Source organism: Sinorhizobium sp. 8-89 (assembly GCF_030124325.1).
Classification (GTDB): Bacteria; Pseudomonadota; Alphaproteobacteria; order Rhizobiales; family Rhizobiaceae; genus Sinorhizobium.
In genome coordinates, this window is the sequence record NZ_JASKLR010000017.1 from 64,520 (window position 1) to 110,663 (window position 46,144).

At 61.9% G+C, this 46,144-nt stretch carries 42 protein-coding genes and 2 pseudogenes (1 of these 44 only partly in view); 16 read left to right on the plus strand and 28 right to left on the minus strand.

What is annotated here, in order from left to right; all coding sequences use genetic code 11:
- The 10 genes and pseudogenes from QN219_RS24785 to QN219_RS24830 form a co-directional block, all read right to left on the minus strand.
- A protein-coding gene (locus QN219_RS24785) for an amidase (RefSeq protein WP_284002735.1) crosses the window boundary here: on the minus strand, positions 1-132 show its 5' end (the start). 1,284 nt of this gene lie to the left of the window's left edge; 132 of the gene's 1,416 nt are visible here — the first part of the coding sequence; it begins with the start codon at positions 130-132; its stop codon lies off the left edge, out of view.
- A gap of 11 nt (positions 133-143) precedes the next feature.
- A complete protein-coding gene (locus QN219_RS24790; protein WP_284002737.1) occupies positions 144-1,130 on the minus strand; it encodes a BMP family protein in 987 nt (328 codons plus the stop codon).
- 262 nt (positions 1,131-1,392) lie between these two features.
- On the minus strand, positions 1,393-1,740 hold the full coding sequence (locus QN219_RS24795; protein ID WP_284002738.1) for a cupin domain-containing protein: 348 nt from the start codon (positions 1,738-1,740) through the stop codon (positions 1,393-1,395).
- Between the two features lie 7 nt (positions 1,741-1,747).
- Complete coding sequence (gene kduD, locus QN219_RS24800) at positions 1,748-2,512, minus strand: 2-dehydro-3-deoxy-D-gluconate 5-dehydrogenase KduD (protein ID WP_284002739.1); 765 nt, start codon at positions 2,510-2,512, stop codon at positions 1,748-1,750.
- Positions 2,509-3,357, minus strand: a complete 849-nt coding sequence (kduI, locus tag QN219_RS24805) for a 5-dehydro-4-deoxy-D-glucuronate isomerase (protein ID WP_284002740.1) — start codon at positions 3,355-3,357, stop codon at positions 2,509-2,511. The genes kduD and kduI overlap by 4 nt, the downstream gene beginning before the upstream one ends.
- A gap of 27 nt (positions 3,358-3,384) precedes the next feature.
- A complete protein-coding gene (locus QN219_RS24810; protein WP_173512111.1) occupies positions 3,385-4,146 on the minus strand; it encodes a FadR/GntR family transcriptional regulator in 762 nt (253 codons plus the stop codon).
- A gap of 7 nt (positions 4,147-4,153) precedes the next feature.
- Complete coding sequence (locus QN219_RS24815; protein ID WP_284002741.1) at positions 4,154-5,437, minus strand: TRAP transporter large permease; 1,284 nt, start codon at positions 5,435-5,437, stop codon at positions 4,154-4,156.
- A gap of 4 nt (positions 5,438-5,441) precedes the next feature.
- Positions 5,442-6,002, minus strand: coding sequence for a TRAP transporter small permease (locus QN219_RS24820; protein ID WP_284002742.1), 561 nt, complete (start codon positions 6,000-6,002; stop codon positions 5,442-5,444).
- A gap of 145 nt (positions 6,003-6,147) precedes the next feature.
- Positions 6,148-7,122, minus strand: a complete 975-nt coding sequence (locus QN219_RS24825) for a TRAP transporter substrate-binding protein (RefSeq protein WP_284002744.1) — start codon at positions 7,120-7,122, stop codon at positions 6,148-6,150.
- A gap of 183 nt (positions 7,123-7,305) precedes the next feature.
- Positions 7,306-7,521, minus strand: a pseudogene (locus QN219_RS24830) (glucuronate isomerase); the annotation flags it as partial.
- A 194-nt stretch (positions 7,522-7,715) separates the two neighbouring features.
- Here QN219_RS24830 and QN219_RS24835 point away from each other — a divergent pair.
- A complete protein-coding gene (locus tag QN219_RS24835) occupies positions 7,716-8,735 on the plus strand; it encodes a Gfo/Idh/MocA family oxidoreductase (protein ID WP_284002746.1) in 1,020 nt (339 codons plus the stop codon).
- A gap of 172 nt (positions 8,736-8,907) precedes the next feature.
- Here the strand turns inward: QN219_RS24835 and QN219_RS24840 are convergent, their stop codons facing one another.
- The 4 genes from QN219_RS24840 to QN219_RS24855 are packed head-to-tail and all read right to left on the minus strand — an operon-like array spanning position 8,908 to position 14,389.
- Positions 8,908-10,464: an adenylate/guanylate cyclase domain-containing protein gene (locus QN219_RS24840; protein WP_284002747.1), complete on the minus strand. Its 1,557-nt coding sequence runs from the start codon at positions 10,462-10,464 to the stop codon at positions 8,908-8,910.
- 12 nt (positions 10,465-10,476) lie between these two features.
- On the minus strand, positions 10,477-10,848 hold the full coding sequence (locus QN219_RS24845; protein ID WP_173512117.1) for a response regulator: 372 nt from the start codon (positions 10,846-10,848) through the stop codon (positions 10,477-10,479).
- A gap of 26 nt (positions 10,849-10,874) precedes the next feature.
- Complete coding sequence (locus tag QN219_RS24850) at positions 10,875-13,634, minus strand: response regulator (RefSeq protein WP_284002749.1); 2,760 nt, start codon at positions 13,632-13,634, stop codon at positions 10,875-10,877.
- Positions 13,631-14,389 carry a DUF3365 domain-containing protein gene (locus tag QN219_RS24855; protein ID WP_284002750.1) on the minus strand — a complete coding sequence of 253 codons (759 nt, stop codon included), beginning with the start codon at positions 14,387-14,389 and terminating at the stop codon, positions 13,631-13,633. The genes QN219_RS24850 and QN219_RS24855 overlap by 4 nt, the downstream gene beginning before the upstream one ends.
- 405 nt (positions 14,390-14,794) lie before the next feature.
- Here QN219_RS24855 and QN219_RS24860 point away from each other — a divergent pair, with 405 nt between their 5' ends.
- From QN219_RS24860 to uxuA, 6 genes are all read left to right on the plus strand, one after another.
- Positions 14,795-15,538: a FadR/GntR family transcriptional regulator gene (locus QN219_RS24860; protein ID WP_284002752.1), complete on the plus strand. Its 744-nt coding sequence runs from the start codon at positions 14,795-14,797 to the stop codon at positions 15,536-15,538.
- Positions 15,539-15,576: 38 nt separating this feature from the next.
- Positions 15,577-16,551, plus strand: a complete 975-nt coding sequence (locus tag QN219_RS24865) for a sialic acid TRAP transporter substrate-binding protein SiaP (RefSeq protein ID WP_284002754.1) — start codon at positions 15,577-15,579, stop codon at positions 16,549-16,551.
- 215 nt (positions 16,552-16,766) lie between these two features.
- On the plus strand, positions 16,767-17,339 hold the full coding sequence (locus QN219_RS24870; protein WP_284002756.1) for a TRAP transporter small permease: 573 nt from the start codon (positions 16,767-16,769) through the stop codon (positions 17,337-17,339).
- A gap of 3 nt (positions 17,340-17,342) precedes the next feature.
- Positions 17,343-18,749, plus strand: coding sequence for a TRAP transporter large permease (locus QN219_RS24875; protein ID WP_284002757.1), 1,407 nt, complete (start codon positions 17,343-17,345; stop codon positions 18,747-18,749).
- Between the two features lie 14 nt (positions 18,750-18,763).
- Complete coding sequence (locus tag QN219_RS24880) at positions 18,764-19,807, plus strand: L-idonate 5-dehydrogenase (protein WP_284002758.1); 1,044 nt, start codon at positions 18,764-18,766, stop codon at positions 19,805-19,807.
- A gap of 11 nt (positions 19,808-19,818) precedes the next feature.
- A complete protein-coding gene (gene uxuA, locus QN219_RS24885) occupies positions 19,819-21,030 on the plus strand; it encodes a mannonate dehydratase (protein ID WP_284002759.1) in 1,212 nt (403 codons plus the stop codon).
- 376 nt (positions 21,031-21,406) lie between these two features.
- Here the strand turns inward: uxuA and QN219_RS24890 are convergent, their stop codons facing one another.
- Genes QN219_RS24890 through QN219_RS24900 form a run of 3 tightly spaced genes read right to left on the minus strand, consistent with a single transcriptional unit; the run spans position 21,407 to position 26,087 of the window.
- Positions 21,407-22,654: an adenylate/guanylate cyclase domain-containing protein gene (locus QN219_RS24890; protein ID WP_284002760.1), complete on the minus strand. Its 1,248-nt coding sequence runs from the start codon at positions 22,652-22,654 to the stop codon at positions 21,407-21,409.
- A complete protein-coding gene (locus QN219_RS24895; RefSeq protein WP_284002761.1) occupies positions 22,651-23,040 on the minus strand; it encodes a response regulator in 390 nt (129 codons plus the stop codon). The genes QN219_RS24890 and QN219_RS24895 overlap by 4 nt, the downstream gene beginning before the upstream one ends.
- Positions 23,037-26,087: a GAF domain-containing protein gene (locus tag QN219_RS24900; RefSeq protein WP_284002762.1), complete on the minus strand. Its 3,051-nt coding sequence runs from the start codon at positions 26,085-26,087 to the stop codon at positions 23,037-23,039. The genes QN219_RS24895 and QN219_RS24900 overlap by 4 nt, the downstream gene beginning before the upstream one ends.
- 341 nt (positions 26,088-26,428) lie before the next feature.
- Between QN219_RS24900 and QN219_RS24905 the strand changes: the two genes are divergently transcribed.
- On the plus strand, positions 26,429-27,202 hold the full coding sequence (locus QN219_RS24905; RefSeq protein WP_284002763.1) for a DUF1236 domain-containing protein: 774 nt from the start codon (positions 26,429-26,431) through the stop codon (positions 27,200-27,202).
- A gap of 193 nt (positions 27,203-27,395) precedes the next feature.
- On the opposite strand, the gene QN219_RS24910 is transcribed toward QN219_RS24905, so the two are convergent.
- The 7 genes from QN219_RS24910 to QN219_RS24940 all read right to left on the minus strand — a co-directional run bounded on the left by QN219_RS24910 (position 27,396) and on the right by QN219_RS24940 (position 34,974).
- The gene (locus QN219_RS24910) at positions 27,396-29,612 is read right to left on the minus strand and encodes a xanthine dehydrogenase family protein molybdopterin-binding subunit (protein WP_284002764.1); all 2,217 of its coding nucleotides are present in this window, start codon (positions 29,610-29,612) and stop codon (positions 27,396-27,398) included.
- A 3-nt stretch (positions 29,613-29,615) separates the two neighbouring features.
- A complete protein-coding gene (locus QN219_RS24915; RefSeq protein WP_284002765.1) occupies positions 29,616-30,074 on the minus strand; it encodes a (2Fe-2S)-binding protein in 459 nt (152 codons plus the stop codon).
- A gap of 233 nt (positions 30,075-30,307) precedes the next feature.
- Positions 30,308-31,264, minus strand: a complete 957-nt coding sequence (locus QN219_RS24920) for an AraC family transcriptional regulator (protein WP_284002766.1) — start codon at positions 31,262-31,264, stop codon at positions 30,308-30,310.
- A 214-nt stretch (positions 31,265-31,478) separates the two neighbouring features.
- Complete coding sequence (locus QN219_RS24925) at positions 31,479-31,643, minus strand: hypothetical protein (protein WP_284002767.1); 165 nt, start codon at positions 31,641-31,643, stop codon at positions 31,479-31,481.
- A gap of 356 nt (positions 31,644-31,999) precedes the next feature.
- Positions 32,000-32,815 carry an oxidoreductase gene (locus QN219_RS24930; protein ID WP_284002768.1) on the minus strand — a complete coding sequence of 272 codons (816 nt, stop codon included), beginning with the start codon at positions 32,813-32,815 and terminating at the stop codon, positions 32,000-32,002.
- A gap of 68 nt (positions 32,816-32,883) precedes the next feature.
- Positions 32,884-34,188: a beta-ketoacyl-ACP synthase II gene (gene fabF / locus QN219_RS24935; RefSeq protein ID WP_284002769.1), complete on the minus strand. Its 1,305-nt coding sequence runs from the start codon at positions 34,186-34,188 to the stop codon at positions 32,884-32,886.
- A 198-nt stretch (positions 34,189-34,386) separates the two neighbouring features.
- Positions 34,387-34,974: a TetR/AcrR family transcriptional regulator gene (locus tag QN219_RS24940; protein WP_284002771.1), complete on the minus strand. Its 588-nt coding sequence runs from the start codon at positions 34,972-34,974 to the stop codon at positions 34,387-34,389.
- Positions 34,975-35,073: 99 nt separating this feature from the next.
- Between QN219_RS24940 and QN219_RS24945 the strand changes: the two genes are divergently transcribed.
- From QN219_RS24945 to QN219_RS24955, 3 genes are all read left to right on the plus strand, one after another.
- Positions 35,074-36,180, plus strand: coding sequence for an efflux RND transporter periplasmic adaptor subunit (locus tag QN219_RS24945; RefSeq protein ID WP_284002772.1), 1,107 nt, complete (start codon positions 35,074-35,076; stop codon positions 36,178-36,180).
- A complete protein-coding gene (locus QN219_RS24950; protein WP_284002773.1) occupies positions 36,180-39,293 on the plus strand; it encodes an efflux RND transporter permease subunit in 3,114 nt (1,037 codons plus the stop codon). The genes QN219_RS24945 and QN219_RS24950 overlap by 1 nt, the downstream gene beginning before the upstream one ends.
- Positions 39,294-39,468: 175 nt before the next feature.
- Positions 39,469-40,080 carry a TetR/AcrR family transcriptional regulator gene (locus tag QN219_RS24955; RefSeq protein ID WP_284002774.1) on the plus strand — a complete coding sequence of 204 codons (612 nt, stop codon included), beginning with the start codon at positions 39,469-39,471 and terminating at the stop codon, positions 40,078-40,080.
- Here QN219_RS24955 and QN219_RS24960 read toward each other — a convergent pair.
- Both QN219_RS24960 and QN219_RS24965 read right to left on the minus strand, forming a co-directional pair.
- On the minus strand, positions 40,069-40,263 hold the full coding sequence (locus QN219_RS24960; RefSeq protein ID WP_284002775.1) for a hypothetical protein: 195 nt from the start codon (positions 40,261-40,263) through the stop codon (positions 40,069-40,071). The two genes, QN219_RS24955 and QN219_RS24960, sit on opposite strands and share 12 nt — an antisense overlap.
- 3 nt (positions 40,264-40,266) lie before the next feature.
- On the minus strand, positions 40,267-40,458 hold the full coding sequence (locus tag QN219_RS24965; protein WP_284002776.1) for a hypothetical protein: 192 nt from the start codon (positions 40,456-40,458) through the stop codon (positions 40,267-40,269).
- Positions 40,459-40,881: 423 nt separating this feature from the next.
- Between QN219_RS24965 and pcaD the strand changes: the two genes are divergently transcribed.
- From pcaD to QN219_RS24990, 5 genes are all read left to right on the plus strand, one after another.
- Entirely contained in the window at positions 40,882-41,694 is an 813-nt protein-coding gene (pcaD, locus tag QN219_RS24970; RefSeq protein ID WP_284002777.1) for a 3-oxoadipate enol-lactonase, read from the plus strand.
- Positions 41,687-42,091, plus strand: a complete 405-nt coding sequence (gene pcaC / locus QN219_RS24975; protein ID WP_284002778.1) for a 4-carboxymuconolactone decarboxylase — start codon at positions 41,687-41,689, stop codon at positions 42,089-42,091. The genes pcaD and pcaC overlap by 8 nt, the downstream gene beginning before the upstream one ends.
- Positions 42,092-42,105: 14 nt before the next feature.
- Entirely contained in the window at positions 42,106-42,855 is a 750-nt protein-coding gene (gene pcaH / locus QN219_RS24980; RefSeq protein WP_284002779.1) for a protocatechuate 3,4-dioxygenase subunit beta, read from the plus strand.
- Positions 42,856-42,866: 11 nt separating this feature from the next.
- Positions 42,867-43,481: a protocatechuate 3,4-dioxygenase subunit alpha gene (pcaG, locus tag QN219_RS24985; RefSeq protein ID WP_284002781.1), complete on the plus strand. Its 615-nt coding sequence runs from the start codon at positions 42,867-42,869 to the stop codon at positions 43,479-43,481.
- Positions 43,482-43,571: 90 nt separating this feature from the next.
- Positions 43,572-44,627, plus strand: coding sequence for a 3-carboxy-cis,cis-muconate cycloisomerase (locus QN219_RS24990; RefSeq protein ID WP_284002782.1), 1,056 nt, complete (start codon positions 43,572-43,574; stop codon positions 44,625-44,627).
- Between the two features lie 22 nt (positions 44,628-44,649).
- On the opposite strand, the gene QN219_RS24995 is transcribed toward QN219_RS24990, so the two are convergent.
- On the minus strand, positions 44,650-45,609 hold the full coding sequence (locus QN219_RS24995; RefSeq protein WP_284002783.1) for a GlxA family transcriptional regulator: 960 nt from the start codon (positions 45,607-45,609) through the stop codon (positions 44,650-44,652).
- A pseudogene (locus tag QN219_RS25000) lies at positions 45,609-46,144 on the minus strand (C4-dicarboxylate ABC transporter); the annotation flags it as partial. The gene QN219_RS24995 and the pseudogene QN219_RS25000, both read right to left, overlap by 1 nt.

Genomic DNA, 46,144 nt, shown 5'->3' on the forward strand with positions numbered 1-46,144 from the left:
CGCGTCGAGGTGGACGATCGCGCCTATTTCAGCCCATCGGCTGGCGGCAGCCAAGGACGCTTCCATGGCTTCGGAAGCGGTGAGGCGACCCATCCGAATCACCTCTGCCAGAGACGTTGCATCGCCGGCCATCGACAAGCCGGCTACTTCGGCTGGTCCGTGATGCGCGGAACTTCGAAGGCACCGGATTTGATCTCCGAGCGCTTGGCTTCCATGGCCGCTTCGGCATCCGCGGGCGCGACGCCTTTCACATAGGCGACGTCACTGCCGCCCTCCTTGAGCAGGCCGAAGGGAGTGTAATCCTTGCCGACCGGCTTGCCGGCGGTCGCGTCGGCAATCGCGGCGTTGAGGATGGGGCGGAAGCCCCACAGGGCGTTGGCGAAGACCGTCTCGGGATAGCGCGGCGTGTAGTCGATCAGCGAACCCACGGACCTGATTCCGCGTTCCTTCGCCGCGTCGGCCGTGCCGATGCGCTCGCCGAAGAGGATGTCGGCGCCAGCGTCGATCTGGGCGAGGCCCGCTTCGCGCGCCTTCGGCGGATCGAAGAAGGTGCCGATGAAGGTTACGAGGTGCTTGGCGTCCGGGTTGACGGCCTTCACCCCTGCGGCGAAGGCGTTGATCAGCATGTTGACTTCCGGGATCGGCATCGCGCCGACGGAGCCGACGACGTTCGACTTCGTCATCTTGCCGGCAAGCATGCCCGCCAGATAGGCGCCGTCATGGTTCCAGGTGCCGAAAACGCCGAAGTTGTCGCCGGCTTCCTTGCCGCTTGAGCCGAGGACGAAGGCGGTTTCGGGGTATTCGGACGCCACTTCGCGAGCCTGCTTTTCGACGGCGTATGCTTCGCCGATGATGAGTTTTGCGCCCTGTTCGGCGTATTCGCGCATGGCACGAGAATAGTCCGTGCCCGAAACGCCTTCCGAGAAGACATATTCGATCACGCCTTCAGCCGCCGCATCCTGCAGCGCCTTGTGGAGGACCGAGTTCCAGGCGTTCTCGACAGGGGACGCGTGGATGCCGGCGACCTTTATAGGCGTGCTGGCGCGAACTGTCGGCGCGAAGGCGCTCACGCCGAGTGCCAGGCCCGACGCAAGCACACTGCGCCGGCTCATCATCAGATCTCTTGTCATGGATGGCATCCCCTCTTTACCAACTGGTAGAATTTTTATGGCGTGCCCAAAATTGTGTCAAGCAGCGCGAGTGAGCAAGAAAGCGGCAGCGCCATGACGCCGGATAGGACATTACAGCGCCGCGCGTCTTAATCAGACGCGCAAGGGGCGGTGTAGCACTTTGAACCACTGCATGTTTTTATCCCTAGATCGGCTAGGATTTAAGAAACACGCAGTAGGACGGCAAAGTGGCGAAGCCGCCACGCGCGCATGTTACCGCATTTTAGCTTCCTGTTTTCAGGAAATCGGCGCGATGCGGCGTGAAGCTGTCAATGAGCCGGCCCGCCTCCAGCGCTATGACGCCATGGACCACGCCCGACGGTGCGATGAAGCTGTCGCCTGCGGAAAGAACCGTGCTACGGCCGCCGACCGTGACTTCGAACTTGCCTTGCGCGACATAGCTCGCCTGAACGTGCGGGTGCGAGTGCGGCGCGCCGATACCGCCTTTTTCGAAAGCGAATTCTACCATCATCAGCTCGTCCGTGTGCAGGATGACCCGGCGTCGGTTGCCCTGTCCGAGATCGACCCATTCACCTTCGTCGCCGCGGGCGAAAAGTTTCGTATCCATCAAGGTCTCCTCATCTCGCGAGCCAGCCGCCGTCGACCGGGATAACGGCGCCATGCATGTAGTCCGAGGCCGGGGCGAGCAGGAACACCGTCGCGTCGCCGATGTCATCTGGCGTGCCCCAACGCCCGGCAGGAATGCGCTCCAGAATTGCGGCACTGCGCTTGGCGTCGGCGCGGAGCGCCTCGGTATTGTTGGTAATGATATAGCCGGGCGCCACCGCATTCACATTGATGCCCTTGGCCGCCCATTCGCAGGCAAGAATCCTGGTGATGCCCAGCGCGCCATGCTTGGACGCGGTATAGGAAGCAACGCGTATGCCGCCCTGGAAGGAAAGCAATGAAGCAATATTGACGATCTTGCCCCGTCTTCCCTCGGCAAGCAGGCGGCGGCCATAGGCCTGGCTCAGGAAGAACAACGATCCGAGATTGACGTCGATCACGTCGTCCCAGTCGGCCTCGGTGAAATCCACTGCGTCGGCGCGGCGGATGATCCCGGCATTGTTGACCAGGCCGTTCAGCGGGCCATGCTCGTTCCACAATCCGTCGATCAGCGAGCGGGTCGCTTCCCGGTCCGAAAGGTCGGCATTGGCGGGAATGAAGCTTCCGCCGGCTTCGGCGACCTTTTCCGCGGTCTCGTCCATGGCGGAGCGACCCACGCCGATCACCGCGCCGCCGGCGCGGCCGATCGCGACCGCAATTCCTTGCCCGATGCCGGTATTGGCACCGGTGACGATGATGCGGCGCCCGGCAAGGCTGAAAGCGGACGGCATGCTCATCTGAGTGCCTCCATCGGCACCATGTCCACATCGGTGTAATCGACATTGTCGCCCGCCATGGCCCAGATGAAGGCGTAGCTCGACGTTCCGCAGCCGGAATGAATGGACCAGGGCGGCGAAAGCACCGCCTCCTCCTTCGCCATCACGATATGGCGGGTTTCTGCCGGCTCGCCCATCAGATGCAGGACGCGCGCGCCGTCAGCGAGGTCGAAATAGAGATAGGCTTCCATGCGTCGGTCGTGCACGTGGCAGGGCATGGTGTTCCAGACCGAACCTGGAGCAAGCTGCGTCATTCCGACAACGAGCTGGCAGGTCTTCACGCCTTCCGGGTGGATGAACTGGAAGATCGAGCGTTCGTTCGAGGTGGCGGCGCTGCCGAGATCGAGCCGCTTGGCATCGCCGATGCGGATATGGCGGCTCGGCAGCGCCTGGTGAGCAGGCGCACTGAGCAGGTAGAATTTGGCAGGTGCTGCCGGATCTTCGGATGAAAAGGTGACCTCTTCGCCCAAACCTGCATAAACCATGTCGCGCGGCTCGAGCCGGAAGCTCTCCCCGCGCAATTCTATGCGCCCGGCGCCGCCGATGTTGACGGCAATGAGTTCACGCCGGTCGAGGAAGCGAGCCGTGCCGGTAGGACGGATGGTCTCGAGCGCCAGAGGTCCATCCACCGGCATCGCGCCGCCGACGATCATACGGTCGTAGTGGGTATAGGTGAGCGATATACGGCCATGGCGGAAGAGATCGCCAACGTGAAAGTTCGCGCGCAGCGCATCGGTATCCATGCGTGCGGCGGTGGCCGGGTCGATGGCGTAACGGATGGTGTAATTGATATGGCTTGCGGTCATCGGCTCGCTCTCGGTTGGGGAAAGGAATCAGACTCGGCGTTTGGCGGCGCCCCACTCGGCCTGCTGACCGCTCAGCCGGACGCGATACCGCTCCTGGCTTGCGGTCAGATGGGCGCGCATGGCGGCGCGGGCGGCTTCCGGGTCACTGGCGGAAATGGCTTTCAGGATTGCCAGATGCTCGCGTTGCAGGCTTTCCTGATATTCACGCGACAGCACGCTGTCGGTACCCCAGGGCGAGGCGACGTCGCAGGGGATGGCCCGCATGCCGAGCGCGTCGAGTACCTCGACATAATAGGGATTGTTGGTGGCGGCCGCGATCGCCCGGTGGAAGGCGAAGTCGCTCTTGCCCGTCGCCTCGCCGCGCTCGAGCAGGCGGTCGAATTCGAAGAAGGCCTCCTGGATCTGCGCCTCCTGGGCGGCGTTGCGCCGAAGCGCTGCAAGACCCGCGCTTTCGATCTCAAGCCCCATGCGCACCTCGATCACATTTAGCGCATGGGAGATCTTGTTGCCGACGTCGAGGCTGATCGAACCGAAGGCAAGCGTCGGGTGGTCCTTGACGAAGACGCCGGCGCCCTGCCGCGGCTCGACAAGGCCATCGGCCGCAAGGGTCGCAATCGCCTCGCGGACCACGGTGCGGCTGACGCCGAAAATGTCGCTCATCCGGCTTTCCGTCGGCAGCTTCTGGCCTGGCGGGATTTCGCCCTTCAGCACCTGCTGCCGGAGTGCGCTCGCGACGCGCTCGGAAAGTTTCGGTTTGCGCTCGATCTTGAATTCGGCCAGGTGGCCCATGATGCTATTACCCTTTGAATACGCTCGGCAACCAGAGCGAAAGGGCCGGAACATAGGTGACGAGCCCAAGGACGATCAACCCCGCCAGATAGAAGGGCCAGATGCTGCGCATGGCCTCCCAGACGGAGATTCTTCCGACCGCGCAGGCCACGAACTGCACGGCGCCAACGGGCGGCGTGTTGAGGCCGATGCCGAAGTTCAGGATCATGATCACCCCGAAATGAACCGGATCGACGCCATAGGCCATCGCCACCGGCAGGAAGATCGGCGTGCAGATGATGATGGTCGGCCCCATGTCCATGAACGTGCCGAGGAACAGCATCAGGACGTTGATCAGGAGGAGCACGATGATCGGATTGTCCGAGATAGTGTTCATCCAGTCGATCAGCGCGGCGGGCACCTTTAGAAACGCCATCAGCCAGGAGAAAGCGGCTGCCATGCCGATGATGAGCAGGACCATCGCCGTCGTGCGCACGGCGCCGAAAGTGGCGTGGACGAAATCCTGCCAGGTCATCTGCCGATAGACGAAGACGGTTACCGCGAGCGCATAGAGAACGGCGATGCAGGAGCTCTCGGTTGCCGTGAATACGCCCGAGCGGACGCCGCCGAAGATGATGCCGATGAGCAACAATCCGGGAATTGAGACCAGCAGATATCGCCCGACCCTGCCAAACCCTGGAAAGGTCTCGACGGGGTAGCCGCGCCGGCGCGCCACGAAATAGGCGGTGACCATCAGGGCAGCCGCATAGAGGAGGCCGGGGAGAATACCGGCGGTGAAGAGATCTGCGATCGAGATCTTTCCGCCCGCCGAGATCGAATAGATGATCATGTTGTGCGATGGAGGCAACAGCAGCGCGATCAGTGCCGCCATCGAGGTGACGTTGACGGCATAGTCAGCGCCGTAGCCGCGCTCCTTCATCTGCGGGATCATGAGCCCGCCAACGGCCGCGGCTTCCGCGACTGCGGAGCCGGAAATCCCCCCGAACAGAGTGGCCGTGACGATGTTGACCTGCCCCAGCCCGCCGCGGATATGCCCGACCAGCGAGGCGGCAAAGGCGACGATTTTCTGGGCGATGCCGCCGCGCACCATCAGGTCGCCGGCGTAAATGAAGAAGGGAATGGCGAGCAGCGAAAACACGCTCATGCCGGAATTCAGCCGCTGGAAGATCACCAGCGGCGGCAGCCCCAGATAAAGCACGGTCGCAAAAGAGGCGACGCCAAGGCAGAAGGCGATCGGCGTTCCGATCAGCATCAGGAGCGTGAATACGCCGAAGAGGATCATCATATCCATATGATCATGCCTTTACGTTCGCGGTGTCGAGTTCGGCGGCGGCCTCCGCCGGCGGCATTTCGTCGAGAAGGTCGTCGATGGGTTCGCCGGCAAGACGCAGAACGATACGCTCCAGGGCAAACAGGGTGATGAGAACACCGCCGGCAACCAGCGGCACGTAGCTCCAGCCGCCGGAGATCTGGAGCGAGGGCAGGGTGGTGTTCCAAGTGAGTGCGACGAGCTGCCCCCCATACCAGATCATCCCGACGCCGAAAGCGAGGGCGACGAGATCCGAGATCATGCGCAGCCATTTCTTGCCGCTTTTCGGCACGACGTAGAGCAGCACGTCGAATCCGAGGTGATAGTTTTCGCGAACGCCGACCGCGGCGCCAAGAAAGATGAACCAGCTCATCAGCATGACTGCGCCAGGCTCGGTCCAGCTCGGCGAGTCGTTCAGCACATAGCGGCAGAACACCTGCCACGCCACGATGGCCGTCATCACGACGAGGCCGACGCCGGCCGACCAGAGCGAGAGCGTGCCCAGCCAGGACAGCGCGCCGCCTATTTTTGTCAATCCGTTGGACAAGGTTTCATTCCCTCGAAGGGATGGGCAGGCTGCTGCATGTTTCCTTCCGATCTAGGGAGAAAGACATGCAGCAAATCAAAGTGCTACAGCGACCTTTGCGCGGCTAATAAAACGCGCGGCGCTGTAGGCCTGCCCATCGGACTCGTCATTGCACCGCCTGCACGTCTTCAACCATTTTCTTTAAGACCGGGTCGGCGGCGTGCTTTTCATAGACCGGCTTCATGGCGTCGATGAAACCCTGCTTGTCGGGCGTGGTGATCGTCGCACCGGCTGCTTCGATCTTGGCACGCGACTCCTTGACCTTGGCGGCCCAGAGCTCACGCTGCTTGGCGACGCTCTCCTTGGCGGCCTGTTTGAAGATTTCCTGGTCTTCCGGAGCAAGCTTGTCGAAGGCGGCCTTGTTCATCACGAACACTTCCGGAAGGATGGTGTGTTCGTCGAGCGAGAAGTTCTTGGCCACTTCGAAATGCTTGGCGGTGTCGTAGCTCGGGAAATTGTTCTCCGCGCCGTCGATGACACCCGTTTCGATCGCCGAATAGACTTCGCCGTAGGGCATCGGCGTGGCATTGGCCCCAAGCGCGGCCACCATGTCCACGAAAATGTCGGACTGGATGACGCGGAACTTGAGGCCCTTCATGTCGGCGACGGAATTGATCGGCTTCTGCTTGTTATAGAAGGAGCGCGCGCCGGCATCGTAATAAGCAAGGACCACCAGTCCGGCGCTTTCGAACGCCGTCTTGATCTGGTCGCCAACCGCGCCGTCCATGACCTTGTGCATGTGCTCTTCCGAACGGAAAAGGTAAGGCAGCGCCGGAACGATCGTTTCCTTCACCGTGCCGTTGAAGGGCGCCATTGAGACGCGGTTCAGCTCGATGACGCCGGAACGCACCTGCTCGATCGTATCCTTTTCCTCGCCGAGCTGGGCGGAATGGTAGACCTCGACGGCGTAGCGGCCGGCTGTGCGTTCCTTGACCAGTTCACCGAAATATTCGACCGCCTCGACCGTCGGATAGCCGTCCGGATGCGTGTCGGACGAACGCAGCACCGTCTGGGCACTGGCCGCGCTGGCGAATGAAGCGGCAACCAACAGACCTGCCGCAAATTTGACTAAGATTTTCATGCTTTCCTCCCGTTTTGCATGACTTGATGTCTCAAAGCCCGTACCCGTCATTGCGGGCCCGTAGGCAAGATTCGGCGCAAGCTCCTATGCGCCTCCCTGAGGCGGTGTCGCGCGATGCGCAGTCCACCCATCCAGCGCGCAATATCGCGGCGCGCGAGGGTGAACGGAAACGCCCCTGATGCCCTCTTCCAACTTTACATCCTGACTGAACAGCATGTGGAACACACCGTGGTCCGGCACGATGAGGCGTTGCGCAGGACCGGGAAAGGGCGCGTTGAGCGCATGCCAGCGTGGATCGGTATGCCTGTGCAGGCTCATGATCGGCGGGGCGCCGACGCCGGCCGAAAGGCCGCGCTCGTCTCGCGGAAACAGAAGATCTGGATCGATCAGCCCCTTCATTTTGACCCACTCCTCCAACAGGTTTCCTATGGCTAGAGCTTGTAAGGTATAATGTCAACATACGAAATTCATCAAGTTGTATGATGAATTTCTTGCATCGGGAGGATCTCTCGTCGTAGACAGAGCGGAGGAGAAAACGCGTTGGGGAGGGGTCATGCGCATGCTTGGAGCGCTTGGCTGACGGAGGGACCGAAATGGCAAAGCTGCGCATTGGTGTGATCGGGCTTGGCATGGCGGCGGCGCCGCATGCCAAAAGCCTGCTCGACCTCAAAGATAGGGTTGAGGTCGCTGCCGCCTTCAGCCCGACGCCTGCGAGGCGGAAAACATTTTCCGAGACCTATGGTTTCGCGACCTGTGACGCCGCCGAAACGATTTTCCGTGATCCGTCGATTGCCGCGGTCATGGTGCTGACTCCGCCCAATACGCATCTCGAGCTCCTCCGGCAGGCCGCCGGAGCGGGCAAGCATGTGCTTCTCGAAAAACCGCTGGAGATCACCCAGGAGCGAGCGGAGGCCCTGGTCGAAACGGCGGAGCGGGCCAGGATAAAGCTTGGCATCGTGCTTCAGCACCGCTTCCGCCCCGTCAGCACGGCACTTGCCGAGCTGATCAACGACGGGCGCCTCGGCGAGATCGTCAGTGCCTCGGCGCGTCTTCACAACTGGCGGCCACAGAGCTATTACGATCAGCAGGGACGCGGGACGCTGGCTCGCGATGGAGGCGGCGTGCTTCTGACCCAGGCTATCCACACTCTCGACCTTCTGGTCTCGCTCGCTGGCCTTCCGGAGGAGGTCAGGGCCTATGCGGCGACCAGCAAGGTGCACCGCATGGAAACCGAGGACCTGGCAATGGCGGCCATCCGTTTCGCAAGCGGAGCGATCGGCACGGTGAGCGCCACCACCTGCGCCTATCCCGGCTATCCGGACGAGATCGACATCATCGGCACGCGTGGCATGGCCCGTCTCGGCGGGCGAAGCCTTACCGCTTCCTTCCACGATGGATCGGAATCATCGCTCGAAGACGAAGGGGCCGGCGGTGCCGGCGCCGATCCCATGGCGTTCCCGCACCACCATCATCGCGCGGTGCTTGCCGATTTCCTCGATGCCGTCGCCGGCGGGCGAGAACCTCGCGTGAACGGGCGCGAAGCGCTAAAGGTTCATCGCTTCATCGACGCAATTCTCGGCGCCTCCGAAAGCGGCCGGACGCAGCATCTCTAAACACTTCCCCGAGCCCAAGGGTGCCGAAAATTATCGCGAGCCGGGAATAGGTCCGGGCGGCGTCGTCCGTTCGTGCGATGGCGTCGTGGTTCGAACCGTTGAGACGAGGACAGGTCCACAACAGGATTGAGGAGGACGATGAGACGGTGAGTGTCGGTCTGCCGCGCACGCTCTATTCCACGAGGTAAGTCTCGGTGGGACCGATGCCCCGCAGATCCAGCACGCAACGTGGCTCGAGCGCCCACTGACCGTGAAGGGCGCGCCTCGTCGCTTCCGAGATCTGTACGCGATCGGCAACGCCCTGCGATTCCAGGCGGCTTGCGATGTTCACAGTTTCTCCCCACACGTCGTAGACAAAACGGAGCCGGCCGATCAGACCGGCGACGACCGGTCCCGAATGGATCCCGATGCGGACTCGAAAGCGGTCGCTGTCCGGGGGCATATCGCCCAACGCTTTCTGCATTGACTTCCCGAGAGCCACGATCCTGTCGGCGTGATCCGCCGTAGGCTCTGGAATGCCGCAGGCGGCCATATAGGCATCTCCGATGGTCTTGATCTTCTCCACACGATGCTGCTCAGCCAAGAAATCGAATGTCCTGAACATCCCATCCAGCCGCCTGACCAGATCGGAGGGTGGCAGCCTTGCTGCAATCGGCGAGAAACCGACGATATCCGCGAACAGAATGGAAACCTCGTCGAAACGGTCGGCGATAACCTCCTCGCCGCCCTGCAATCGGGCAACGATCTGATCGGGCAGGATCGCGTGGATCAGCGAATCAGCACGCCGCTTCTCCATTTCGATACGCTGCAGATAGCGGTGCTCGCGATCAAGCCAGCGCTTCTTCTCGAGAGCGGAGTTGATGCGCGCCCGCAGCAGTATCGGATTGAAGGGCTTTGTAAGATAATCATCGGCTCCCGCCTCGATACAGCGGGCTACCGCCGCAACTTCACTTAAGCCCGATATCATGATCACCGGGACATGCCGCCATCGGTTTTCACCCTTCAGCCGCGAGAGAATCTCGATGCCGTTCATGTCCGGCATCAATATGTCGAGCAGGATAAGATCGAATTCATCTTCGTCCAGTGTCTTCAGCGCGGACAAACCGGAATCAGCAGTGGCGACGCGATGACCTTCACGCCGCAGGCGGCGGGAGAGAAGATCACGATTGCTGGCGACGTCGTCAACGATCAGAATCCTGCCGGCCTGCTCGGGCCATGCGCCCCGATCGGCCTTGAAGAGCAGCCGTTCAAGTTCCGCCGCGTCGATCTTGGCTTGATCCCCTGGGTGAAGGGTCTCGATTGCTTCTCCGCGCGAAAGACCGGCGATGGCGTCGACCTGCTTCAAAAGCTCGGCCGCCGCAGCCAGTATCACACCGAGATCCTCTCTCAGCGTGAGCTCTCGCAGATCCCCGGCATCCTCAAGGATCATTTCCGAATAGCCAATGATGGCGTTGAGAGGCGTGCGCAGATCATGGCGGAGCCTAGCCTCCGTCTCCCCGCCCTTCCGAGAGCCGGTGTTGCCGTCAATTAGGCGATCGATGAGGTCGTTCAGTTGCCGTGCCGCGGCGCCGATCCGCTCCAGGTCTGCCTGCATGTGGGGCAAGCCGAGCTCCCGCGCCTGCTCGAGCAGCAGCTCTTGAAAGCCCATGATCGCCCGCGCTGGCCCGGCCAGCCGCTGCTCCACGTGGGCGGCGATGGCTTGGCGCTGGAATTGATTGCCGGTACTCATGGCAATGGCCGCTCAATGAGGTGTCGCGAGCAGTTGCTCGATCTTCCGGACGAGCTGCGAAAGGTCGACTGGCTTGCTGTCATAATCGTCGCAGCCGGCCTCAAGAGCCATGTCCCGATCGCTCGCCATTGCGTGGGCAGTCAGCGCGATGACGGGAATCCTGGACGTAACCGGATTGGCCTTGATCAGTCTGGTCGCTTCCCAGCCGTCCATCACCGGCAGGCTCATGTCCATCAGGATCAGATCCGGCTTTTCCAAAGCGGCAAGCTCGACGCCGGCCTTTCCGTTTTCTGCAATCAGCACATCGAAGCCGCGACGAGACAACCGCCGCGAAAGCATGTCGCGGTTCATTTCATTGTCTTCCACCAGAAGGATTTTCGTCATTTCCGCGTCTCCTCCTGTCTTGCGCTTCAGCCGTGGGTAATGGCCTCACCAGCCGTCTCGCGTGATCCTATCTGGCGCTCGAGAGCCTCGACCAGTTGGGACCTGCTGTTTGCGCCTTTGTTCACGACAGCGACCGCCCGGTCGCGCAGCCAACTCAACTCGTTTGCAGAAAGGTCCTTCGAAGTGACCACGACCACCGGAATGTTCTGGAGTTCCGGGATCCTCTGCATCTCGTTGAGTGTCTGGAATCCATCCATTTCCGGCATGAGAAGATCGAGCAGGACAAGGCGCGGCATAAGCCGTTTCATCAGTTCGAGGCCGCGGACGCCGTCGGCTGCCTCGTGCACCGTCCAATCCCGCTTCACCAGAATGCGGCGGAGGAATTCGCGGGAAGCCTGATCGTCGTCGATGACCAGTACGTCGCGGTTGCCGCCGCCGTAGGCCTCGATGGTCCGGATGAGCCTTTCCGTGTCGATGGGCTTGGTCATATATTCGACCGCGCCGAGCGAGAGGCCGAGTTCGCGATCCGCCAGGATCGTCGCAAGGATCACAGGAATCGTGCACAGTTCGGGATCGCTCTTCAACGTGCGCAGCACCGACCAGCCGTCCTGATGCGGCATGATGATGTCGAGAATGATTGCGGCGGGACGATGCTCCCGTGCGGCGGCTATTCCTTCCGCTCCGCTTGCCGCCTCTATCGAGGCAAGTCCCGCTTCTGCAAGCGCTTTCGCGATTAAGTCGCGGGCAGCCGGTTCGTCGTCGATGATGAGTGCGGTGCGACCCGGCTGAACGATCGGCGGCGGCTCTGCAGTCCGAGGTTCGTCAGCTTCCCGCCTGCATTGCGCCGGCACTTCCATCGTGAAGACCGATCCTTTTCCGACCTGGCTTTCGACTTTGACGACGCCGCCTATCATGCGGCAGAAGCTGCGGGTGATGCTCAAGCCCAAACCTGTGCCGCCGTAATTCCGGGTCGTGGAAGCATCGGCCTGGGTGAAGGCATTGAAAAGCCGTTGCTGCTGTTCCGGCGTCATTCCGATTCCAGTATCGGACACTTTGAACACGAGCCAATCGCAGTCCGTTCGCCTTTCGCGTCGAACTGAGAGAGTTACCCGGCCGCCATTGGTGAATTTGGCCGCGTTGCTGAGCAGGTTGAAGAGATTTTGGCGCAGCTTGGTCTGGTCGGAGTGCATCTCGCCAAGGTCGTCGTGGACGTCCTCAATGAACTCGTTCCGGTTCTTGGCCATCAGCGGCGCGACGGTAGCGCTTACGTCGCGGAGCAAGTCCGCGACGTCGAAGGTTTCCAGAAAGATTTCCATCTTGTTGGCCTCGATCTTCGAGAGGTCGAGGATGTCGTTGATAAGCGACAGCAGATGCCGGCCGGCAGACGCTATTTTGTCAAGGTCCGGGACGAGTTCGTCGTCGTTGTGGTCGCGCGCCTCCTCTATCAGCATCTCGCTGTAGCCGATGATCGCGTTCAGTGGCGTGCGCAATTCGTGGCTCATGGAAGCGAGAAAACGACTCTTCGCCTCGCTTGCCGATTCTGCGTTGCTCTTGGCCCGCTCGAGTTCGACTTGCCTCTGCTTGAGTTCGGTAATGTCCGTGTAGACTGCGACCGTCCCGCCATCGGGAATCTTGCGTTTGGTAATGCGGACCCACTTGTCGCCGAACCGCTTCTCGTCGACGAGGCCCGCAGGATCCCTGTGAAGGCGCAGGCGATCCTCAATCCATTCTTCCGGCGATTTGCCTTCGAGGTCCACTTGCCCTTTTGCCAAATTCTGCTCCAGGATTTCGCGGAAGCTCTTGCCGCGAAGCTCGCTCGGCTTGTGATTGGGGAAAATTTCGCAATATTTGCTGTTGGCGATCAGGATCCTGTCGTCCGGATCATAGAGAACGAACCCATCGGAAATCGCCTCAAGCGCCGCGGCGATCGTCCGCCTCTGCCGCTCTGCCTCGTCTTCGAGCCTTTTCTTTTCGATCGCGCTTTGCTGGAAGAGCGAAAGCGTCTTCGCCATTGCTCCGAATTCGTCGCCGCTCTCCTCAGGGATCTCGACGTCGTAGCGTCCTTCCGTCAGATCTCCGATCACGCGATTGAGACGCCTGAGCGGTCCGATGATCGAGCGCAGGACAAGAAGCGTGAGGAAAGAGCCGATCAGGACTAGGACACCCACCAGGATGGCGGCGGCCGTGGCGGTCCGCTCAGTTTGCGCGACAACCTCGTTGCGGGCCGCCTCCGCATCCGCCTTTACCTGCTCGACGAGTTTGTTGAGATCCGCATCGACCTTGCCGCTGTGGGTGCGTGCCCTTGCCAGAAGAGCGTTGCCGACGATTCGGTTGTCCTGCGTATAGCTGTCCGTTGCCTGCAGCGCCGTTTCGACATAGGCATCGACCTGCGCGCGGATTTCCTCGACCGCGTCGGGCGAGTGCTTCGCAAGCCGCTCTAACTGGACCTGCAAGCGTTCTCGGGCCTCATCGGCATTGCGCTGCGAATTCATCAGCAGGCTGACCGAGAGATCAGTCAGCCAATACCGTAGATCGCCGAAGGCGACATGCGCCGTGGCCGCTGATGCTGCGCGGTCGAATAGTTCTCTGGTTTCGGCCATGCGCTCGGCGCTGCGATAGAGCGCCTGTGTGAGAAAAACGGATGACAGGATAAGGCTGATCAGGCCGGCTGCAGTCAGTGCAGCGACACGGGCGGAGATCGGCAGGTTGGCGAGTCGGCTGGCGCGCTTCTTGGCCGATGCCGGGGCTGCCTCGAACGCCCGCTCCTGTTGCCCGAGCGCGCTCATTTGAACAAGACGATGCTGATCGCACCGCCCAGATCGCCCGCTTTGCCGCCTTCTTTCGGATAGCCGGTGATGTCGATTTCGCCCTTCGGTTCACCGTGACAGGAAAGACAGGAGTCCGTGTAGTATTCCGGCAGCAGCATCCGGAAAGCAGGGCGGCCGTTGACCTGAGCCGCTTCCGTATAGGCATCACCCTTCGGCCTCTTTGGGTCCGAGAAGACTTCATTGATGACGCGTGTCTCCCACGTATCCGGCAGCGACTTGCGGTTGCGGACGAGGACCTCCGGCGCAGTCACGCGGACCAGCGCCTCGTTTCCCACTTTGGTGGCGAATTTCTCGTTCATCAGGCGCGCGAAAACCGCCGGGACGAAACCCTTAAAGCCGATGCCGGGGCGGTTTATATCATCCTGCTGCTGGTCGACGACTTCACGCATAGCCTCGATCTGTGCCTGGAGCAGTTTTTGGTCGCGCGCCTCGAGATCACCGGAGATCAAGTCAACACCGGTACGCTTGCCATAGAGGGCAATCGCCTCCGCCGTGAAACGCTCGCCATCGAGATGCTTGTCTCCGACGGCCGGATCGTTAATCAGCGACTGATAATTCGAAAGGACGCTTCGGGCGGCTCTGAGCAATTCCGCAAGCCGCGTTCCGGTCGCTACATCAGCGGCCTCTTCAGCCGCCGCCGGAGGCAAGAGGAGGATGCAACCGGTCAAAAATGCGAAAACACAGTTTCGCGCCAAGGCGGTAATTGCTTCCATTTTGGTGTCCCTCCGGGAGGAAGCGCAATCCGGAAACATACCATAGGAAGGGCACTGGAAGAACCATCTCTGGCAAGCTGGGCCACAGTTTGGCGTGCGAGCGGCAGGTTTGAAACGGTGGGGCGGGTCATTGTCGATGCGGTAGTGGTCAGGCGAAGCCTGATTTTCGTCAGAGGCGTCTTAAAAAGGCACGCCGCGGCGAGAGTTGTGCTGCGTGCATCGGCCGGCCAGCGGTTGGGTAAGCCCCCTCAAGCCCGCCGAAAAGAGATAGAGCCGCGATAGCTTTGTCGGGCTTCGTGGTCTCGGACACAGTTGACTTCCGCGCCAAGGTTGGTACTATCAAGATTGGTATGACCACTTGGCCACTTGGCCGCCGATAACCCGAGGCTGTATTCGAGGGACACGATGTTCTCTGCCGTGGAATCGCGCCGCCTGTATCGTCAGGTCGCGGACCAGATGCGAGGCCTGATCGAGCGGGGCGAGTTGGCGCCCGGCTCGCGGCTTCCGGCTGAGCGGGAACTCGCGCAGAAGCTGGGTGTTTCCCGCCCCACCATCCGCGAGGCGTTGATCGTGCTCGAGGTCGAGGGCTTCATCGACATCCGCATGGGCTCGGGCATCTATGTTACAGCGCGCAAGGACGCAGCATCGGATACGCCGCCAGAGGATTTCGAAGGTCCCTTTGAGTTGCTGAGGGCGCGGGCGGTGGTCGAATGCGCGATCGCCGAGGAGGCTGCCCGGCTGGCCCGGCCCGAGCATATAACCGTCATGGACGACAATCTGGCGCGGATGGCTGCGGCGCTCGAAGACCGGCGCCAGGCGCTTGCGCTCGATCGCGAGTTCCATGTCATCGTCTCGAGCATCATCGCCAATCAGACGCTGAACCGTTTCGTCGGCAGCATCCACGACATGCGCATGACGCCGTATTTCGAGAAGCTCGCCAGCTATTTCGAAAACACCGAGACCTGGCGCGCCGCGATGGAGGAACATCGCACGATCCGCGACGCGATCGCTGGCGGCGATCCGGCCGCCGCACGCGCCGCGATGCGCGCGCATCTCGACCAATCTCAACTTCGCCTGTCGGCGAGCTTCGGGGAGGAGCCGTCCGACAGCACGATACCCGCCGCGTGGAGGCGCGTCGGGGGCAAATAGCGCTTTGTTTCAATCACTTCGCTTGGGAGGAGAAGAAGATGAAAATCAGACTGTTAACGCTACTGGGTGCGACTGCGACTATCCTGGCTTCGGCGCTGACCGCGCAGGCTCAGACGGCGCTCAAATGGGCGCATGTCTACGAGACCTCGGAGCCGTTCCACACGGAGTCCGTCTGGGCCGCTGAAGAGATCGGCAAGCGCACTGAGGGGCGTTACAAGATCGACGTCTTTCCGGCCTCGCAGCTCGGCAAGGAGGCCGACCTGAACCAGGGCCTGAAGCTCGGTACGGTCGATATCATCATTTCCGGCTCGAGCTTCGCGGCGCGCGAACATGCGCCAATCGGCGTCACCTACTTTCCCTATATCTTCCGCGACCCCGCCCATCTGATCGCCTACACGAAGACTGATGTCTTCAAGCGGTTGGCTCAAGGATACGAGGAAGCCTCGGGCAACCACATCACCGCCGTCACCTATTATGGCACCCGTCACACGACGTCGAATCGACCGATCGCCAAATGCGCCGACATGCAGGGCCTGAAGATGCGCGTGCCCGACGTTCCGGCTTATCTCGCCATGCCACGCGCCTGCGGCGCCAACACGACGCCGATTGCCTTTGCGGAAGTTTACCTCGCCTTGCAGAACGGCACGGTGGAGGCCCAGGAAAATCCGCTGACGACGATCGAGGCGAAGAAATTCTTCGAGGTGCAGAAGCATATCGTGCTGACTGGGCACATCGTCGATCATCTGAACACGGTGGTCTCGAAGAACCTATGGTCGCAGCTCTCCGATGCCGACAAGCAGATCTTCACCGAGGTGATGCAGGAGGCCGCGGAACGCGCCACCAAGATCATCGAAGAGCGTGAGAAGAAGCTCGTTGAGACCTTCAAGGAGCGCGGTATCGAAGTAACCGAAGTCGACAAGGCGGATTTCGAGTCGAATGTGATGGACAAGGTGGCGCTCGAAGACTTCGGCTATACGAAGGAAGACTGGGAGGCCATCCGCGCCGTCAAGTGATGGCACGATGACCTGGGTCGTGCCGGCCCAAATCATGCGTGATCGCCACGCGCAAGTCAGAACGGGACGCGGGAGAACCGCGCATACTTCTCCTGATCCCGTTCTGCGGTCAAAACATCGCAGCGACTGAGCGCATCCATGGACGCGCGGTGCTGCAATGTCGGCCGCTCGGCAGAGCGGCCGACGTTCCGCCCACCATTCACCGGATGATCGCCATGTCACAGGAAGTCCATTTGCAGACGACGCCGGAGGAAATCGCCCATTCCTTCGACGAGGCTCCGCCAGCTGCGGATATTTCGAACTATGCCTTCGAGGATTGGGTGACGCTCGCCATCTTCTGGGTGATGACGGCATGCGTGTTCCTGCAGTTCTTCACCCGCTATGTCCTCAATAATTCCTACGCCTGGACTGAGGAGATCGCCACCAATTGCCTGATCGGCGTGGTGTTCCTCGGCTCCGTCATGTGCGTTCGTGTTTCCCGGCACATTCAGGTCGACGTGCTTTATCACTATCTGCCGCGTGCGGTCGCACGCGGCATGGCGATCTTCGTCGATCTCGTGCGGATCGGCTTCTTCGCCTACGCCTGCTGGTTGATGTGGCGCTATGTGGCGATCGTCGCCAACGAGCGCATGGTGACGGTCAATCTGCCGCGCAACATCGTCTTCTACACCGTGATGGCCGGCTTCGTGCTGATGCTCGTCCGCTCGATCCAGGTCTTTATCGCCAATCAGCGCCGCGGCTATTCGGTTCTCGAAAAGCCCGAGGAATTCCAGAAGATTGAGGGCTGATCCATGCTGCTGCTCGTTGGTTCGTTTCTCCTGCTGATGCTGGTCGGTGTGCCGGTCGCCATCTCGATGGCCGCGGCGTCTGTCCTCTACCTTGTCTTCTACAATGTCGCGCCCGACATTATCGCGGCGCAGCGGATGATCGCCGGCGTCGAGAGTTTCCCGCTGCTTGCAGTGCCGTTCTTCATTCTCGCCGGCAACCTGATGAACTCCGCCGGCGTCACCGGCCGCATCTATTCCTTCGCCGTCGCTCTTGTCGGTTGGATGAAGGGCGGCCTCGCACAGGTCAACATCATCGGTTCGGTGATCTTCTCCGGCATGTCGGGCACGGCGCTTGCCGACGCCGCCGGCATCGGCACGATCGAAATCAAGGCGATGAAGGATCACGGCTACCCGGTCGAGGCCGCCGTCGGCGTGACCGCCGCGTCGGCAACGCTCGGCCCGATCTTTCCGCCGTCGCTGCCCTTCGTCATCTACGGCATGATGGCGAATGTCTCGATCGGCGCGCTGTTCATGGCCGGTATCGTCCCTGGCGTGGTGATGACGGTTCTGATGATGCTGACGGTCGCCATCTTCGCTTACAAGCGTGGCTGGGGTTCGGACACGCCGTTCGAAGTGAAGCGGTTGCTGTCGGCTTCGCTCGAGGTCGTCGTCGTGCTCGCAGTGCCGATCTTCATCTATCTCCTGATGTCGGCGGGGCTGTCGATAAATGTCGCCGCCGGCATCGCGCTCCTCATCCTTCTCACCCTTGACTGGTATTTCGATTTCTCCGCCGTCATGGCGCTGATGACCCCGGTGATCCTGATCGGCGGCATGACGATGGGCTGGTTCACGCCAACGGAAGCCGCCGTTGCCGCCGTGCTCTGGTCGCTGTTCCTGGGTTTGGTGCGCTACCGGACGATGACAATGTCGACGCTGACGCGGGCGACCTTCGATACGATCGAGACCACTGCCTCGGTGCTCTTCATCGTCACGGCGGCGTCGATCTTCGCGTGGCTCCTGACGGTAAGCCAAGCCGCCCAGATGCTTTCCGGCGCGATCCTGACGATCACCGAAAACAAATGGGTCTTCCTGATCCTCGTGAACCTCCTGATGCTGTTCGTCGGCTGCTTTCTCGACACGATCGCCGCGATCACCATCCTGGTCCCGATCCTTCTGCCTTTGTCGGCTCAATTCGGTATAGATCCGGTACATTTCGGCCTGATCATGACCCTCAATCTGATGATCGGCCTGCTTCACCCGCCGCTTGGCATGGTGCTCTTCGTTCTGTCGCGCGTCGCCAAGCTCTCGGTCGAGCGGACGACCATGGCGATCCTGCCTTGGCTCCTGCCGCTCTTCATCGCGCTGATCCTGATCACCTTCGTTCCGGCGATCACCCTGTGGCTGCCGAGCGCGGTCGGGCTGATCCGCTGATGGCAGGAGCATCCATGCGCACGCGTCTTACCCGGCTTTATGGCCAACGGGACCTCCGGCTCGAAGTTGCCGAGGTCTCCGCGCCCGGTGAAGGTGAGGTCCTCTTGAAGATGGCGGCCGGTGGCATTTGCGGCTCCGACCTCCATTATTACCAGGATGGGGGCTTCGGTCCCATCCGGGTGCGCGAGCCCATTATTCCTGGTCATGAGGCGTCCGGCCATGCCGCCGCGCTCGGCGCCGGCGTGTCCGGGCTCGCGATTGGCGATCTGGTGGCGGTCAATCCCAGTCAGCCCTGCGGAACCTGCCGTTTCTGCGGGGAGGGGCTTCCGATTCATTGCCTGAACATGCGGTTCCTGGGCAGCGCCATGCGTTTTCCCCATACCCAGGGCATGTTCCGCGACTGGCTGGTGGTTCCCGCGAACCAGTGTTTCCCGGCGGGTACATTGGTCAGCGCTGGCGAGGCCGCCTGCGCCGAACCGCTCGCGGTCTGCCTGCATGCGGTCGAGCAGGCCGGCGATCTCAGGGCCAGGCATGTGCTGGTCACCGGCGCGGGGCCGATCGGCGCCCTGGTGGTCGCGGCTGCGCGCCACGCGGGGGCCGAGACAATCGTCGTCACGGATCTTGCCGATGCGGCACTCGATCGGGCAACGGCAATGGGCGCGACGCGGGTGGTCAACGTCCGCCGTGATCCGGCGGGCCTCGCCTCCTATGAGGCCGACAAGGGCCAGTTCGACGTCGTCTTTGAGTGTTCCGCCGCCGAACCGGCGCTTCGAAGCGCGATCGCGGCGGTCAGACCGCGCGGGCTGATCGTGCAGGTTGGGGTGACGGGCGATATCGCCCTTCCGCTCAATGCGCTGGTAGGCAAGGAATTGCGGCTGATCGGCTCACAGCGGTTCGACCGCGAGTTCGCCCTTGCCGTCCGGCTCATCGCCGAGCGACGGATCGATGTACGCCCGATCATCTCGCATGCCTTTCCGGTCGATCGGGCCGTCGAGGCTTTCGAGCAGGCCGGCGACCGTTCGGCTGCGTGCAAGGTGCAACTGACATTTCTGCCCTGAGGGAGTCCTAGATGCGACATACATGGCGTTGGTTCGGACCGGTGGATCGTGTGAGCGTGCGGGATGCGGCGCAAGCCGGTGCGCACGGCATCGTCAGCGCGCTCCATCACATTCCGACCGGAGACGTATGGCCGGTTGCGGAGATCGAAAAGCGGCAACAGGAGGTCCGCGCGGGTGGTCTGGAATGGGAGGTCGTGGAAAGCGTCCCGGTGTCCGAAAGCATCAAAACGCAAACAGGCCCCTGGCGCGAGCATGTTGCCAATTGGCAGGAGACGCTGCGCCGCCTTTCTTCCGCCGGCATCCGGACGATTTGCTACAATTTCATGCCGGTCCTCGATTGGACCCGCACGGATCTGCGCTGGACCGCCCGGCACGGGGCGAAAGCCATGCGCTTCGACCGTATCGACTTTGCGGCCTTCGACCTCCATCTGTTGGAGCGTCCGGGTGCGATCGAGGATTATGACGAGGAGACGGCCGAGCAGGCTGAGCGGCGCTTCCGGGAGATGACGGAGGAGCGCCGGCTTGCGCTCTCGCGCAACATCGGCGCGGGCCTGCCGGGCTCCGCCGACGGATACAGCCTGCCGCAACTGCGCGACCATCTACAAACCTATGCCGGCATCGGCCGCGAAAAGCTCAAGCGTCACCTGGTCGATTTTCTTGCCGAGGTGACGCCGGTTGCGGAACGGGTCGGCATCAATATCTGCGCCCATCCGGACGATCCGCCATGGGCGCTCCTGGGTCTGCCGCGCATCCTGTCGACTGCGGAGGACTATGCCTTCATGCTGCGGGAGGTCGACAGTCCGGCCAACGGGGTCACATTTTGCACCGGTTCGCTCGGCGCGCTTGCGGCCAACAAGCTGCCGGCGATGGTTCGCCAGTTCGCGCCGCGCATCCATTTCGTCCACCTGCGCAATGTCCGCCGCGAGGAAGACCGGACCCCGTGCTCGTTCTACGAGGACGAGCATCTGGAGGGCGACACCGACATGGTGGCGGTGATCGCCGAACTGCTCAAGGAAGAGCAACGGCGGCGCGCCGTCGGGCGAGCGGACCACCAGATTCCCATGCGGCCGGATCACGGCCAGGAAATCCTCGACGATCTCTCACGCGGCGCCCAGCCCGGCTATCCGGCGATCGGCCGGCTGAAGGGGCTTGCGGAACTGCGCGGGATCGAACGAGCCCTCTCGCACGCCACCTACGGGACTGCCGGATTCGGCGCGACGTAGAGTGTCGATGCGCTGATTTCGACACAGTTTCCGTATTGCTGCAATTCCGACATGAGGTGACGCTTTTCGGCGTTCCGTCAGGTTCGCCCGGAAAGCGGAAGCCCCTCGAGGACAGGCGCAAGCCGTTAGTATGAGGCTCTCTGTGCCGAACGCACCGGGTTCCGGGAAGCTGGCGGTCGCCCTCGCGCGCCTGTGGAGCAACTTGTCTACTACGCCACCAACTTCCCAACCCAGCGCCTGATTGGTTCGGTAGCCAGCGCGTGCCATCTGACGCATCCCATGGTGCGCGAGGGCCGCAAGGGAGGAAGGTCCTGCCGCTGAACGTCAGCATCGCGTCACAAACAACGTACGATCTGCCGCCAATTTAGCCGGTCATTTAAAGCGTAATTATCGTCGTCGTGTCGCCGTTCAGCAGGCGCTTGAGGTGAAAGCTCGCAAGCCGGTCTTCCGCATTGCGACCAACCAGTGCGGCAAACGAAGCGAGTGCACCGTGATCGCGGGCCTCGAGCTTTTCGAAGGCCTCCATGTAGGCCTGTGTTTCCGCGCTCGCATAAATTGCGGCATCAAGGGGTTCGAAAGCGCGGATCGGTTCGGCCTTACCCCTGAGGAGGAGGTCGCCTACGGGCCGGCCGTGGAAATCCTGCGCTTTGGTGGCGAGGCTGCCGCTTACACAAATGCGGGTGCCTAGCGTTTTGTTGGCCACTTCCAGGCGCGCGGCGACGTTGATTGTGTCGCCATAGGCGCTGTAGTCAAAAAACCGCCCTCCGCCGAAATTGCCCACAACAGCGGTGCCGGCGTGCGCGCCGATCCGGGTATCGCCAAGCGTTATCCCTTTTTTGCTCCAGTCTTCGCGGAAGGACCGCGCGAAGGCGTCGAGAGCGAGCGAACAGGCGACGGCGCGACCGGCATGATCCGGCTGGTCGGCAGGAGCTCCGAACAGCACGTGGAGCGCGTCGCCGATGATCTTTGCGACAGTACCATCATGGGCAAACACGATGTCGGTCATGCCGACGATGTAGTCGTTGACCAGTGGTCCGAGCACGCTTGGCTCGATCGTCTCGACGAGCGTGGTGAAACCCGTCAGATCGGTAAAGAGTGAGGCAACCTCCCGGCGGGTGCCGCCAAGATCAAGGGTGTCGGCGCTGCTTGCCAGACGCTCGGCGAGATTAGGCGAGAAATAGCGGGAAAGCGACGCACGCGCCTGCTCGGCCGCCGATTGCCGGCGCTGTACCTCACGCAGCGCTTCCACGTGGTGGATCGTCTTGACGATCGTCGCCTCCAGATCGGGAAAATCGATCGGCTTCGTCACGAAATCATAAGCGCCGCGGTTCATCGCGGTTCGGATATTGGCCATATCGCTGTAGGCGGAGATGATGATCGTGGACAGGTCCGCGTCCCTCTCCTGAAGCTTCGCGAGCAGCGACAAGCCATCCATTCGCGGCATGTTGATGTCGCTCAGCACCATGTCCACGTCCTGGTTTGCCGCCAGTACGGCCAAGGCCTCGACTCCGTCACGGGCAAACAGAAAACGCAGCGTGCTGTCGCGGATCTGCCTTCGGAATTTCTGGACAAGCAGGCGCTCCAGGTCCGGCTCGTCGTCAACAACGAGTATGCTGGTGCTCATGCGGCGCGCCCAATTCGCATGTCGATTTCTTCCCGTAGTGCGACGAAGTCGATCGGCTTGGTGAAAAGCGCTTCCGCGCCGCTTTCCAGGGCTCTCCGCTTCGTGTCCGCGTCGCCGTAAGCGGTGATCATGATCACCGGCACGTCAGGCCGTAAATTTCGCGCCTTCGGCAGCAGTTCGAGTCCGCTCATCCCCGGCATGTTGACATCGGACAGTATGAGAATAAGCGTGACATCGACGGCATCGGCGATCCGTTCAAGCGCGGTTGGCGCCGACTGCGCAAACTCCATTGCGAAGCGGCCGGCGCGCAGGTCCCGGCGGAATTGCTGTCTGAAGAGCAACTCGATGTCAGGCTCGTCGTCGACCACCAGGATAAGAAGGCTCATGATCTGCCCTCCGATTTTGCGATCGCAGCGGCAATCCGCGGCAGCCGGATGCGAAACTCGGTGTGGTGACCCGGTTCCGTGTCCACCTCGATTGAACCGGCATGCTGCTTGACGATGATGTCGTGGCTGAGCGAAAGGCCGAGGCCCGTGCCCTCGCCGGCAGGCTTGGTCGTGAAGAAGGGATTGAAGATCTTCTCCCTCACCTCCGGTGGAATGCCGAGCCCATTGTCGCGGATGATGATTTCGACGCTGTCGCCGAGATTCCTGGTCACTGCGGCCAGCTTCGGCTCGTAACCGTCGCCGGGCTCGGAAGCCGCGCGCTTGCTCGTGGCATAGAAGCCGTTGGAGATGAGATTGAGAAGCACACGCGTGATCTCCTGCGGGTAAAGGTCAATCTCGCCGGCTGCCGGATCGAAGGATTTCTCGAGCGTGATGTTGAAACCCTGCTCGCCGGCACGGGCACCGTGATAAGCGAGGTTGAGGCTCTCCTCGACGATTGCATTGATATCGGCCGGCCTGCGCTCGCCCGCCCCCTGACGCGAGTGCAGGAGCATGTTCTTGACGATCGAGTCGGCGCGCTTGCCGTGCTGGACAATCTTTTCAAGATTGCCCCTGAGCATGGCAGTGAGTTCGTCGATCTCGGAGCGAGCGGCGCTGTCACCTACGGCGCCATCGAGCACTTGCTGCAACTCCTCGATCAACTCGACGGACAGCGCCGAGAAATTGTTCACGAAGTTCAACGGGTTTTTGATCTCGTGCGCAATTCCGGCGGTCAGTTGCCCAAGCGAGGCGAGTTTCTCGGTCTGGATCAACCGGTCTTGCGCGGCCTTGAGCTCCTCCAGCGACCGTGACAGTTTCTCAGTTCTCGACTGCACCTCCTGGAATAGGCGGACGTTTTCGATGGCGATCACAGCCTGGTCGGCGAAGGTCGACGCCAAGTCGATCTGTTTTTCGGTAAAGGGGCGCACGATCGAGCGGGTCAGCGCGAGCACTCCAATCGGGCTGCCTTCGCGCAAGAGCGGCACCCCGAGCACAGTGCGAAATCCCGCAAGTCTCTGCCCCTCGAGCAGCGTGTATTCGGGATCATCGAGGACGTCGGCGACCTGGACCGGCCGAACCTCAAGCAAGGTCCGCCCCACGATGGTGCCGCGTCCCGGCTCCAGCGGAAGAGCCCGAAGATATTGCCCGAATTCCTGCGAGAGGCCGTAGCTGGCGACCGGATAGTGCGCGTCACCCATCGGCCGGGTCATCGTTGCCATGTCCGCTTCGCAAAGACGGGCAGCGGACGTCACAAGAGTGTCGAGGACCGCCTGCAGGTCGAACGCGGAGCGGCTGATGACCTTCAGCACGTCAGCCGTCGCAGTCTGCTGCTCAAGCGCCTCGGTCAGTTCAGCGGTTCGCGCCGTCACTTCGTCGAACAGCCGCACATTCTCGATCGCGATGACGGCCTGGTCTGCAAAGGTCTGGACGAGTTCGATCTGCTTTTCTGTGAACGGCCTGACTTCGGTCCGGCGGATGACGAGCGCCCCGATCGCCTCCCGCTGCCGCATCAAAGGCACCGCCACAATTGTGCGGTGGCCCATGCGTACGGCCATGCTGTGGCCGTCCGGATATTCGTCGGGCGTGGCGCTCAGATCAGGCACATGGATGGGCCTTCGGTCCACCACGGCCCGGCCCGTGACCCAGTTGCGTGATACCGGCCAGCCGGGAAAATCGATCGGAATCGGCCCGTGATGCGCCCTGACATGGAGAGTATCTCCGTCCTTCAGGAATATTGCCGAGTCGTAAGCTTCGCAGAGTTGCGCTGCCGACTCGACAAGAGTGTCGAGCACGGCCTGAAGATCGAATGGCGACCGGTTGATTACCTTGAGAACATCCGCTGTCGCAGTCTGCTGCCGTAGCGATTCCTTCAGCTCAAGGTTTCTTTTTTCCAGATCGGTAAACAGCCGAACATTCTCGATCGCTATCGCGGCCTGATCAGCGAAGGTCTGCAGGAGTTCGACTTGCCGATCAGGAAACACTCCGGGCTGGGTTCGCGCGACGACGATGGTTCCGATCGGCCCGCTGTCGCGCATGATCGGTACCGCGACCAGGCTTCTGTAGTTCGCGGATTGGACGCCAAGGGTGGTGTGGGCCTGATATTCAGGATCGACGAGCCGGTCCGGTATCTGCTCCACCGATCGGCTGAGAATCGAACGCCCCGCGGCACTGCCTCGATCAGGCGGGGCCGGAAACATCGCGCGCACCGCCTCGACGCCTTCCGGCTCCAGCCGGTGGTACGCCACGAAGTGGAGACTTTCGCCATCGTAACGGAACACGTGGCAGAACTGCGCTCCGCAAAGTCTGGCGGCACGCAATGCTATCGTGTCGAACACCGGCTGTATGTCGGTGGGCGAGGTCGAGATGACGCGCAGGATTTCGCTTGTCGCGGTCTGCTGTTCGAGCGCTTCTTTGATCTCTCGATTGCGCGCCTGTGCCTTCTCGAAAAGGCGGACGTTTTCCATGGCGATCACCGCCTGATCGGCGAAGGTTTGCAGTAACTCGACCTGCCGCTCTGGAAAGAATCCGACAGCACGTCGAGTGACGGCGATTGATCCGATCGGACGTCCTTTCCGCACCAGCGGCACGCCGATGGCGCTGTGGTAGGACACGATTTTCGCCAGCGAGAGCATCCGGTAACCAGCGTCGGCAAAAACATCGGGAATTTGCTCGATGGCGCCGCTGATGAAGGCCCGCCCTGTGACATTGCCTGTATTTGGTTGCTGCGGAAAATTGGCACGTACCGCTTCGATGCCTTCACCCGAAATGCCGTGATAGGCAACAGGATGCAGGAATTCTCCGTCGAACCGGAAAACGAAGCAGAACTCTGCGCCGCACAGCCTCGCGGCATTTTGCGCTATCGCATCGAACACCGGCTGTATGTCTGTGGGCGAGGTCGAGATGACGCGCAGGATTTCGCTTGTCGCGGTCTGCTGTTCAAGCGCTTCGCCAAGCTCCCGCTCCAGCAATTCGATCTGACGTCCGATGCTGAGGCTCGACTCCTCCACCTTGCGCCCCCCTTTAGCGCTCTGCAGGCGACCGGCTCGGTGACGAGCCCCTAGGTCCGCCGCCCGGGCGCCTACACCCCACGCCGTGGCCGGTGACGGTAGACCGAAGAGAATACCCCATCTGACCGGCTGTGACGAGGATTAGCTCCTGCTGCAACACGGTATATCAGCCATACCTAACAGAGTCGCATTCTCGGCGTTTAGAGCAAGAAAACGCTCTTTATGCCTGGTCTTTCCTTCGAAAGTGCGGCGGATGGCGCAACCGACGAGCCATTGCCACGGAACAAACCTCCCGATAAGCGGTTGGCTGTCGGAAGGGACAATCAAATGGAGAACTTCCGATGACGAGTATTCTCATCAAGAGTGCAGTTGCCTTGAGCCTCGGCGTCGCGTGCAGTCCAGCCTTCGCGCAAACGGAGCAGCCGGCGCAGGGCCAATCCAGCGATTGCCCCGCCGGAACGGAATGCCCGCAGGGCGGGACACAACAGGGTCAACAGCCTGATGCTCAAGAAGGAACGGGCCAACCGGATCCTGGGCAGACGGGTGAGGGCCAGCAGCAACAGACCCCTGATCAACAGCAGCCGACCGACCAAGGGGGCGCCGGCCAGCAGCAACAGGACCAGCAGCAGCAGCCGGACCAGCAGGGCGAAACTGGCACGACCCCGAAGCCGGACCAGGGCGGTACGCAAACCGAGCAGCAGGGCACCGACACCCAGACTCCCCAACAGGACACAGATCAGCAGCAGCAGCCCGCACAAGGTGAACAGCAGCCGTCGCAAGGGGAATCGGAACAACCCGCCCAAGGCGAGTCTCAGCCGTCACAGCAGCAGGATCAGACATCCGGTTCATCCGGCGACGTTAACGTGACGGTGGAGCAGAAGACCGAAATCACCCAGGTCATCCGGGAAGAAAACGTCGAACCCATCGACGTTGATATCGACGTGTCCGTGGGGGTAGCGGTTTCCGAGACCGTCAAAGTCAAGCTGAAACCGCTTCCGACGCGCATCGTGAGGATCGTACCGGAGTACGAAGGCTACCTGTTCTTCGTGCTTGCAGACGGCCGGATAGTCATCGTGGACCCGTCATCGCTGAAGATCGTGGTCATCATCGCGTAGCACCTGCCGAGGAGGTCCACTGGCTCACCGGGTGGACCATCCAACTCCTCGAAATGAAGCGATTGCGGACAGAAACCGTTCACGCACTTTTCGGGGAACTGCTCCAGCAACACACTCTACTGCGCCGCGCGTCTTATTTGAGGCGCAAAGGGACACGCGGCGGCCGGTCAACCGGCCGCCGCGCATCGAGAGATCAGGCATTGAGCGATTTTGCAAACGGCATGACGCGGATCCGCTTGCCGAGCGCCTTGTAGGCTGCGTTTGCAACCGCCGGGCCGATCGGCGGAACGCCGGGCTCGCCGATGCCCGAGGGCGGATTGGCGGAAGCGACGATGTGAACCTCGACCTGCGGCATCGCATCGATCCTCAGCGGCGTGTACATGTCGAAGTTGCCTTGGTCGACCTTGCCATCCGTAAGCGTGATTTCCTCGCCGAGTATGGCACCCAGCCCGAAACCAATGCCGCCCTCGACCTGCGCCCGGACCTGGTCGGGATTGATTGCCAGTCCGCAGTCCACGGCAGCGACGACGCGCTCGACCTTGATGCCGCCATTCCCATCGGTCGAAACCTCAGCGATCTCGGCCACTACGGAGCCGAAGCTTTCGGCGATGGCGACGCCGCGGAAGCGGCCTTCGGCGAGCGGCTTCTCCCATTCTGCCTTTTCGGCCGCGAGCTTCAGGACCTTCGCGTGGCGCGAGTCCGGTTCGAGCATGGAGAGGCGGAACTCGACCGGCTCGCTTCCCGCCGCCTCGGCCACCTCGTCGATAAAGGTTTCGGCCGCAAAAGCGGTATGCGTCGAGCCGACGGAGCGCCACCACAGAACCGGCACCCCGACCTCCGTGGTCGTCAGACCGACCGTCTGGTTCGGAATGGCGTAGGGTAGGTTGTGGGCGCCTTCGACCGAGGTCGGGTCGACGCCATTCTGGATCATGCCCTGGAAGGCGGTCTTCGCCACGATCGACTGGCCGACGATATGATCGTCCCAAGCCACGAGCTTTCCGTTCTCGTCTAGCCCGGCCTTGAGGCTGTGCACGTAGGCGGGCCGATAGCGGCCGGCGCGCATGTCGTCCTCGCGAGTCCATTGCACCTTTACGGGCGCGCGGAACCCGATGGCCTTGGCCGCATAGACGGACTCAACGACGACATCGCCATCGAACACCGCCCGCCGGCCGAAGCTGCCGCCGGACTTCATGACATTGAGGCGCACCTTTTCCGGAGCGATGCCCGCAATCTCGGCGGAAAGGCGCTGATAGACGTCCGGGAACTGATGCCCGCCCCAGACCTCGAGCGTGCCGTCCTCGTTCATACGCGCGACCGCGTTCAAGGGCTCCATCGCCGCATGAGCGAGATAGGGGAATTCGAAGCTTCCCTCGATGACCTTTGCGGCGCTCGCGAAGGCGGCCTCGGCGTCGCCGTCCTTGCGGGCGACCGCCGCCGGCGGTTTCTTCGCCAGATCGCGGTACATGGACATGAGCTCATCCGTGCCGCGCTTTTCCGCCGCCGTCTCGTCCCATTCGACGGTGACGGCGTCACGGCCCTTGATCGCCACCCACATGTGCTCGCCGATCACGGCAATGCCGCGCGGCGTTTCGACGACGTCGACCAGGCCCTTGAGAGCCTTTGCGGCCGAAGCATCGAAGGACTTCACTTTCGCCCCGAAAAACGGCGGATGGATCATCACCGCCGTCAGCATGCCGGGCAGCTTGACATCGATCGTGTACTGCTCCGTCCCGTTAGCCTTACGGGCGCTGTCGAAGCGCTTCAGCCCGGCATTGCCGATAAGTTTCCAGTCCGCCGGTTGCTTGAGCGGCACATCGGCTGGTACCGGCATGGTCGCCGCCTTGGCAGCGAAGACGCCGAAACCGCCGCTCTTGCCGGACGGGTGTGACAGAATGCCGTTTTCGACGGTGATCTCCGCTGCGCCGACGCCCCATTCGGAGGCAGCGGCGGCGACCAGCATGGCGCGGGCCGCAGCACCCGCCTTGCGGTAGCGTTCCCAGGACGAGGCCATGGAAGTGGAGCCGCCGGTGCCCTGGAGGGTGCCACCGAAGGCGATATTGCCGTAGACCTTCACATTGCCGGCGGCACCGATCACGTCGATCGTGGACCAGTCGGCGTCGAGTTCCTCGGCAACGAGAGTGGCAATACCATTATAGGAGCCCTGACCCATTTCGAACTGGGAGGAGAGCACGGTTACCTTTCCATCCCCATCGATCGTCAGGTAGGGCGAAAAGGAATGCGCCCCGCTCGTGGTCGCCGTTTCGGCGGCGGCCGCTGGCGATGCTGCCAGCAGGCGATAGCCGACGGCGATTCCGGTACCGGCCGCGAGTGCACCGAGCAGGAACTGCCGCCGCGACGTCTCGAGCCGGGCGGTGGGGAGGGCAACCGATTGCATCAGTTTCGGGATCATTGCTCAGGCCTCCAGACGCTTTGCGGCTTCGTGAATGCCGGCACGGATTCGATGATAGGTGGCGCAACGACAGAGATTGCCCGACATGGCCGCGTCGATGTCGGCGTCGGTCGGTTTCTGATTGTTCGTCAGGAGGTCCGTTGCAGACATGATCTGTCCCGACTGACAGTAGCCGCATTGGGGAACGTCGAGATCGGCCCAGACCGCCTGGACCGTTTCGGCAACCTTCCCCTTCAGCCCCTCGATTGTCGTCACCTTGGCCCCTTCGATGTCACCGATGAAGGTTTGACAGGACCGTACCGGCGAGCCGTCCACATAGACCGTGCAGGCGCCGCATTGCGCCATGCCGCAGCCGAATTTCGTTCCGGTCAGCCCGACAAGGTCGCGGATAACCCAGAGAAGCGGCATATCCGCTTCGGCATCGAACCTATGTTCGACACCGTTGATCGTAACATTCACCATGGTGTTCTCCTTGCGTTATGCCGTGGTCGCGGGCCGCTCAACGCGGCAAGGGCGCTTCGCACCCGGCGGCCACCAGACCGTCGCGGCAGCTTAGGAGACCATCCTTGAGGCCGGAAGATTCAATCCTGTCGAATTATTGCCCATTCCTGCCGACTTGACGCAATTGTGATCATAGGGAGAGCGCGCGTCATGCCTGCCGGATAGTGGTTCTTCCTGTTCCGGCGGTGCCGGTACTACCCAACTGGACTGCGCTTTGTCGAATCGTTCGAGTTCAGGATCGCCTTGATGTCACGCAACGGCGGATGCCCGAATGCGCGACGATATTCCCGGCTGAATTGTGTCGGGCTCTCGTAGCCAACCCGCAACGCGGCCGTTGCAGCATCGACGGACTGAGCAAGCATCAGTTCCCGTGCGTGATGAAGCCGCAGATGTTTCTGGAACTGCAATGGGCTCATCGCCGTCATCGCGCGGAAATGATGGTGCAACGTCGAGACGCCCATGTTCGCGATCTCGGCCAACTCTTCGACCCGCAGCGGACTGGTATAGTTCTCCTTCAGCCATGCGACCGCCTTTGCCACCCGGTTGCTGTTCGTACCCGCAAGCGCGAAGCGCCGCAGCCGCGCCCCCTGCTCGCCGGTAAGCAGCCGGTAGAGGATTTCGTTTTGGACATGATTGGCGAGGAACGGTATGTCCTTCGGCGAATTCGCAAGTGAAATCAGGCGAAGCAGGGCGTCGAACAGTTCCGGCGTGGCGGTACCGACGGCGACGCCTAGGTCGCGCTCCGGCATACCGGTCGGGTGTATGTCGTAATCGGCTATGATGCGCCGCAGCTTCTCGAGATCAAGCCGCAGCGAGGCTGCGACATAGGGGTGGGTCTCGCTTGCCGCGCAAATCTGTGCGGTCACGGGCAGGCCGATGGCGGTCAAGAAGAAGCAGGATTCATCGTAGACGAGCGTTTCGTTGCCCACATGGACATTCTTGCTTCCCTTTATGATCAGGGAGACGCTGGGCTCGTAGACACCGGAAAACGGTCCGGCCGGCTCGACGATACGATAGAGCGAAAGTCCGGGAATCGAGTGCTTGAAGGAGATCCCATCCCAAGGCAGTTGCGAAAGCTTGTCGAGAATTTGCGCGCGAAACGGTGCGGTTTCCTCGCGCAGGTCCCGTTGCTGGAACATGGTCTTGCTCATTGTCACTCCTGGGCCTTGACCGTTCTCTATCGCAACCCGGGTCGTTTTTCTTATCACATTATTTTGATTTCGAGAGAATCAGGCAAGAATGATCCACAATTGAGCATTGGGATTTCAGCCGGCCTACCCAAGTGGCGTGCCCTTGGCCGCAAATGCAGATGGGACAAATGCATGCTGGGCTCACCAACATGAGGCCGATGGAGCGCGACCCACGTCAATAGGAAATTCGAATGCTACCGGTGTCGGTCGTGGTGAACTCAGGCTCAGGATAGGCGCCCTGCCATTGAGCATAGGTTGTATTGACATCGCCCGTACCGGTGCTTGCGCATCCCGAAAGCGCCAAGAGCGCTACCGCGGCAATCAGAAATCTAAGAGGCATGGTATTCTCCTGTCACGGGAGATTGCCCAGGCCTCGAGGGCCAGTGTTAAATTCTCTCTCAAATCATCTTCAATGGCAAGCGGGCTTCGCACGTGCAGGCAGTTACGCCGATGGCGTTTCAGCTTTTCCGTGCGGTAACGAAGCAGCGGCGATGCCGGCGCTGTAAAGGCCGAAATCGACGATGCCGTCGCTCGCCGATGGTGTCCGGCCCCTTCGAATTGGCGAGTTTGACTTCATGGCATGTCCTTTCGTGAATGTGAAAGCGGTCCGGCTCGGTCGCAGAGGGAGAGCGAATGCACCAACGGTTTCGCGTAATGGATCAAAGATGCCCTGCCTCGCGCAAACCGCATTCGACATCAGACCGGCAGACCGGTCTGTTTACGCAAGCTCTTGTCGAACGCGGATTCGGGGACGAAACGGCGCAGCAAGCGAACTTGGCCGGCGAGTTTGCCCGCGGTGTAACGTCTTCTCGGCGCCTTGGCCGTAGCCGCTTTGACAACGGTCTCTGCCACAACCGCGGGGTCGTCGCCGCTTTCGACGCTCTTGCGCATCTGCACTTCCATGTCAGCGCGCACCGCATCGTAGACAGCAAGCGAACGATCGGGCCTGGTTATGTTTTCCTCGAAGGCGGTGCGGGTAAAGCCGGGCTCGACCAGTGCGACCCGAATTCCGAATGTCCGCAGTTCGTGATCGAGGGATTCGGAATAGCCTTCGACGGCATGTTTGGTCGATGCATAGAGAGCATTGTAGGGCGACGGGATCAGCCCCAGAATGGAACTTATGTTGATGATCCTGCCCTTGCCTTGACCCCGCATGGTTGGCAACACCGCGTTGGTCACACGAAGAACGCCGAAGACGTTCACGTCGAACAGCGCCTGTGCCTGGGCAGTTGAGGACTCCTCTGCGCCGCCGAGCAGTCCAATGCCGGCATTGTTGACGAGCAGGTCGATACGCCCTGTCTCGGCTAGCACCTCCTCTATCAGTTTCGCCACGGATGCGTCATCGGTCACGTCACAGCTCAACATGGTGACGCCGTCGGAGCTTTCGGAGGCCGCATGACGGCTGGTTCCGAAGACCCGAAAGCCTACGCGCTGAAGGGCTCTGGCCGTTGCGCGCCCGATGCCGGTCGATGCCCCAGTCACAAGGGCGACGCCAAGATTGGCTTTGTTCATGGAAACTACTTCCTTCTGTGCTGATTTCGTTTGCAAATGACGCAAGCGCGATCGTTCATGCTGCCCGGCTAAGCTTCAGCCACGGGCATTCCGGCGGCGGCCAATTTGTCCGTCCAACGTCGGAACAAGACGCTGGCGTTTACACCACCAAAGCCAAAGCCATTGGAGATCGCGTAGTCCATCTCCGTTGGCCGAGCCCGGTTCGCGACGAAGTCAATCCCGTCGCCGGCCGGATCTGGAGCGTTCAAGTTGAGAGTAGGCGGGGCTACCTGATCCCTCAGCGCCAGAATCGTGAAGATGGCTTCAAGCCCGCCGGCAGCTCCGAGCAGATGACCGGTCGCCGACTTCGTCCCGCTGACAGCTACGCTGGATTCTGCGCCGAACACCCTCTTGATCGCCGCGATTTCCCCCAGGTCGCCGACTGGCGTGGAGGTCGCGTGCGCATTGAGGTGGCGGATCTCGCGCGGGGAAATTCCGGCCTGGGCAATCGCGATCTCCATCGCCCGCCGCGCACCGTCGCCGTCCTCGGGACCGGAAGTGACGTGGTGAGCGTCCGCAGTCGTGCCGTAGCCGACGAGTTCGGCGAGGGGTTTTGCACCGCGCGCAAGTGCGTGGCTCAATGCCTCGATGACCAAAATGCCGGCGCCTTCGCCCATGACGAAGCCGTCACGCAGCATGTCGAAGGGGCGCGAGGCCTGATCAGGGATGTCATTGAACCCCGTCGAAAGAGAGCGTGCCGCAGCAAAGCCGCCGAGACTGACGATATTCATGCATGCTTCCGTTCCGCCGCACACCGCGACGTCGGCTTCATTGGCTCGAATAAGACGAGCCGCATCGCCGATCGCCTGAATGCCGGCCGCACACGCGGTCACCGGTGCGCCGATCGGCCCTTTGAAGCCGTAACGGATGGAAATCTGTCCCGCCGCCAGGTTCACCAGGAAAGATGGCACGGTGAAGGGTGAAAGACGCCGGACGCCGCGCTGATCGACCGTTCGCACCGCCTCAGTTATGGCCGGAAACCCGCCGATGCCCGAAGCGATGATTGTCGCGGTGCGGACCCGGTCATCTTCCGAGACCGGCTTCCATCCCGCCTGTGCAAGCGCCTCTTCCGCCGCCGCCAGCCCGAAGAGAATGAAACGGTCGACCTTGCGCTGATCCTTTGGGGCAAAGACGGCATTCGGATCGAAGCCCGCCTCGGGATCTTCTTCCAGAGAGGGAACCGTTCCACCGACCTTCGCCGGCAGGTCCCGCACGACATCGTCCGGAAGGCGCCGGATGCCCGAACGTCCAGATAGGAGCCGAGACCAGGACGTCGCCACATTGGCTCCGAGGGGGCTGACCGCTCCCATCCCTGTGATAACGATACGACGCATGTGATCTCCAAACTGGCATTTTGTTTCGTCCGTCTGCACGCCGTACAGACGCTCGATCGGCGATTGCCGCTTATTCACCTGGCAATGGTGTCGTTCGAGTGATCTCGATACGTGTCCCAATGACCGAGCGGGCAGGAACCCGGGAAGGCAGCGTGCGAACGCGTGAGGCAATGACGCCATTGGCGGGAAATGGACATCTCATGCGTTTCTTGCCGGGGCGGCAATCCGGCGAACTTCGTCGGCGGCTGCCTCGAGAAAGCGCTGCGACATCTCTTCATCATTCAAGATACGAGAGATCGTCACGGCACCCACCATCAGCGACAGCATCGCCATGGCTTTGTCGTGGGCTTTTGGACTTTCCGGCTCGGGCATCAATTCGCTGAGCATCTGAAGATGAGCTTGAATACCATCCTGGAACGGGGCTCTCACCTCCTCGGTTTGACGCGCCGCATCAGCACCAAGCGCCACCAAGGGGCAACCGTCGCTCTTCTCTTCGCGATGTCCCATCGACAGGTAGAGGTCGATAACGGCCTCGAGGGGATCAGGGCTTGCAGCAGCAACAGCCGACCATCTTCGGGTCGCGTGCTCCATCGCGCGCCTCGATGCCTGTGCCGCCAGATCGTCCTTGGACTCGAACTGCTTGTAGAACCCGCCCTGGGTGAGACCGGCCCCCTTCATCAGATCCTTGAGCCCGATGCCATCAAAGCCGTGCTCTCGAAAAAGCCGGCTTGCCGCATTGATGACCGCTTCGCGATTTGCCTCCGCCTGGGCTCGACTAACTCTCATGATCGACCTCACAATTAGATTTCACTTGACATCTATACCACGTTTAGATTTATATCGCAATCTAATTGAAGCGGCGCCCATCAACAAGGGTCATCTCACATGAAGCGCAAATTTCTTCTCACATCGATCGGCCTTGTGGCTGCAGCCGGCGGCGCGGCGTTTGCCTTCGTTTTGGAGACGCCAGCACGGGATGCGGAACCCGCAGATCCCCGCGGCGCTTCGCCACTTGTAAGGGTGGTGGAGGTGACGAGAGCGGAGAGCGCCGAGCGGGCCTTTACAGGTACGATCGCCGCCCGAGTGCAGAGCAATCTTGGCTTTCGCGTCCCGGGCAAGATCATTCAGCGCTTCGTGGATGTCGGCGAACAGGTCAAGGCGGGCCAAGAGCTGCTGCGGATCGATGAGACCGATCTACAACTTGCGCTCACCGCCAAGCGCAACGCTGTCGCCGCCGCACGCGCTGTCCTGGTTCAGGCGCGTGCGGACGAGAGGCGCTATGCTGTCCTGGTGAAGAATGGACTGGCCGCAACGCCGCAGCGTTACGAGCAGGCAAAGGCAGCGCTTGATACCGCCACGGCGCAGCTTGCCGCCGCGGAAGCGGAAGCGAGGGTCGCGGAGAACGAGGCGACCTATTCTGTCCTGGTGGCGGACGCCGATGGAACGGTGGTCGAAACGCTCGGCGAACCGGGGCAGGTTATCGCCGCTGGTCAAACGGTGGTTCGTCTTGCGCACTCCGGCCCCCGTGAGGCGGTGGTCGCGCTTCCCGAGACGCTCCGGCCGGCGATCGGCTCGGTGGCCGGGGCGAGCCTGTATGGGGGCGACGAGCGTCACTACACGGCACGCCTGCGGCAATTATCCGACTCAGCCGACCCCCAGACGCGTACCTACGAGGCTCGTTATGTCCTCGACGGCGCGGCCGCTGCAGCACCGCTCGGCGCCACGGTTACCATTCGGATTGCAAATCAGGCGAGCCAGCCGGACGTCCAGGTGCCGCTCGGAGCGGTGCTCGACGATGGCGAGAGGACCGGCGTCTGGGTCTTGGACAGAGCCAGCTCGAGCGTGCACTTTCGACCCGTCAAGCTTGTCCGCGTGACCAGCGAGACCGCAATGATCTCCGGATTGAACTCTGGCGATCCGATTGTTTCGCTCGGCGCTCATCTCCTGCAGGAAGGCGCTCGTGTCAGGACTGCGCCTGAGGGGAACAACTGATGACAAGCCTCAATCTTTCCGCGATCGCCGTACGCGAACGGGCCGTCACCCTGTTCTTCATCCTCCTGCTGGTGGCCGCCGGCGCCTACGCCTTCCTCATGCTCGGACGGGCGGAGGATCCGAACTTCACCATCAAGACCATGACGGTGACGACCGCATGGCCCGGTGCGACGGCGCGCGAGATGCAGGATCTCGTCGCCGAACCGTTGGAGAAACGGCTTCAGGAGCTCACCTGGTACGACCGGGTGGAGACGACCACACGGCCGGGCTATGCGTACATGACGGTCACGCTGAAGGACAGCACACCGCCATCTGTCGTGCAGGAGGAGTTCTATCAGGCCCGCAAGAAGCTCGGGGATGAAGCCCGCAACCTGCCATCCGGCGTCTTCGGTCCCTTCGTCAACGACGAATATTCGGACGTGAGCTTTGCCCTTTATGCGCTAAAGGCCAAGGGTATGCCGATGCGTGAGCTGGCCAGGCAGGCCGAGGTGATCCGGCAGGACCTCCTGCACGTGCCCGGCGTCAAGAAGATCAACATTCTCGGTGAACGCCCCGAACAGATCTTCGTCGAGTTTTCCTATGCCAAACTGGCAACCCTCGGCGTGTCGGCACAGGACATTGTCGCCGCCTTGCAGCGGCAGAACACCGTTACACCGGCAGGCTCAATCGACACAAAGGGGCCGCAGGTCTTCATCCGGGTCGACGGCGCTTACGACAGTGTCCAGGCCATCGCCGACACGCCGATCGCCGCTGCGGGGCGTACGCTGAAGCTATCCGACATCGCAGAGGTCCGCCGCGGCTACCAGGATCCTCCCACCTACCTCATCCGCCGTCAGGGCGAGCCGACCATCATGCTCGCGGCGGTCATGCAGGAGGGCTGGGACGGTCTCGCGCTGGGCAAGGCGCTGGAGGACAGGACTGCAGCGATCGCATCTGCACTGCCGCTCGGCATGACGCTCGACAAGGTGACCGACCAGGCGGTCAACATCACCTCGGCGGTCGACGAGTTCATGATGAAGTTCGCGATGGCGCTCGGCGTGGTGCTGGTGGTGAGCCTGCTCAGTCTTGGCTGGCGGGTCGGCATCGTCGTGGCGGCTGCCGTTCCCCTGACGCTTGCGGTCGTCTTCCTCATCATGCTGGAAACCGGCCGGTTCTTCGATCGCATCACGCTCGGCGCCCTCATCCTGGCGCTCGGCCTTCTCGTGGACGACGCCATCATCGCCATCGAGGTGATGGTGGTGAAGATGGAAGAGGGCATGGATCGCATCAAGGCGGCGGCCTATGCGTGGAGCCACACGGCCGCGCCGATGCTGTCGGGAACACTCGTGACGGTGGCCGGCTTCCTGCCGGTGGGCTTCGCGCGCTCGACGGCGGGCGAGTACGCCGGCAACATCTTCTGGGTGGTGGGGTTCGCCCTCATCGTCTCCTGGATCGTTGCGGTGGTCTTCACGCCCTATCTCGGCGTCAAGATGCTGCCCGCGATCAAACCGATCGAGGGCGGGCACGAGGCGATCTACAACACACCGAACTATCGGCGGCTGCGACAGCTCATCACCTTTGCGGTACGGCACAAGTTTCTGACCTGCGCCATCGTCGGCATTGCCTTCGCGCTTTCTGTGGTCGGCATGGGCGCCATCAAACAGCAGTTCTTCCCGACGTCCGACCGTCCCGAGGTGCTGGTGGAGGTTCGTCTGCCGCAAGGCACCAGCATCGAGACGACGACCGCGACCGTCGAGAAGCTCGAACACTGGCTGGACGATCAGCCCGAGGCCAAGATTGTCACGAGCTATGTCGGTCAGGGCGCGCCCCGCTTCTTCTTTGCGATGGCGCCGGAATTGCCTGATCCCGCCTTCGCCAAGATCGTCGTGCTGACCCCGGATGCCGAGGCGCGCGAGGCTCTGAAGCACCGCCTCCGCGAAGCGGTATCACAGGGGCTTGCCCCTGAGGCTTATGTGCGCGTCACGCAGCTTGTATTCGGGCCCTACACGCCGTTCCCGGTCGAGTTCCGGGTCATGGGACCTGATCCGGCACAATTGTACAGCATTTCCGAGAAGGCCCTCGACGTCATGCGCGGCGTCCCGGACGTGCGGCAGGCCAACCGCGATTGGGGCAGTCGCACGCCTGTTCTCCGCTTCATCCCGGATCAGGATCGGTTGAACCTCATCGGCCTCTCGCCGGCCGAGGCGGCCCAGCAACTGCAGTTCCTCCTCACCGGTATCCCTGTTACGCAGGTCCGCGAGGACATTCGCAATGTCCCAATCGTCGCACGCAGCGCCGGCGGCGAGCGGCTGGACCCGGCGCGGCTGGCGGATTTCTCCTTGATGAGCCGCGACGGTCGCGCCATTCCGCTCGACCAGATCGGTCATTCGGAAATCCATCTGGAAGAGCCGATCCTGAAGCGCCGCGATCGCACGCCCGTCATCACGATCCGCTCGGACATCAACGAGGCGACGCAGCCTCCGGAGGTCTCCAAGCAGATCATGACCGCCCTTCAGCCGCTGATCGCATCGCTTCCGGCCGGCTATCGCATCGAATTGGGTGGATCGATCGAGGAGGCCGCCAAGGCCAATACCGCGCTAGGCAAGGTTTTCCCGGCGATGATCGCCGCGATGCTGATCGTCATCATGCTGCAGGTGCGGTCCTTCTCGACGATGGCCATGGTTATGCTGACGGCACCGCTTGGTCTTGTCGGTGTCGTGCCGATGTTGCTCACCTTCAATCAGCCCTTCGGCTTCAACGCCATTCTGGGCCTGATAGGACTGGCGGGCATCCTGATGCGCAATACGCTGATCCTGACCGAACAGATCAAGGAGAATCGTGCTGCCGGCCTCGATGACTATCACGCCGTTATCGAGGCCACCGTGCAACGGACGAGGCCTGTGATCCTCACGGCACTTGCCGCCGTGCTGGCATTCATCCCGCTCACGCACTCCGTCTTCTGGGGGTCGATGGCCTATACGCTGATCGGCGGCACGGCGGTCGGCACGGTGCTGATCCTGCTCTTCCTCCCGGCGCTCTACGCGGCGTGGTTCCGGATCAAGCCGACTGCAGATGAGCGCCATGAGGAGCCGGTAGAGGAACCGGAATTGCGAATAGCAATGGCTGCCGAGTAGGGCCTGGTTGTCCGGCGGAGACGGTTCAGGTTCTCGCGCGCTTGCCGTGGCTGAGCACGAGGCCGGGTGAGCCACGCCACCTTACCGCTTGCAGATGATCGTCCGGTACGAGCCCGGCCGATCCGTTCATTCAATCCGGAGCCGTTCATGGATTATCCGGTCCGACCGGGGACTGATGCCGAAAGGGTGCGCGCGCATCCTGGAAGTGGCGGAGGAATACTTCCGCCGCATCGGTCATCAGAAGACATCGGTGGCCGACATCGCCTCCGAACTCGGCATTAGCCGAGCGAACATCTACCGCTTCTTCCCTTCCAAGGATGCGATCAGTGAATCCGTCTGCGGTCGGATTGTGAACGATGCCGCCGACTTGGCCCTTACGATCGCACGCACGAGCGTGTCGCCATTGGAGAAACTTGACCAGGTCCTGACCGCCGTTCACCACCACACCAAGACGCAGCTGACCGAGGCAAAGCGCATGCATGACCTGGTTACCGCCGCCGTGCGGGAAAACTGGCCCGCGATCAAGGCATATGACGAGCGGATGATAGCGATCTTTGAGGCGATCATCCGCGAGGGCATAGAGGCGGGCGCGTTCGAGATCGAAGATGCCGCAGAAGCGGCGCGGGCCGTCAATACGGCCGTTATGCCGTTCGTCCATCCGAGCCTGATCGAGCACTGCGTTCAACGCGGCGGAGACAGCGAAGTCGCCCTGCGCGAGCAGATTCGATTTGTGCTGAAAGCCCTCGGCAAGTCCGACAATGCGGGCTGCCCTTATTCAGGCCTGTGATTCCGGATGAAGCCGACCGCTGGAGAGCTTGCCCCAGTCGTCACCCTGGAAGGCGATGCGTCGGTCGCGCACTGTGAAGAACCCGCAACCGCGGAGGCCCAAGGGATCGCGCCATTCATCGCCGACCTCATGGCGCTCGACCGGGCCCGCGTCAGCGATGAACGCGGGATCCCATCGCCCCAAGCCTCAATATCTCCACCTGGGAGCGCGCTTCGCATTGTGCAGCAGCTCGCTGGATGTGGCGAACCCGCCGAATAGCCGCGTCAAGCGCCGTTCTTCCTCCTCGCACAAGTGCTGCCGTCGGCAGAACTCGCGGACTGACCATACTTTCGTGGCGGTTTGCTTGGACAGTTTTTCGGCTTCTACGCGTTCAACCATCGTGCTCCTCCCAAAGCGATGGGCATCAGACTATGCTACTAAAGTCTAATGGAGCAAGCTTTTAATTAAGGCGCTTCTAATCGGCTGGAGCTGCCTCCCCCGGCGACAGGCGATCACTCGCGGATGCAACCAAACGGATGAGCGCGGTCCCACCAGAGACTGTCGAAGGAAAAAGGCGCTTGGAGGGCGGTGGCGTCTAAGCGGCTCAGGCTCGACGCCGTGGTTTTCCGTTCCTGTTCATAGCTTGCTTTTAGTGGCGCTTTCGTACCCTGGACTCTGGGTCCGGTGCTATTGTTAAGCGCGCCTTTCATTGACGCGAGCATCGACCATGAAACCCATAACCCATTAGTTAATGGAAGCCGGTGAAATATCATTTTACTTAACCAGATCAAAGATCCAATTTGGTGACGGAGGAGATGTGCCGTGCAATTCGCCCGTATCAACGACATCACGATTCATTATCAGGTGATTGGCGCGACGGGAGAAAAGCCCGTCCTCGTCTTCATCAATTCGCTCGGCACCGATTTCCGGATCTGGCGCGATGTCGTCGTCCGGCTTGCCGGTGAATTCGCAATCGTTCTCTACGACAAACGGGGTCATGGCCTTTCCGATGTCGGCCAGGTTCCCTATTCGATCGAGGATCATGCGACCGACCTTGCCGCCTTGCTCGACCTGCTCACGGTCCGCCAGGCAGTCGTCTGCGGGCTTTCCGTCGGCGGGCTGATCGCGCAGTCGCTCTATCAGCGTCGTCCGGACCTGGTGCGTGCGCTCGTGCTTTCGGACACCGCGCACAAGATCGGCACGGCGGAGATGTGGGACGCGCGCATCGCCGCGATCGAGACCAGCGGGATCGAGGCGATCGCCGATTCTGTATTGGAGCGCTGGTTCACGCCGGCCTTCCGGCGGCCGGAGAATGTAGCGCTCATCGGCTATCGCAACATGCTCGTCCGGCAGCCGGTACCGGGCTACGTCGGAACCTGTGCCGCAATCCGCGACGCAGATTACACGGAGGCGGCCAAGAAGATTGCCGTTCCCGTGCTTTGCGTGGTCGGCGAAGAGGACGGTTCGACGCCTCCGGATCTGGTGCTCTCGATGGCGCGGCTCATTCCCGGTGCGCGCTACGAGGTGATCCGCGACGCGGGGCATATCCCCTGCGTCGAACAGCCCGAGATATTGACCGCGCTACTGCGGCCGTTCATCGAACTCGTGATGCATGGAGACAGGAAAGATGACTGATGCCTCCGCGCCCTCCGAGCGCTATCGTCAAGGCATGGCGACACGGCGCGCCGTTCTCGGCGACAAGCATGTCGACCGCGCGCAATCGGCCACAACCGATTTCGATCGACCTTTCCAGGATCTGATCACCGAAGCCGCATGGGGCCATGTCTGGTCGCGCCCGACCTTCACGAAACGGGAGCGGTCGATCGTCACCATCGCGCTACTCGCCGCGCTCGGCCAGGACGAGGAAGTGGCGATGCATGTCCGCGCGACGGCCAATACCGGCGCGAGCCGCGAGGATATCTGCGAGGCGCTGCTGCACGTGGCGATCTATGCGGGCGTGCCGGCGGCGAACCACGCGATCAAGATCGCCAAGCAGGTCTTGGGTGAAATGGACGCCGGCAAGGCGGCCTGAGAGGAGCAATGACGATGTCGGCCAGGCAGAACCGCAAGCCCAAAACGGGCGCCTTTTTCCAGCGCGACCGCGACTGGCATGCGCCGGCTTTTACGCCCGGTTACAAGACCTCCGTGCTGCGCTCGCCGCAACAGGCGCTGCTTTCGCTCGACGGCACGATCTCGGAGATCACCGGTCCGGTCTTCGGCCATTCGATACTGGGCGAACTCGACAACGACCTGATCCATAACTTCGCCAAGCCCGGCGAAAGCGCGATCGGCGAACGCATCATCGTGCATGGCCGGGTGCTCGACGAGCGCGGCCTGCCCGTGCGGAGTGCTTTGCTCGAGTTCTGGCAAGCGAATGCCGGCGGGCGCTATCGCCACAAGAAGGAAAGCTATCTCGCCGCGCTGGACCCGAACTTCGGCGGCTGCGGCCGGACGATCACCGACGACGAGGGTCACTATTTCTTCCGGACGATCCGGCCGGGCGCCTATCCCTGGCCGAACGGCGTCAACGACTGGCGGCCGGCGCATATCCATTTCTCGATCTTCGGGCACGGATTCGCCCAGCGGCTGATCACGCAGATGTATTTCGAGGGCGACCCGATGATCTGGAAATGTCCGATCGTCAACACGATCCCGGACCGCCGGGCGATCGAGCAACTGATCGCGCCGCTCGATTGGGCGAACACGATCCCGATGGACGCACGAGCTTACAAGTTCGACATCGTTCTGCGCGGCCGCCGGTCGACGTTCTTCGAAAACCGGCCGGAAGGCAACTGAGGGGGCAACCGATGGTTCAGGAACTTGGCTATCTCAAGGAAACCGCCTCGCAGACCGCCGGGCCTTATGTCCATATCGGCCTGACGCCGAACTTCTGCGGCATTGCGGGCGTCTACGAAGCCGACCTCGGCGCTTCGATGGTCAATGACAAGACGCTCGGGCAGCGCATCACCGTCAAGGGCCGGGTGATCGACGGCGCGGGAATGCCGCTCAGGGACGCGCTCATCGAGATCTGGCAGGCGGACGCCGCCGGCCTCTACAATTCTCCCTCGGAGATGCGCGGCGCCGCCGATCCCAATTTTACCGGATGGGGCCGGTGCCCCACGGGCGCCGAGGACGGCGTCTTCACTTTCGAAACCGTCAAGCCGGGCCGTGTGCCATTCAAGGACGGCCGCCTGATGGCGCCGCACATAACCTTCTGGATCGTCGCGCGCGGCATCAATATCGGCCTTCATACGCGGATGTATTTCCCGGACGAGGCGGCGGCCAACGCCGAGGATCCGCTGCTTGCCCGTATCGAGCATCGCCATCGCGCCGAGACGCTTGTCGCGGCGGGCGCGGCGCCTAGTTATACATTCGACATTCATCTCCAGGGCGAGAAGGAAACCGTCTTCCTGGATATATGATCATCGTGCGGCGGCCTTGGCCGCGTTTGCTTCGTGCCTTTGAGGTCGCTGCTCCCGCGCCGCGGAAGCACGAGATCCTGGAGATGTGGAATGACCTACTCGGCCTTTGACCATCCCTATCTTTCCGGTCTTCTCGGTGACGAGGTCGTCGCGGCGGAATTTTCGGCTGCGGCCGATATCCGCGCCATGCTCGCCTTCGAGGCGGCGCTGGCGCGGGCCGAAGCGGAGCACGGCATCATTCCACGTTCTGCAGCCGATCGCATCACCGAGGCCTGTCGCGCCTTTTCCCCGGACGTCGTGGCGTTGCGCCGTGCGACGGCGGCAGACGGCGTCGTTGTTCCGGAACTCGTCCGGCAACTGCGTGTAGCGGTTGGCGGTGACGCCGCGAGCCATGTGCATTTCGGGGCCACCAGCCAGGATGTCATCGACACCAGCCTGATGCTGCGATTGAAAGCGATCACCGAACTCTTCAGCGGCCGGCTCCGCGATGTCGTCTCGGCGCTCGACGAATGCGACCGGCAATGGGGTTTTCGTCCCTTAATGGGGCGCACGCGCATGCAGGCGGCGATCCCGGTCACGGTTTCGGACCGCCTGCGCTCCTGGATCGAGCCGCTCCTCGACCACCAGGACCGCCTCGAGGCCATGGACCGCGACCTGTTCGCCGTGCAGTTCGGCGGCGCCGCGGGCACGCTCGAAAAGCTCGAGGACAAGGCGGAAGCGGTTCGCGAGACGCTCGCCGAGGAGCTTGCGCTGGTCGATTGTCCGCAATGGCACAGCCAGCGTTCGGCGGTCGCGGATTTCGCCAATCTGCTATCATTGATCACCGGCAGCCTCGGCAAGTTCGGCCAAGACGTGGCGCTAATGGCGCAAACCGGCGAGGAGATCGTGCTGTCCGGCGGCGGCGGCTCCTCCGCCATGCCGCACAAGCAGAACCCGATTGCGGCGGAGGTGCTTGTCACCTTGGCACGGTTCAATGCAACTCAGCTCGCGGGCGTGCATCAGGCTCTCATCCACGAGCAGGAACGCTCCGGTTCCGCCTGGACGCTCGAATGGTTGATCCTTCCGCAAATGGCCGGCGCGACGGCGGCTGCCACCAGGCTTGCGGCGGAACTGGCGGGCAACATCAGGCGCCTGGGCGGGGCGTGAGCCGCGTTCTGGCGCAGGCGTCTTAAGATCCGAAGCTTCTTCGATAGGCGGCCGGCGAGGTGCCGAACCTGCGAACGAACGACCGCCGGAAGGCGACGTCGTCGGTGAAGCCGATGTCCGCGGCAATCTTCTTGAGCGGAATGCTGGTGTCTTCGGCCAGCCGCCGTCCCGCTTCCAGCCGCATGCTTTCGACGTAGTCGGCCGGCGTCATGCCGACTTCGTGCTTGAACTGCCGGGAAAAATTTCGCTCGCTCATACCGATGCGCCTCGCAATCGCGGCGACGGTCAAGTCGGCGGCGAGGTTGTCGGTAATGAAGTCCTGGGCCGAACGGATGGGCGTCTTCTGGGCGATCTGTCCGGCGAGCAGCGTACTGAACTGCGCTTGTCCCCCTGGTCTCTTCAGGAAGACGACGAGTTCGCGCGCGACCTTGAGGGCGATCTCCAGACCGAGATCCTTCTCGACGATAGCAAGCGCCAGGTCGATCCCGGCCGTTACGCCCGCGGACGTCCAGACGTTGCCATCCTTCGTGAAAATACGGTTGGGCTCGAGCTTCACCTCGGGAAAGCGCTTCGAGAACTCTGCAGCCTGGGACCAGTGCGTCGTCGCTTTCCTGCCATCGAGCAGACCCGCCTCGCCAAGCACGAAGGCGCCGGAGCAGACCGAACCGAAGCGACTGGCGCGAGCGGATGTCTCCTTCACCCAGCGCAGCAGAGCATCCGAGATCGGTCGTTCCTGGATCAGCGGATCGCCCGCAACCAGCAGCGTATCGACAGGGGAGGGTTCGTCGTCGATCGAGCGATCGGGTACGAGCACCAATCCGGACGAACCGCGCAGGGGGCTGTCTGACGTGCTGACGATCTCCACCGAATAGTAGTCCTGACCGCTCTGGCGGTTCGCTTCCGCGAAGACGTCGGACGGACCGATCACATCGAGCAGTTGCACGCCTTGCATCGCGACGATTGCGATCTTGTGGGTGGACATCACCGAACCTCGAAAAGCTTGCCGGTCAGAACGACGCCGGCCGTGCGAACGAAGACGACCGTGATTGCGGCGGTAAGGAATACGAACATGAAACCTGCCAGACCGACGAGGACATCGCTTTCAGCGGCTCTGGCGTATCGGAAGAACGCGATCGACAGAGCGGCAAGCGGGAAGCTGATGGCCCACCAGGCGATGCTGAAGAGAACATGCGTCCGAAAGACCATCGGCGACAGCACAAGCATCAGAAACAAGGCGAAGTAGAACAGAACCGTGGCGAAGAGGTCAACCGAGCCGGTGACGTTGGTATAGGCCAGGAAGCCGACGGCAAACGGAGCGACAAGAACCATCAGGGACGGCCGGGCGAGCACCGGAACCGGGTCCTCGTGCCGCAGCCGGGCGAAAATAAGAGCAACGAAGACCGCGGCCATGACGCTGCCGATCGAGAAGGCGAACATGTTCATTTCATGCGCCCAGGAAAACGGCATGGCATGACCGGTCACGGCTATATCGAGCGTCGCGACGCTCGATATAGCCG

Bases quoted from the DNA above. Each gene is read 5' to 3' on its own strand.
- QN219_RS24920 (WP_284002766.1), bottom strand. From the start codon at position 31,264: ATGAGCAAGACCATGTTCCAGCAACGGGACCTGCGCGAGGAAACCGCA.
- pcaG (WP_284002781.1), top strand. From the start codon at position 42,867: ATGGTTCAGGAACTTGGCTATCTCAAGGAAACCGCCTCGCAGACCGCC.
- QN219_RS24835 (WP_284002746.1), top strand. From the start codon at position 7,716: ATGGCAAAGCTGCGCATTGGTGTGATCGGGCTTGGCATGGCGGCGGCG.
- QN219_RS24875 (WP_284002757.1), top strand. From the start codon at position 17,343: ATGCTGCTGCTCGTTGGTTCGTTTCTCCTGCTGATGCTGGTCGGTGTG.
- QN219_RS24790 (WP_284002737.1), bottom strand. From the start codon at position 1,130: ATGACAAGAGATCTGATGATGAGCCGGCGCAGTGTGCTTGCGTCGGGC.
- QN219_RS24870 (WP_284002756.1), top strand. From the start codon at position 16,767: ATGTCACAGGAAGTCCATTTGCAGACGACGCCGGAGGAAATCGCCCAT.
- QN219_RS24850 (WP_284002749.1), bottom strand. From the start codon at position 13,634: ATGAGCGCGCTCGGGCAACAGGAGCGGGCGTTCGAGGCAGCCCCGGCA.
- QN219_RS24865 (WP_284002754.1), top strand. From the start codon at position 15,577: ATGAAAATCAGACTGTTAACGCTACTGGGTGCGACTGCGACTATCCTG.
- QN219_RS24845 (WP_173512117.1), bottom strand. From the start codon at position 10,848: ATGACGAAAATCCTTCTGGTGGAAGACAATGAAATGAACCGCGACATG.
- QN219_RS24955 (WP_284002774.1), top strand. From the start codon at position 39,469: ATGCCGAAAGGGTGCGCGCGCATCCTGGAAGTGGCGGAGGAATACTTC.
- QN219_RS24860 (WP_284002752.1), top strand. From the start codon at position 14,795: ATGTTCTCTGCCGTGGAATCGCGCCGCCTGTATCGTCAGGTCGCGGAC.
- QN219_RS24855 (WP_284002750.1), bottom strand. From the start codon at position 14,389: ATGGAAGCAATTACCGCCTTGGCGCGAAACTGTGTTTTCGCATTTTTG.
- QN219_RS24995 (WP_284002783.1), bottom strand. From the start codon at position 45,609: ATGTCCACCCACAAGATCGCAATCGTCGCGATGCAAGGCGTGCAACTG.
- QN219_RS24810 (WP_173512111.1), bottom strand. From the start codon at position 4,146: ATGGGCCACCTGGCCGAATTCAAGATCGAGCGCAAACCGAAACTTTCC.
- QN219_RS24915 (WP_284002765.1), bottom strand. From the start codon at position 30,074: ATGGTGAATGTTACGATCAACGGTGTCGAACATAGGTTCGATGCCGAA.
- QN219_RS24825 (WP_284002744.1), bottom strand. From the start codon at position 7,122: ATGAAAATCTTAGTCAAATTTGCGGCAGGTCTGTTGGTTGCCGCTTCA.
- pcaH (WP_284002779.1), top strand. From the start codon at position 42,106: ATGTCGGCCAGGCAGAACCGCAAGCCCAAAACGGGCGCCTTTTTCCAG.
- QN219_RS24880 (WP_284002758.1), top strand. From the start codon at position 18,764: ATGCGCACGCGTCTTACCCGGCTTTATGGCCAACGGGACCTCCGGCTC.
- QN219_RS24910 (WP_284002764.1), bottom strand. From the start codon at position 29,612: ATGATCCCGAAACTGATGCAATCGGTTGCCCTCCCCACCGCCCGGCTC.
- QN219_RS24925 (WP_284002767.1), bottom strand. From the start codon at position 31,643: ATGCCTCTTAGATTTCTGATTGCCGCGGTAGCGCTCTTGGCGCTTTCG.
- uxuA (WP_284002759.1), top strand. From the start codon at position 19,819: ATGCGACATACATGGCGTTGGTTCGGACCGGTGGATCGTGTGAGCGTG.
- QN219_RS24890 (WP_284002760.1), bottom strand. From the start codon at position 22,654: ATGAGCACCAGCATACTCGTTGTTGACGACGAGCCGGACCTGGAGCGC.
- QN219_RS24930 (WP_284002768.1), bottom strand. From the start codon at position 32,815: ATGAACAAAGCCAATCTTGGCGTCGCCCTTGTGACTGGGGCATCGACC.
- kduI (WP_284002740.1), bottom strand. From the start codon at position 3,357: ATGACCGCAAGCCATATCAATTACACCATCCGTTACGCCATCGACCCG.
- QN219_RS24950 (WP_284002773.1), top strand. From the start codon at position 36,180: ATGACAAGCCTCAATCTTTCCGCGATCGCCGTACGCGAACGGGCCGTC.
- QN219_RS24905 (WP_284002763.1), top strand. From the start codon at position 26,429: ATGACGAGTATTCTCATCAAGAGTGCAGTTGCCTTGAGCCTCGGCGTC.
- QN219_RS24895 (WP_284002761.1), bottom strand. From the start codon at position 23,040: ATGAGCCTTCTTATCCTGGTGGTCGACGACGAGCCTGACATCGAGTTG.
- QN219_RS24945 (WP_284002772.1), top strand. From the start codon at position 35,074: ATGAAGCGCAAATTTCTTCTCACATCGATCGGCCTTGTGGCTGCAGCC.
- fabF (WP_284002769.1), bottom strand. From the start codon at position 34,188: ATGCGTCGTATCGTTATCACAGGGATGGGAGCGGTCAGCCCCCTCGGA.
- pcaC (WP_284002778.1), top strand. From the start codon at position 41,687: ATGACTGATGCCTCCGCGCCCTCCGAGCGCTATCGTCAAGGCATGGCG.
- QN219_RS24940 (WP_284002771.1), bottom strand. From the start codon at position 34,974: ATGAGAGTTAGTCGAGCCCAGGCGGAGGCAAATCGCGAAGCGGTCATC.
- QN219_RS24815 (WP_284002741.1), bottom strand. From the start codon at position 5,437: ATGGATATGATGATCCTCTTCGGCGTATTCACGCTCCTGATGCTGATC.
- QN219_RS24990 (WP_284002782.1), top strand. From the start codon at position 43,572: ATGACCTACTCGGCCTTTGACCATCCCTATCTTTCCGGTCTTCTCGGT.
- QN219_RS24840 (WP_284002747.1), bottom strand. From the start codon at position 10,464: ATGAGTACCGGCAATCAATTCCAGCGCCAAGCCATCGCCGCCCACGTG.
- kduD (WP_284002739.1), bottom strand. From the start codon at position 2,512: ATGAGCATGCCGTCCGCTTTCAGCCTTGCCGGGCGCCGCATCATCGTC.
- QN219_RS24965 (WP_284002776.1), bottom strand. From the start codon at position 40,458: ATGGTTGAACGCGTAGAAGCCGAAAAACTGTCCAAGCAAACCGCCACG.